Source organism: Pseudomonas sp. JL27(2026), assembly GCF_056933555.1.
The window spans coordinates 5928102-5984380 of record NZ_CM167794.1 but is presented as its reverse complement, the minus strand read 5'-3'; the positions used below and the strand labels follow the sequence as shown (position 1 = coordinate 5984380).

51 protein-coding genes (2 of these 51 cut by a window edge) are annotated in these 56279 nt (G+C 60.7%); 22 read left to right on the top strand and 29 right to left on the bottom strand.

What is annotated here, in order from left to right; translation table 11 throughout:
* The 5 genes from AC1Z1G_RS27485 to cfaB all read left to right on the top strand — a co-directional run.
* Window positions 1-668 carry the 3' portion of a heavy metal translocating P-type ATPase gene (locus AC1Z1G_RS27485; RefSeq protein WP_483623743.1) on the top strand. The gene continues 1231 nt to the left of window position 1, outside the view, so 668 of the gene's 1899 nt are visible here — the last part of the coding sequence; its start codon lies beyond the left edge, outside the window; its stop codon occupies window positions 666-668.
* 206 nt (window positions 669-874) lie between these two features.
* Window positions 875-1126: a BufA2 family periplasmic bufferin-type metallophore gene (gene bufA2 / locus AC1Z1G_RS27480; RefSeq protein WP_483623741.1), complete on the top strand. Its 252-nt coding sequence runs from the start codon at window positions 875-877 to the stop codon at window positions 1124-1126.
* 55 nt (window positions 1127-1181) lie between these two features.
* Complete coding sequence (bufB, locus tag AC1Z1G_RS27475; RefSeq protein WP_483623739.1) at window positions 1182-2027, top strand: MNIO family bufferin maturase; 846 nt, start codon at window positions 1182-1184, stop codon at window positions 2025-2027.
* A complete protein-coding gene (locus AC1Z1G_RS27470; protein ID WP_483623738.1) occupies window positions 2018-2797 on the top strand; it encodes an HvfC/BufC family peptide modification chaperone in 780 nt (259 codons plus the stop codon). The genes bufB and AC1Z1G_RS27470 overlap by 10 nt, the downstream gene beginning before the upstream one ends.
* Window positions 2798-2890: 93 nt before the next feature.
* Window positions 2891-4075, top strand: a complete 1185-nt coding sequence (cfaB, locus tag AC1Z1G_RS27465) for a C17 cyclopropane fatty acid synthase CfaB (protein ID WP_483623736.1) — start codon at window positions 2891-2893, stop codon at window positions 4073-4075.
* On the opposite strand, the gene cls is transcribed toward cfaB, so the two are convergent.
* Window positions 4072-5511, bottom strand: a complete 1440-nt coding sequence (cls, locus tag AC1Z1G_RS27460) for a cardiolipin synthase (protein ID WP_483623734.1) — start codon at window positions 5509-5511, stop codon at window positions 4072-4074. The two genes, cfaB and cls, sit on opposite strands and share 4 nt — an antisense overlap.
* Window positions 5512-5642: 131 nt before the next feature.
* On the opposite strand from cls, the gene AC1Z1G_RS27455 reads away from it, so the two are divergent.
* Window positions 5643-6164 carry a DUF3617 domain-containing protein gene (locus AC1Z1G_RS27455; RefSeq protein ID WP_483623732.1) on the top strand — a complete coding sequence of 174 codons (522 nt, stop codon included), beginning with the start codon at window positions 5643-5645 and terminating at the stop codon, window positions 6162-6164.
* Window positions 6165-6206: 42 nt separating this feature from the next.
* Here AC1Z1G_RS27455 and AC1Z1G_RS27450 read toward each other — a convergent pair whose 3' ends face one another.
* The 4 genes from AC1Z1G_RS27450 to folE2 are packed head-to-tail and all read right to left on the bottom strand — an operon-like array spanning window position 6207 to window position 10011.
* Window positions 6207-7181 carry a His/Gly/Thr/Pro-type tRNA ligase C-terminal domain-containing protein gene (locus AC1Z1G_RS27450; RefSeq protein ID WP_483623730.1) on the bottom strand — a complete coding sequence of 325 codons (975 nt, stop codon included), beginning with the start codon at window positions 7179-7181 and terminating at the stop codon, window positions 6207-6209.
* Between the two features lie 36 nt (window positions 7182-7217).
* Complete coding sequence (locus AC1Z1G_RS27445; RefSeq protein ID WP_483623729.1) at window positions 7218-8555, bottom strand: dihydroorotase; 1338 nt, start codon at window positions 8553-8555, stop codon at window positions 7218-7220.
* Between the two features lie 2 nt (window positions 8556-8557).
* On the bottom strand, window positions 8558-9118 hold the full coding sequence (locus tag AC1Z1G_RS27440) for a gamma carbonic anhydrase family protein (RefSeq protein WP_483623727.1): 561 nt from the start codon (window positions 9116-9118) through the stop codon (window positions 8558-8560).
* Window positions 9115-10011, bottom strand: coding sequence for a GTP cyclohydrolase FolE2 (gene folE2 / locus AC1Z1G_RS27435; protein ID WP_483623725.1), 897 nt, complete (start codon window positions 10009-10011; stop codon window positions 9115-9117). The genes AC1Z1G_RS27440 and folE2 overlap by 4 nt, the downstream gene beginning before the upstream one ends.
* A gap of 86 nt (window positions 10012-10097) precedes the next feature.
* On the opposite strand from folE2, the gene AC1Z1G_RS27430 reads away from it, so the two are divergent.
* Window positions 10098-11309 carry an N-acetylmuramoyl-L-alanine amidase gene (locus tag AC1Z1G_RS27430; protein WP_483623723.1) on the top strand — a complete coding sequence of 404 codons (1212 nt, stop codon included), beginning with the start codon at window positions 10098-10100 and terminating at the stop codon, window positions 11307-11309.
* Here the strand turns inward: AC1Z1G_RS27430 and AC1Z1G_RS27425 are convergent.
* Window positions 11306-11683 carry a glutamine synthetase gene (locus AC1Z1G_RS27425; RefSeq protein WP_483623721.1) on the bottom strand — a complete coding sequence of 126 codons (378 nt, stop codon included), beginning with the start codon at window positions 11681-11683 and terminating at the stop codon, window positions 11306-11308. The genes AC1Z1G_RS27430 and AC1Z1G_RS27425 overlap by 4 nt on opposite strands.
* A gap of 121 nt (window positions 11684-11804) precedes the next feature.
* On the opposite strand from AC1Z1G_RS27425, the gene dksA reads away from it, so the two are divergent.
* From dksA to AC1Z1G_RS27410, 3 genes are read left to right on the top strand one after another with little or no spacing between them, the layout of a single operon-like run.
* Window positions 11805-12209, top strand: coding sequence for an RNA polymerase-binding protein DksA (gene dksA, locus AC1Z1G_RS27420; RefSeq protein ID WP_483623719.1), 405 nt, complete (start codon window positions 11805-11807; stop codon window positions 12207-12209).
* A gap of 27 nt (window positions 12210-12236) precedes the next feature.
* Window positions 12237-13445, top strand: coding sequence for a zinc metallochaperone GTPase ZigA (gene zigA, locus AC1Z1G_RS27415; protein ID WP_483623717.1), 1209 nt, complete (start codon window positions 12237-12239; stop codon window positions 13443-13445).
* Window positions 13445-14074: a DUF1826 domain-containing protein gene (locus AC1Z1G_RS27410; protein WP_483623715.1), complete on the top strand. Its 630-nt coding sequence runs from the start codon at window positions 13445-13447 to the stop codon at window positions 14072-14074. Before zigA ends, AC1Z1G_RS27410 begins: the two co-directional genes overlap by 1 nt.
* Window position 14075: 1 nt before the next feature.
* Here AC1Z1G_RS27410 and AC1Z1G_RS27405 read toward each other — a convergent pair whose 3' ends face one another.
* Window positions 14076-14432 carry an NADH:ubiquinone oxidoreductase gene (locus AC1Z1G_RS27405; protein ID WP_483623713.1) on the bottom strand — a complete coding sequence of 119 codons (357 nt, stop codon included), beginning with the start codon at window positions 14430-14432 and terminating at the stop codon, window positions 14076-14078.
* A gap of 27 nt (window positions 14433-14459) precedes the next feature.
* On the opposite strand from AC1Z1G_RS27405, the gene AC1Z1G_RS27400 reads away from it, so the two are divergent.
* Entirely contained in the window at window positions 14460-15431 is a 972-nt protein-coding gene (locus AC1Z1G_RS27400) for a CobW family GTP-binding protein (RefSeq protein WP_483623711.1), read from the top strand.
* A gap of 6 nt (window positions 15432-15437) precedes the next feature.
* Here the strand turns inward: AC1Z1G_RS27400 and AC1Z1G_RS27395 are convergent, their stop codons facing one another.
* Window positions 15438-15836, bottom strand: coding sequence for a DUF3301 domain-containing protein (locus tag AC1Z1G_RS27395; protein ID WP_347902818.1), 399 nt, complete (start codon window positions 15834-15836; stop codon window positions 15438-15440).
* A gap of 117 nt (window positions 15837-15953) precedes the next feature.
* Between AC1Z1G_RS27395 and pdxY the strand changes: the two genes are divergently transcribed.
* Window positions 15954-16826, top strand: a complete 873-nt coding sequence (pdxY, locus tag AC1Z1G_RS27390) for a pyridoxal kinase PdxY (RefSeq protein WP_483623709.1) — start codon at window positions 15954-15956, stop codon at window positions 16824-16826.
* A gap of 67 nt (window positions 16827-16893) precedes the next feature.
* Here the strand turns inward: pdxY and AC1Z1G_RS27385 are convergent, their stop codons facing one another.
* The gene (locus AC1Z1G_RS27385; protein ID WP_347902817.1) at window positions 16894-17376 is read right to left on the bottom strand and encodes an acyl-CoA thioesterase; all 483 of its coding nucleotides are present in this window, start codon (window positions 17374-17376) and stop codon (window positions 16894-16896) included.
* 252 nt (window positions 17377-17628) lie between these two features.
* On the opposite strand from AC1Z1G_RS27385, the gene AC1Z1G_RS27380 reads away from it, so the two are divergent.
* Complete coding sequence (locus tag AC1Z1G_RS27380) at window positions 17629-19392, top strand: cation:proton antiporter (protein ID WP_483623707.1); 1764 nt, start codon at window positions 17629-17631, stop codon at window positions 19390-19392.
* A 21-nt stretch (window positions 19393-19413) separates the two neighbouring features.
* On the opposite strand, the gene AC1Z1G_RS27375 is transcribed toward AC1Z1G_RS27380, so the two are convergent.
* The 4 genes from AC1Z1G_RS27375 to uvrD form a co-directional block, all read right to left on the bottom strand.
* The gene (locus AC1Z1G_RS27375; RefSeq protein WP_217973077.1) at window positions 19414-19821 is read right to left on the bottom strand and encodes an SMI1/KNR4 family protein; all 408 of its coding nucleotides are present in this window, start codon (window positions 19819-19821) and stop codon (window positions 19414-19416) included.
* 136 nt (window positions 19822-19957) lie between these two features.
* Window positions 19958-20833, bottom strand: a complete 876-nt coding sequence (locus AC1Z1G_RS27370; RefSeq protein ID WP_483623706.1) for a Tim44 domain-containing protein — start codon at window positions 20831-20833, stop codon at window positions 19958-19960.
* 178 nt (window positions 20834-21011) lie between these two features.
* Window positions 21012-21452 carry an EamA family transporter gene (locus tag AC1Z1G_RS27365; protein ID WP_483623704.1) on the bottom strand — a complete coding sequence of 147 codons (441 nt, stop codon included), beginning with the start codon at window positions 21450-21452 and terminating at the stop codon, window positions 21012-21014.
* A 145-nt stretch (window positions 21453-21597) separates the two neighbouring features.
* Window positions 21598-23781, bottom strand: coding sequence for a DNA helicase II (uvrD, locus tag AC1Z1G_RS27360; protein ID WP_483623702.1), 2184 nt, complete (start codon window positions 23779-23781; stop codon window positions 21598-21600).
* A gap of 263 nt (window positions 23782-24044) precedes the next feature.
* On the opposite strand from uvrD, the gene AC1Z1G_RS27355 reads away from it, so the two are divergent.
* The 3 genes from AC1Z1G_RS27355 (at window position 24045) to AC1Z1G_RS27345 (ending at window position 28414) form a co-directional block, all read left to right on the top strand.
* A complete protein-coding gene (locus AC1Z1G_RS27355; RefSeq protein ID WP_483623700.1) occupies window positions 24045-26918 on the top strand; it encodes a putative bifunctional diguanylate cyclase/phosphodiesterase in 2874 nt (957 codons plus the stop codon).
* 204 nt (window positions 26919-27122) lie between these two features.
* Window positions 27123-27989, top strand: coding sequence for a transcriptional regulator HexR (gene hexR / locus AC1Z1G_RS27350; RefSeq protein WP_008027445.1), 867 nt, complete (start codon window positions 27123-27125; stop codon window positions 27987-27989).
* Window positions 27990-28204: 215 nt separating this feature from the next.
* Window positions 28205-28414 (top strand): PA3496 family putative envelope integrity protein, encoded by a 210-nt coding sequence (locus tag AC1Z1G_RS27345; RefSeq protein ID WP_483623698.1) that lies wholly within the window; start codon window positions 28205-28207, stop codon window positions 28412-28414.
* Here the strand turns inward: AC1Z1G_RS27345 and AC1Z1G_RS27340 are convergent.
* The gene (locus AC1Z1G_RS27340; protein WP_483623696.1) at window positions 28359-29318 is read right to left on the bottom strand and encodes a LysR family transcriptional regulator; all 960 of its coding nucleotides are present in this window, start codon (window positions 29316-29318) and stop codon (window positions 28359-28361) included. The two genes, AC1Z1G_RS27345 and AC1Z1G_RS27340, sit on opposite strands and share 56 nt — an antisense overlap.
* 190 nt (window positions 29319-29508) lie before the next feature.
* Between AC1Z1G_RS27340 and AC1Z1G_RS27335 the strand changes: the two genes are divergently transcribed.
* A complete protein-coding gene (locus AC1Z1G_RS27335) occupies window positions 29509-30924 on the top strand; it encodes an acetyl-CoA carboxylase biotin carboxylase subunit (RefSeq protein ID WP_095109269.1) in 1416 nt (471 codons plus the stop codon).
* 11 nt (window positions 30925-30935) lie between these two features.
* Window positions 30936-32759, top strand: coding sequence for a sodium-extruding oxaloacetate decarboxylase subunit alpha (gene oadA / locus AC1Z1G_RS27330; RefSeq protein WP_483623694.1), 1824 nt, complete (start codon window positions 30936-30938; stop codon window positions 32757-32759).
* 78 nt (window positions 32760-32837) lie between these two features.
* Here the strand turns inward: oadA and AC1Z1G_RS27325 are convergent, their stop codons facing one another.
* A complete protein-coding gene (locus AC1Z1G_RS27325; RefSeq protein ID WP_483623692.1) occupies window positions 32838-35072 on the bottom strand; it encodes an autotransporter outer membrane beta-barrel domain-containing protein in 2235 nt (744 codons plus the stop codon).
* A gap of 439 nt (window positions 35073-35511) precedes the next feature.
* On the opposite strand from AC1Z1G_RS27325, the gene AC1Z1G_RS27320 reads away from it, so the two are divergent.
* Together AC1Z1G_RS27320 and AC1Z1G_RS27315 are read left to right on the top strand one after the other, a co-directional pair.
* On the top strand, window positions 35512-35685 hold the full coding sequence (locus tag AC1Z1G_RS27320) for a hypothetical protein (protein WP_483623691.1): 174 nt from the start codon (window positions 35512-35514) through the stop codon (window positions 35683-35685).
* A gap of 69 nt (window positions 35686-35754) precedes the next feature.
* Complete coding sequence (locus AC1Z1G_RS27315) at window positions 35755-36033, top strand: helix-turn-helix domain-containing protein (RefSeq protein ID WP_483623690.1); 279 nt, start codon at window positions 35755-35757, stop codon at window positions 36031-36033.
* A gap of 88 nt (window positions 36034-36121) precedes the next feature.
* Here AC1Z1G_RS27315 and AC1Z1G_RS27310 read toward each other — a convergent pair whose 3' ends face one another.
* The 3 genes from AC1Z1G_RS27310 to AC1Z1G_RS27300 are packed head-to-tail and all read right to left on the bottom strand — an operon-like array spanning window position 36122 to window position 37889.
* Window positions 36122-36793, bottom strand: a complete 672-nt coding sequence (locus AC1Z1G_RS27310) for a GNAT family N-acetyltransferase (RefSeq protein WP_483623689.1) — start codon at window positions 36791-36793, stop codon at window positions 36122-36124.
* Between the two features lie 17 nt (window positions 36794-36810).
* On the bottom strand, window positions 36811-37257 hold the full coding sequence (locus AC1Z1G_RS27305) for an N-acetyltransferase family protein (protein WP_483623687.1): 447 nt from the start codon (window positions 37255-37257) through the stop codon (window positions 36811-36813).
* Window positions 37258-37259: 2 nt separating this feature from the next.
* Window positions 37260-37889 (bottom strand): FMN-binding negative transcriptional regulator, encoded by a 630-nt coding sequence (locus AC1Z1G_RS27300; protein ID WP_483623686.1) that lies wholly within the window; start codon window positions 37887-37889, stop codon window positions 37260-37262.
* A 90-nt stretch (window positions 37890-37979) separates the two neighbouring features.
* Between AC1Z1G_RS27300 and pdxR the strand changes: the two genes are divergently transcribed.
* Window positions 37980-39530, top strand: coding sequence for a MocR-like pyridoxine biosynthesis transcription factor PdxR (pdxR, locus tag AC1Z1G_RS27295; protein ID WP_483623685.1), 1551 nt, complete (start codon window positions 37980-37982; stop codon window positions 39528-39530).
* Between the two features lie 32 nt (window positions 39531-39562).
* Here pdxR and AC1Z1G_RS27290 read toward each other — a convergent pair whose 3' ends face one another.
* From AC1Z1G_RS27290 to AC1Z1G_RS27275, 4 genes are all read right to left on the bottom strand, one after another.
* A complete protein-coding gene (locus AC1Z1G_RS27290) occupies window positions 39563-44161 on the bottom strand; it encodes a dermonecrotic toxin domain-containing protein (RefSeq protein ID WP_483623683.1) in 4599 nt (1532 codons plus the stop codon).
* A gap of 442 nt (window positions 44162-44603) precedes the next feature.
* On the bottom strand, window positions 44604-45608 hold the full coding sequence (locus AC1Z1G_RS27285) for an asparaginase (RefSeq protein ID WP_483623682.1): 1005 nt from the start codon (window positions 45606-45608) through the stop codon (window positions 44604-44606).
* Between the two features lie 182 nt (window positions 45609-45790).
* Window positions 45791-47242: an alanine/glycine:cation symporter family protein gene (locus tag AC1Z1G_RS27280; RefSeq protein WP_483623680.1), complete on the bottom strand. Its 1452-nt coding sequence runs from the start codon at window positions 47240-47242 to the stop codon at window positions 45791-45793.
* Window positions 47243-47655: 413 nt separating this feature from the next.
* A complete protein-coding gene (locus AC1Z1G_RS27275; protein ID WP_483623678.1) occupies window positions 47656-48015 on the bottom strand; it encodes a CesT family type III secretion system chaperone in 360 nt (119 codons plus the stop codon).
* A 203-nt stretch (window positions 48016-48218) separates the two neighbouring features.
* Between AC1Z1G_RS27275 and AC1Z1G_RS27270 the strand changes: the two genes are divergently transcribed.
* Window positions 48219-49607 carry an ADP-ribosyltransferase gene (locus tag AC1Z1G_RS27270; RefSeq protein WP_483623676.1) on the top strand — a complete coding sequence of 463 codons (1389 nt, stop codon included), beginning with the start codon at window positions 48219-48221 and terminating at the stop codon, window positions 49605-49607.
* A gap of 62 nt (window positions 49608-49669) precedes the next feature.
* Here AC1Z1G_RS27270 and AC1Z1G_RS27265 read toward each other — a convergent pair whose 3' ends face one another.
* The 7 genes in view from AC1Z1G_RS27265 to AC1Z1G_RS27235 are tightly spaced (each overlapping or abutting the next) and all read right to left on the bottom strand, a layout consistent with a single transcriptional unit that may run on beyond the window.
* Window positions 49670-50671: a Rieske 2Fe-2S domain-containing protein gene (locus AC1Z1G_RS27265; RefSeq protein WP_483623674.1), complete on the bottom strand. Its 1002-nt coding sequence runs from the start codon at window positions 50669-50671 to the stop codon at window positions 49670-49672.
* Window positions 50668-51807, bottom strand: coding sequence for a GNAT family protein (locus tag AC1Z1G_RS27260; RefSeq protein WP_483623673.1), 1140 nt, complete (start codon window positions 51805-51807; stop codon window positions 50668-50670). The genes AC1Z1G_RS27265 and AC1Z1G_RS27260 overlap by 4 nt, the downstream gene beginning before the upstream one ends.
* Window positions 51804-52958 (bottom strand): ATP-grasp domain-containing protein, encoded by a 1155-nt coding sequence (locus AC1Z1G_RS27255; RefSeq protein ID WP_483623671.1) that lies wholly within the window; start codon window positions 52956-52958, stop codon window positions 51804-51806. The genes AC1Z1G_RS27260 and AC1Z1G_RS27255 overlap by 4 nt, the downstream gene beginning before the upstream one ends.
* Window positions 52946-54304, bottom strand: coding sequence for a F390 synthetase-related protein (locus AC1Z1G_RS27250; RefSeq protein WP_483623669.1), 1359 nt, complete (start codon window positions 54302-54304; stop codon window positions 52946-52948). The genes AC1Z1G_RS27255 and AC1Z1G_RS27250 overlap by 13 nt, the downstream gene beginning before the upstream one ends.
* Window positions 54294-55148, bottom strand: coding sequence for an MBL fold metallo-hydrolase (locus AC1Z1G_RS27245; RefSeq protein WP_483623667.1), 855 nt, complete (start codon window positions 55146-55148; stop codon window positions 54294-54296). The genes AC1Z1G_RS27250 and AC1Z1G_RS27245 overlap by 11 nt, the downstream gene beginning before the upstream one ends.
* Window positions 55145-56152, bottom strand: coding sequence for an NAD-dependent epimerase/dehydratase family protein (locus AC1Z1G_RS27240; RefSeq protein ID WP_483623665.1), 1008 nt, complete (start codon window positions 56150-56152; stop codon window positions 55145-55147). The genes AC1Z1G_RS27245 and AC1Z1G_RS27240 overlap by 4 nt, the downstream gene beginning before the upstream one ends.
* Window positions 56152-56279, bottom strand: the end of a protein-coding gene (locus AC1Z1G_RS27235; RefSeq protein ID WP_483623663.1) for a 3-oxoacyl-[acyl-carrier-protein] synthase III C-terminal domain-containing protein. Its footprint extends 892 nt past the window's final position; 128 of the gene's 1020 nt are visible here — the last part of the coding sequence; the start codon falls outside the window, past its right edge; it ends in the stop codon at window positions 56152-56154. The genes AC1Z1G_RS27240 and AC1Z1G_RS27235 overlap by 1 nt, the downstream gene beginning before the upstream one ends.

The following is a 56279-nucleotide window of genomic DNA, read 5'->3' as shown; positions in this document are numbered from 1 at the left end:
TGTTCGCACAGCTGGGCATCGAAACGTCGACGGTGCCTGAACACGATGGGCCGATTGCCGGTCTGGCGCTGGGCGGGCAGTTTCTCGCGTGGCTGTTGCTGGCCGACAGCGTTAAACCCGAAGCACGGTTTGCCTTGAGCGAACTGCGTGAGCTGGGGCTGGGCCGGCAGTTGTTGTTGACCGGTGACCGTCAGAGTGTCGCTCACAGCCTGGCGGCGGACGTCGGCATCAGCGATGTCGAAGCCCAGGCTTTGCCCGAAGACAAACTCAACCGCGTGCTGGCGGAAATCGGCAGCGGCTTTCGGCCCATGGTGGTCGGCGACGGCATCAACGATTCGCTGGCCCTCAAGGCCGGTGTGGTCGGGGTGGCGATGGGCGCGGGCGGTGCGGACATCGCCCTGGCGTCGGCAGATATCGTGCTGATCGGCAGCGACCTGCGCCGACTCGGTACCTGTGTGCGCCTCAGCCGCCAATGCCGAAAGACCTTGCAGGTCAACGTGATCATCGGGCTGGGCTGGACGTTGGCGATTGTCGCGTTTGCCGCATTTGGCTGGCTCGGCGCAGCGGGGGCGATGATTGCGGCGGTGCTGCACAATCTCAGCACGTTGCTGGTGTTGGGCAATGCCGGGCGCTTGCTGCGGTTCCAGGAACCGTTGCTCAAGTTGTAGGTGTGAAGCGTGCGTCGTCCTGGTGGATTGGGGGGTGATGCTTTCGCGAGCAAGCTTGGCTCCTACGGTATGGGGGAGGGGGGTGAAAATAATTTTTGTTTTTTTTCATGTCGGTTGTAACGCCTTTGGGGCAGCGCTCTCTAGTGCCATGTCGGGACTGAACAACCTTTCAGCCGACACCCCTGGTTACTCTCGAGGATATGAAAATGAACATTAAAACCGCCGCTGCTGGTGCCGCTCTTGCTTTGGCTGCTGCCACAATGTTTGCCGGTGTTGCCACCGCTGCGACCGCTGCCGACGCTCAGGTTCACTGCTACGGCGTGAATGCGTGCAAAGGTCAGAACGACTGCAAAACCAAAGACCACGCCTGCAAAGGCATGGGTTCCTGCAAAGGCCAGGGCTTCAAAGCCATGACCCAGGCCGCATGTGACAAAGCGGGTGGCAAAGTCGGCGAATAACCGGCCTGCCGCAGTGGTGCCCTCACCACTGCGGCCACTCGGCGAGGAGCCCGACATGTCTGTATCCGATTCTTGCCTGGGCTATGGCCTGGGTTTACGCAGCGCCTATTACCAACAGATTCTTGAACAGTTGCCGGCCGTGGACTGGTTCGAGATCGTTTCCGAGAACTTTCTCGTTCAGGGCGGTAAAGCCCTGTACTACCTGGACGCCATCGCCGAGCGTTATCCGCTGGTGATGCACGGCGTCTCCCTGTCCATCGGTGGCCCTCACGCCCTTGACCTGGACTACCTCAAGCAACTCAAGCAATTGGCCAAGCGGGTTCAGCCCGCCTGGGTTTCCGACCATTTGTGCTGGAGCCGTGGCAACGCTCATCAACTGCATGATCTGCTGCCGCTGCCTTACACCGAAGAAAGCCTGACGTACGTGGCCGACCGGGTTCAGCAGGTGCAGGACGTGCTGCAACGGCCATTGGTGCTGGAAAACGTCTCCAGTTACGTCCGTGCTGCCCATGACACCTTCAGCGAATGGGAGTTTCTTGCGGCCCTGAGCCAGCGTAGCGGCTGCGAGTTGTTGCTGGACGTGAACAACGTTTACGTCAGCTCACGCAATCACGGCTTTGATCCCTGGACGTTCATTCAAGGCCTGCCCGCCGACCGTATTCGTCAACTGCACCTGGCCGGACACCACGACTATGGCGACTACGTGATCGACACCCATGACCATCCGGTGAGTGATCCGGTGTGGGCGCTGTACCAGCGGACCCTCGAACACGTGGGCCCGGTGGCGACATTACTTGAGCGCGATGATCACTTTCCGCCCTTCGAAGCACTTCTGGCGGAGCTGGAGAAGGCTCGCGAGCTGGGAGATAAAACCCTCACACGGAGGCTCCTATGCGCTTGAACGAATGGCAACTGGCCTTTGAAGACTACCTGCTCGGCGAACAACCCACGGCGAGTCTGCTCCTGGGGCAGAGCCTGATTGGTGGCCCGACCCTGGACGTCGAGACCGGTATGGCGATTTACCACAATGCCTATCTGGCTCGGCTGCAAGAAGTCATGCGCAGTGATTTCCCGACCCTCTGGCACTGGCTCGGCGATGATGAGTTCGAGGCCCTGGCGGCGGCGTACCTGCGCCATTCGCCGTCATCGAATGTCAGCCTGCGCTGGCTGGGCAAAGGTTTCGAGGCATTCATCCGCCAACACCTGGTGCCTGAATACGGTGGACCGCTGGCGGAACTGGCCGCGCTGGAATGGGCATTTACTCTGGCGTTCGATGCGCCTGATCTGGCGCCATTGACCCTGCAAACCATGGCGAGTCTTCCACCTGCCGACTGGCCGTTGCTGCAAGTCAGCCTACGCCCTTGCGTGCAGTGGCTTGCGTGCCGCCACAACAGCGTGGCGTTGTGGCGTGCAGTGAAGGATGAGGCGGACTTCCCCGAGAGCCGGTTACTGGACTCGCCTCAGGTGTGCCTGATCTGGCGGGCCGAGCTGGTTTGTCATTACCGAAGCCTGTCAGCCGCTGAAGCCGATGCCTTGAATGGCATGGTCAACCTGGGCTGGAACTTCGCCGAACTGTGCGCAGAGTTGGCAGGCATCTATAGAGAGGGCGCGCCACTTCAAGCCGTTACCTGGCTGAAACAGTGGGTTCAGGATGGCCTGTTAGCACGCTGAGAGTCTGTGGATGAGGAGGGCAAGTCGGTAGCCTGCTAATTTTTCAGGATGGTCTACCCTCATTTCAGACGTCTGAAACAAGGGGGATTTTTCATGCTCGTGCAACTTCCACCGGCCTTACAGAACCTGCAGCTACCGCTTCGCCTGCGACTCTGGGATGGCCATGAATTTGACTTGGGCCCTGCGCCCAGCGTCACGATTGTGGTCAAGGACCCGCAATTGGTTGCCCAGTTCACGCGCCCCAGCCTGGACCTGCTGGGGGCAGCGTTCGTCGAAGGCAAACTCGAACTGGAAGGTTCAATCAGTGACGTTATCCGCGTCTGTGATGAGTGGAGCCAGGCGCTGCTGGGTGAGGATGACACTCAGCCATTGCGTGCGGTCCATGACAAGGACACCGACGCGGCGGCCATTTCTTACCATTACGACCTGTCCAACGCGTTCTATCAACTCTGGCTCGACAGCGATATGGCGTATTCCTGCGCTTACTTCGAGACCGGCAGTGAAACCCTGGAACAAGCCCAGCAAGCCAAATTCCGCCATTTGTGCCGCAAGTTGCGGCTGCAACCGGGGGACTATTTGCTGGACGTCGGGTGCGGTTGGGGTGGATTGGCACGTTACGCGGCGCGAGAGTTCGGCGCGAAAGTATTCGGCATCACCCTGAGCAAAGAGCAGTTGGCGTTGGCCCGTGAGCGGGTGAGTGCTGAAGGCCTGGACGATCAGGTCGAACTGCAATTGCTCGACTACCGTGATCTGCCGCAGGACGGTCGCTTCGACAAAGTCGTGAGTGTCGGCATGTTCGAGCACGTCGGCCACGCGAACCTGGCCGAGTACTGCCAAACGCTGTTTGGCGCGGTGCGTGAGGGCGGGTTGGTGATGAATCATGGCATCACGGCCAAACACACCGACGGTCGGCCCGTCGGGCGCGGGGCAGGCGAATTCATCGAACGTTATGTTTTCCCAAATGGCGAGTTACCACACCTGGCGATGATTTCCGCCGAAATCAGCGAAGCCGGGCTTGAGATTGTCGACGTCGAAAGCTTGCGCCTGCACTACGCGCGCACGCTGGACCATTGGAGTGAACGCCTGGAGGACAACCTAGAAGCCGCCGCCAAACAAGTGCCGGAGCAAACGCTGCGGATCTGGCGGCTGTACCTGGCTGGTTGCGCGTACGCGTTTGCCAGGGGCTGGATCAACCTGCACCAGATTCTCGCGGTCAAGACTCACCCCGACGGCAGCCATGAATTGCCGTGGACCCGGGACGACATCTACACCCCTTAAAGGATCGGCGAGATCAGCCGGGCGACCCGCATGCCAAGCTGTTGCAGGCGGTGGGTCTGCTGGCTTTCCTCTTTGGCAATCTCGCGGGCCAGGGCGAAGTCATCGTTAAGCATGTGCTCGACCTCGGCAGCGAAGTCGCTGTCGACGGTCAGCAGCATCACTTCGAAGTTCAGGCGGAATGAACGGTTGTCCAGGTTCGCACTGCCAATGGCGGTTATTTCGCTGTCGATCAGCACTACTTTCTGATGCAGGAAACCCGGTTTGTAACGGAACATGCGTACGCCAGCGCGTACCGCTTCGAAGGCGTAAAGGCTGGACGCGGCATAGACGATCCGGTGATCGGGGCGCGAGGGCAGCAGGATGCGCACGTCGACGCCGCGCAACACGGCCAGGCGCAACGCAGCGAACACCGCTTCGTCGGGGATGAAGTAAGGGCTGGTGATCCACACCCGTTCCTCTGCCGCATGGATGGCTTCGACAAAAAACAGCGAGCAGGTTTCGTAAGGGTCGGCCGGGCCGCTGGCGAGCAATTGGCAGAGCACGCCGTCTTCCGGGAAGGTGTCCGGGAGGATCAGCGGCGGCAGTTCCCGTGCGGCCCAGAACCAGTCTTCGGCGAACGACTCTTGCAGGCAGGCCACCACCGGGCCGCGAATATGCACATGAGTGTCGCGCCACGGAGACAGCGGTGGCTTGGCGCCCATGTATTCGTCGCCGACGTTGTGCCCACCGACAAACCCGACCACGCCGTCCACCACCACGATTTTGCGGTGGTTACGGAAATTGACCTGAAACCGATTGAGCCAGCCGCTGCGGGTGGCGAAGGCTTTGACCTGAACGCCGGCATCGAGCAATGGCTGAACGTAAGTATGGGGCAGGGTGTGACTGCCAATCCGGTCATAGAGCAGGTAAACCGCCACGCCTTCGGCGGCTTTTTCCATCAGCAATGTTTGCAGGCGGCGGCCGAGTTGGTCGTCATGGATGATGAAAAACTGAATCAGCACCGCTTCGCGGGCGCTGCGGATGGCGTCGAAAATTGATTCGAACGTGGCCTGGCCATTGATCAGCAAGCGCACTTCGTTATTCGCCAGGCACGGCATGAGCCCCAGTTTCGGCATGGCTCGCAGTGCGCCATAGGCTTGTGAGGCGCGGGCCGTCAGGGCTTCTTCAACCCACGGTCGCCAGTTAAGGTCGGCAATGGCCTTGCGCATTTCTTCGTTGGCCTGGCGCCGCGCCTTGATGTAGGCGTCGAAGGTGCTGCGTCCGAAGATCAGGTAGGGAACCAGTGTCAGATAAGGAATGAATACCAGCGACAAGGCCCAGGCAATCGAGCCTTGGGCGGTTCTGACGGTCAACACAGCGTGAATGGCGGCGATCGTGCCCAGTGAGTGGATGAGCGCGATCAGGTAACCGAAAACGTGTGGGCCAAAATAATCCATGGGGCAGCCTTGCTCCTGAAGAATTAATGCCTAACAGACCATGTTCCATGGTGAATGTCGCTATTTAATTCACCATGCAACCGAAGTAGATTGGCGACGTCTAACGGCCACAATCGATCCGGAGTTACTTCATGAATATTCGTCTGCTGGGCCTGGCCATGGCTGTTGGTTTGTCGCTTCCTTTGGCCGCTCAGGCTCAGATGTTGCAACCGGGTTTGTGGGAATTGACCTCAAGCAACATGAAAGTCGATGACCAGAACCTGCCGGACTTGCAATTGATTCTGGCCCAACTGGGCAGCCAGATGACGCCGGCACAAAAGGCCGCACTGGAGAAACAGGGCATTACCATGGGCGGTAAGGGGATTCGGGTCTGCCTGACTCAGGCCCAGGTTCAGACCGACACCATTCCGTTGCAAGATCCGCAGTCTGGCTGCAAGCAGCAGATTACTGACCGCACCGGTAACCAATGGAAGTTCCGCTTCAGTTGCCCTAAAGCCCAGGGCGCGGGTGTCGCCACATTTTTGAATGACCGGGAGTTCAATACCACGGTCAATGGCACGTTCAACGCCACGGGCATCCAGCAGAAGGGCAGCATGGACACCCGTGCCGTGTGGCTTGGTCAGGATTGCGGAACGGTCAAGCCCCGGGCCTGATATGCAGGGAGGTCACGCCTTGCCGGGGGCAAGGCGTGTGCCTTAAGAGTTGAGGCGAGCCTGAGCGTTCAGCCACTCGGCGATTTGTCCGATTTTCATTTCCCCCAGATCTTCACCTGTGCACGTCCGGGCACTGACAAACCCGCCCGACATTTCCTTGTCGCCGATCACCAGTAGGCACGGCACGCCGTGTTCACGGTGGTGGCGAATCTTGTGGCTGATTTTCTCTTTGCGCAGGTCGCCATTCACGCGCACCCCGGCGCGGCGCAGTTCGTCGACCACCGACTGTGCATAGTCCGCCTGACGCTCATCAATGTTGACGACAATGGCCTGTTGCGGCGCGAGCCAGGCGTCGAGTTCCTGTTGGTTTTCCCAGCACCCGCCGTAGATCCGTTGCAGCGGCGCGCCGTTGCGGGTGATGTGGGCCAGTCGAAACGCTTGCAGAATGGCCGTCGAGGGAATGTGCGGGCCGTGGCACAGGTCTTCGAAGTTTCCCAACGAATACAACCACAGGCAGTCATCTTCGGGCAGGGTACGAATCAGTTCTGCCTTGTAGTGCTCGCCCAGTGCGATGAAGAACGCCAGGACCTTTTTCCATGGCAGTTCGCGACGGCGGATGGTGTGATTGGTCGCCGCGAGTTGATGCATGCGCGCTTCGATCAGCAGAAGATCAGTGGTGGTGAAGGCGCGGTCATAAGCGAACTCATAGAAAAAACCATCGCCAAGGGCAGAACCTGCCAGCAGTTGCGCACGTGGATACACCTGCTTGACCGCCATGGCCAGCAACAGCGCGCAGGACCTGCGCACGATTTCCAGGCCTTCAGGCTCACGCGGGGTGATGATGCTGACACGTGCGTCCTGCTCCAGCATGAAATCGCAGTCCACCTGCACGCCGTTCACCCGTCCCGCGACTGCTGCCCTGGCCAGGCCGGGGCTGATGCTGGCGGCCATTTCGTGAATGGACAGTGGCTGGTCGTACTCGCGCAGCGAACCGTCGGGGAGGGTGATGTGAATCATGGTGAGCGTTCCTGGCTACGGCAAAAAAAGACTGATTTAACGCATGAACCGCAAAGGCAAACCCTGACAGTCGTCATATAGACGTTCGGCATGCCAGGCAATTTGCCCCGATACCAGCGTGGTGCTCACGCTGTGGCGAAAACGCCGTCCGGCAAAGGGTGTCCAGCCGCACCGGGCGAGGATTGGTTGCCGTGAAACCGGTTGGCCATCGGGTTCGGGTTTGATCAGCACCAGGTCGGCCCAATAGCCTTCACGCAAATATCCGCGATCAGGAATGGCAAACAGATCGGCCACCCGGTGGCTGGTTTTCGCCACCAGGGTTGTGAGTGGCAGGAGGTTGTCGGCCACCAGTTCGAAAAGTGCAGGAAGGGCGTGTTGTACCAACGGTAAACCAGATGGCGCGTGTTGGTAAGGCCGTTGTTTTTCAGCCCAGGTGTGAGGGGCGTGATCACTGCCGATCACGTCGATCCGATTGCCCGACAGCGCCTGTCGCAAGGCGTCGCGGTCGGCCTGGGTCTTGATCGCCGGGTTGCATTTGATCAGGTTGCCCAAGTGTGGATAGTCGCGGTCATCGAACAGCAGGTGATGCAGGCAGACCTCGGCAGTAATGGATTTTTGGGCCAGTGGTTTGTCTTCGAACAGCGCCAGTTCCCGGGCGCTGGTCAGGTGCAAAACGTGCAGGCGCGTACCGAAACGTTTGGCCAGGCCCACGGCCATCGACGATGACGCGAAGCACGCTTCGGCATTGCGAATGAGCGGATGGGCGGCGGGGGAAATGTTTTCGCCGAACCGTTCGGCAAACTGCCGTTCATTGGCCAGGATGCTGGGCGTGTGCTCGCAATGAGCCAACAGAAGGGTGGGCACGTGGGCGAACAGTTTTTCAAGGACGCGTGGATCGTCCACCAGCATGTTGCCGGTGGAGGCCCCCATGAACACTTTGACCCCGGCCACCTCGCACGGATTGAGCGCGGCAATGGTGTCGAGGTTGTCGTGACTGACGCCAAAGTGAAAGCCGTAATTGGCCACCGAGTGAGTGGCCGCCCGACGTTTTTTATCGGCCAGCGCGGCGAGGGTCAACGTCGCCGGGCGGGTGTTGGGCATGTCCATGAAACTGGTAATGCCACCTGCTACGGCAGCCCGGGACTCGGTATAGAAACTGCCTTTGTCCGGTGCGCCGGGATCACGGAAATGCACTTGGTCATCGATCATGCCGGGCAGTAGCCATTGGCCTTGGGCATCGATTTCTACCTGGGCGTTCTCGTCTTGAATGCTGCTGGCGATTTTTACGATGCGGCCGTGGTCCACCAGCAGATCGCCGTCGAACTCGCGACCTTCGTTCACCAACCGGGCGTTGCGGATCAGTACGCTGCCCATGCTCAAAACTCGTTCTGCAGGGCTTTGTAACCGCGCACCAGGTCGACATTGGTGCGGGCCACGTCTTCGGAAAACTCCGAGGCGCTGATACTCACGGGAGGGAACTGCGACAGGTCGGTTGCCGGCCCGATGCGGGTGGTGGAGGGTACGTAGAAGTCGTTCGGTAAATCCCGGCCATCGACCACGGAGTTGTGCCGCACCACGCAACCGTCGCCGACCGCACAGTTGAACAGCACGCTGTTGAACCCGATGAAGACCCGGTTTCCGACACTGCACGGTCCATGGACGATCGAGCGGTGGGCGATGGACGTGAACTCGCCGATGGTCACCGCCGCGCCGGATTTGGAGTGGATAACCACGCCGTCCTGGATGTTCGAATTGGCGCCGATGGTGATCGGTTCCATGGCACCTGAGTCATCCACTTCGTCGGCGCGAATCACTGCGTAGGGCCCTACGAAAACGTTTTCGCCGATCACCACCTTACCGCAGATGATCGCGGTTTTATCGACGTAGGCGGATTCGGCAATCATCGGCAAATCACCGGAAGGGTTCTTACGGATCATTGGGTCGCACCGTCCCAGCGACTTTCGGCCACTGCGTCATGGGCGTGCAGGCTTTCGGCGTGAACCACGCGCAGGTGAAATGCGCGGATGCCGGGGGAGCGCTTCAGCGCGTGATTCAAGCGACGTGCGGCGTCTTCGCAGAACATCAGGTTCTGGCCGTTGGCCAGGGCGAATGCCTGTTCGTCGGCACGCTTCACGGCGGTCTGAACGGCGGTGCCGAGCGCGGCCTCAGCGTCATTGATCACGGCAATCAATGGCAGCTCGTCCAGGAAGTCGTCCAATTGCAGTTGCAAGTGCGCGGTGCTGCGTTGGCTATGGGGTGTCGCAATGATGCCTTTTGACGAGCCGAGCCAAGCCAGAACATCGGCGTGTTGCAGCGCAGGGTTAGCAAAGTCGTCAATGAACTGCTGCTGAATCAGTTGCCTTGAGAGCGCGGCAGAGCATGGGCATGTGGACGAGTAAGGCACCTCTATTTTGAGTTCCACGTGGAACATTGCGTTTTCGAGACGCGCTTCAATGCTGATCGGATAGGTTTTCCAGCCGGCCAATGGGCTGACCAAGGCGGGGCGCTTCAGCAGCAAGTCGGCATGAATGCGCAGGTACGCGGTGTTGGATAAACCGTGATGGCTGTCGAGAAAACGCTGCAGGACGTTGCGTAAAAGAGCAGGGCTGAGGTTGCCGTGCTCCAGCGCTTCCAGCGCCAGGTACAACCGCGACATGTGAATGCCCCGTGCATCACCGTCATCGAGACTGACACCCGCATCGGCCTTTGCGCTCAAACGCTGGCCTTCGAATACAACAGGAAGAGCAATCCCGCACATGCCCACCCACTCCAGTGGCAGGGCTTGGCGTGAGGCCTGCGCGGCGATGTCCGGCAGAGTCAACGCATTCATGAGGAGGTCCATCGTTGGAGTTGATCTTGAATGTTATAGTATAACAATAAAAGCAACGATGCTTATTTCATGAACGGGTCTTCATCATGCACAGACGTCAATTGCTGAATCTGATTTTGGCCAGCACAACGCTGGCGCTGCCGTTTACGGTGTCGGCCACGCAAATTCGCAATGTCCGGCTCTGGCGCTCAAATGAAAAGCTGCGCCTGGTGTTCGATCTCAGTGGGCCGGTACAGTACAAAACGTTCACGCTGACGGCTCCCGAGAGGCTAATTGTCGATGTGAGCGGCGCGCAATTGAGCGGCGACTTGAGCCATTTGGTGCTCGCCAACACTGTGATTCGTTCGATTCGATCCGGGAATTTTGCTCAGGGTGACACGCGAATCGTCCTCGACCTTGGTGGTCCGGTTCAGACCAACAGCTTCCTTTTGCCCGCGCGTGATGGGCAGGGCGATCGCTTGGTGCTTGACCTCATGAGCACCGCGTCCCAACCCATTGTCGCGCCTGATACAAAGGTTCCACGTGAAACATTGGTCGATGCCAGGCATCCCAAGCGCGACATTATTGTGGTGGTCGACCCTGGCCACGGTGGTAAAGATTCTGGTGCAGTGGGGGCAAACGGTGAGCGTGAGAAGGATGTGGTGCTGTCCATCGCACAGCTGCTGGCCAAGCGGTTGAAGCGTGAGAAGGGCTTTGACGTGAAGCTGGTTCGCAACGACGACTTCTTCGTTCCGTTGCGTAAGCGCGTTGAAATTGCCCGCACGCACAAGGCTGACATGTTCATTTCGGTGCATGCGGATGCGGCGCCACGACTCACCGCTTCAGGCGCTTCGGTGTACGCCTTGTCAGAGGGCGGCGCGACGTCGGCCACGGCGCGCTTCATGGCGCAGCGCGAGAACGGCGTCGATCTGCTGGGCGCGACCAGTTTGCTCAATCTCAAAGACAAGGACCCGATGCTCGCCGGGGTGATTCTCGATATGTCGATGAACGCCACCATCGCCGCCAGTTTGCAGCTCGGTAACACGGTGCTGGGTTGCCTGGAAGGGATTACCACGCTGCATCAGAAGCGTGTGGAGCAGGCTGGGTTTGCGGTACTCAAATCACCGGATGTGCCGTCGATCCTGGTGGAAACCGGCTTCATGTCCAATGCCCGTGACCGTCAACGGCTGGTCACTGCGCGCCATCAGCAGGCGGTGGCGGATGGTTTGTTCGAGGGGTTGCAGCGCTATTTCCAGAAAAATCCGCCGATGAATAGCTACATGGCGTGGCAACAGGCGCAGCAAAAAGTGCAGGCCTAGCAGCCTGTGATTCGGCTGCACGTGAATTTACCGCTGGCGCCGCCCGAGCTGGAAAACCGGTTGAGCGTGGTCCATCCCACACGACGGCTGTAGCCCACCCATGCTTCACCGTCAGATGCCAAACCGGTGAAGAACGTCAGCTGACCATAGCGGCTGTTGGTCTGTGCCCAGTAACGTTTACCGATCACTTCAAACCCCCGCAGATACGTCGTGCTGCCCGCCGTGGCGACGCTGTAGGCGTTGCCGTTTGCGTCGATGCAGGCCAGCAGATTGGCGCTGCGTGTACACGTCGCCAGGTTTGGAACCTGCGCATAAATGTCAGTCGCTGCGAACAGCAGAAAGCTCAGCAGCGTGCATTTCAGGGCATTGTGCATGGCGATTCTCAGAGGGTTAGCCAGTTCAGCATCCTGCGCTTTAACACGGTATGCAACAGGGGGTTGGCTTCTTTGCGTTGTTATACTATAACATTAAAAGACAGCCCATCGCGTGACTCCCATGACTGAACAAGAACTCCTCGCCCAACCTTCAGCCCACTACATGGATGACGCTCAGCAACGCTTTTTCCGCGAACTACTGCTCGCCCAACGCAGCGAACTGCAAACACGCATCGCCCATGAGTTCGATGTGCTGCGCGAACAAGAACCCAACAGTGATCCCGCTGATGTTGGCAGCGCTGAAGAGCAACGCCAGTGGCAACTGCGCCTGCTGGAGCGGGAAAAGAAGCTCTTGGACAAAATCGACGAGGCCCTCGAACGCCTCGCGCGGGGCGAGTACGGCTGGTGTCGCGAAACCGGTGAGCCAATTGGCCTCAAGCGCCTGCTGCTGCGGCCCACCACCACCCTGTGTATCGAAGCCAAAGAACGTGAAGAGCTGCGCGAACGCCATCAACGGGCGATTTGACCGGCCACTCCTGATGAGGAATACCTGATGCCCAATCGTCTCCCCGTTACTGTGCTGTCCGGCTTTCTCGGCGCCGGAAAGAGCACGCTGCTCAACTACGTTTTGCGCAACCGCGAGAACCTCAAGGTTGCGGTGATCGTTAATGATATGAGCGAAATCAACATCGATGGCAGCGAAGTTCAGCGAGATGTCAGCCTGAACCGCGCTGAAGAAAAACTCGTTGAGATGAGCAACGGCTGCATCTGCTGCACCTTGCGCGAAGACTTGCTCGAAGAGGTCGGCAAACTGGCCAAGGACGGTCGTTTCGATTACTTGCTGATCGAGTCCACCGGCATTTCAGAGCCCTTGCCAGTGGCGGAGACCTTCACCTTTCGTGACGAGGAAGGCCAAAGCCTGGCTGACATTGCACGGCTCGACACCATGGTCACCGTGGTTGATGGCATGAATTTTCTACCCGATTATCAGGCTGCCGAAAGCCTGGCATCACGCGGTGAAACCCTTGGCGAGGAGGACGAGCGCTCGATCACGGATCTTTTGATCGAGCAGATCGAGTTCGCGGACGTGATCCTCATCAGCAAGATTGATCTGATCAGCAGCGCTGAGCGCCAGGAGTTGATCGCGATCCTGGAGCGACTCAATGCAACGGCGCGCATTATCCCGATGGTCATGGGTGAAGTGCCGCTGAAAGAGATCCTCAACACCGGCCGTTTCGACTTTGAAAAAGCCGCCCAGGCACCCGGCTGGCTGCAAGAGTTGCGCGGCGCGCATGTGCCGGAAACCACGGAATACGGCATCGCCTCAATGGCTTATCGGGCGCGTCGGCCGTTCCATCCGCAGCGTTTTTTCAGTTTCATCAACCGGCCTTGGGTGAACGGCAAACTGCTGCGCTCCAAAGGGTTTTTCTGGTTGGCCAGCAAGCATCAGGACGCGGGCAGTTGGTCTCAGGCCGGTGGCCTGATGCGCCACGGATTTGCCGGACGCTGGTGGCGTTTTGTGCCGAAGCAGCAGTGGCCCCAAGACCCGGAAAGCGTCACCGCGATCATGGAAAACTGGACGGCAGCCAGCGGCGACTGCCGCCAGGAACTGGTGTTCATCGGTCAGAACATCGATTTTGCTCAACTCACCGCGCGCCTCGATACGTGCCTGCTCAGCGATGATGAAATGGCCCTCGGCGTCGAAGGCTGGGGTCTGATGGCCGATCCTTTCGGGTCGTGGCACGACGAGGCGGCAGCGTGATGTTGGCGCTGCGTTCAGTTCCACGTCAGGTGCAGGGCCAAACCCCTGATGTCTTCACTCAAATCCTTGCAGACGACGTCAATCTGGCCCTGTGGCAACGTCGGTTACCGGCCCACATTGCCGATTTTGGTGCAGTGCTATTGTCACTGAATGCACCGCTGGCAGAGTCTTTGTCATTGGCCATGCCGACCGATGATACAGAGCCCGATCTGCGCGGCCTGGCCTCAGGCTTCAGCGATCTGGTGGGCCATGAAGGCTTCATGGCCGACGTGTCATGGCTGGTCAGCGCCTTCGCGTGCTTGCTGGGCGCCAAGCGCATTGGTTTGCGGTTGCGGGTGCTGGACAAGGCGATGTGCCCGCGTTTTCACGTTGATCATGTGCCAGTGCGGCTGATCACGACCTACGCGGGCATCGGCAGCCAATGGCTCAGAGAGGGCGCACTGAACCGTAGGGCATTGAGTACAGAGGCTGCCGAGCCGCAGGACATTCAGCAGATGTTCGCTGGTGAAGTGGCGTTGCTCAAGGGCGAAAAGTGGCACGGCAACGAAGGATTCGGCTTGATCCATCGTTCGCCGCAACCGGCGCCCGGTGAGCGGCGGCTGATCCTCACGCTGGACTGGCTCGACTGATTCAGGGTTTGAGCCATGAGCCCTGGCTCTGGGTTTCGCAAAACGGCTTAAGGTAAGCCGCGTCGGTGGCCACGCCGTAATAGTGAATATCCTGCCGGTAAGGCATATTGGCCACTTGGGCGTTGCTGCACACGCCGAAGGCACCGCTGGGGCATTGATCGACGAATTGCACGTCGACATTCTGGCCGGCGAGGCTTGGCCGGCAGAAGCCGTCGTGGAACAGTTTGTCCGGAATGCTGCGGTTTTGCTGACAGACTTTCACGTCCAGCCGTTCGGATTGGCTATGGACCACGCAGGCCCCGGCCAGCGCTTCTCCACTGCCGAGTACTGCCAGCAAGGGCAGCCAGATCAAACGCATCCTTTATCTCCTTAGAAACCGCCGAACATGTTGCAGAACATACCCACACACGTCATTGCCGGGCCGTTGGGCGCCGGCAAAACCAGCCTCATCAAGCACCTGCTGGCGCAACGGCCGGTCGGTGAATGCTGGGCGGTGCTGATCAACGAGTTTGGCCAGATCGGGCTCGACGCGGCGCTCCTGACCACGGACGCCGATGGTATCGCACTGGGCGAAGTGGCCGGCGGCTGTTTGTGTTGCGTCAATGGTGCGCCGTTTCAGGTCGGCCTCGGGCGGCTGCTGCGCAAGTCACGGCCCGATCGTGTGTTCATCGAACCCTCAGGGCTGGGCCATCCTGCGCAGTTGCTCAGGCAATTGAGCGAAGCGCCGTGGCAAGGTGTGCTGGCGCTTCAGCCGTGCGTTCTAGTGCTCGATGCCCAGGCACTGGCCGCCGGAAAGCCGTTGCCCGCCTCACAACAGGACGCACTGCCAGGTGCGGGCTTGCTGGTACTGAACAAGGCTGAGCAACTGAGTGACGTGGATCGCCAGCGTATCACCGCACAGTTACCGGCCCGCCCGTTGTACTGGACGCAACAGGCGGTTTTACCGCTTTCGGAGTTGCCGGGGGGCAAGGCGCTGGCCGTTGCAGGTGTGGATAACTTCGTCGTGCCCAAAGGCCTGGCACAGATCCAGGCGATTTGGACTGATCCGAACGTGCCGATGTGCCTCAGTCAGCAACAGGAGGGCGGGTGGAGCATTGGCTGGCGCTTTCATCCAAGCTGCCGGTTCAACGCCTCGCGGGTTCAGGCGTGGCTCCAGAGCCTTGATTGGCGCCGGGCCAAGCTGGTTATCCACAGCGCGGAGGGCTGGGTGTCGGCCAACGCGCTGGATAACGCGGACTTGAACTGGCTAGCGAGTGAATGGCGTCAGGACTCGCGCATCGAACTGATTTTCGATGCGCCGCAAGCCCCCGAAACGCTGCAAGAGAACCTGATGAATTGTCGCCTGAACCCTGTCTGAAGCTGATCAGTGACGCGACTTGTTGTGATCCTGGCGCCACTGGCTCAACTCGATCACTTCAGCGCTGGGCACCACCGGTTTTTCCGCGAATGGAAACGGGTAGGGCGCCAGTTCGATCTGCGCACTGTGGGCACCGAACTGGGTGATGGTGCCCGCGTGGCGGGTTTCGCCGGTCACGGTAAACTCGAAGTTATACACACGGGCCAGGCGTTGCCGCCCGCTGGCATCCCTCACAAAGCCGATTTTCTTCAAGGCCACATTGCCGTCGAGCAACTCGATATCGAGTTTGGCGCAATGTTGCTTGACCCTTTCCAGTGCCCGCTCGCGCAAGCCATGGTTGTGCCAAAGCCACGCAGCGCCGGTCGCCAGCAGCATCAGCACGAAGATATTTCCAAGGGTCAGCATGAGCAGTGCTCCAACAAGTTAGCGTCAGCTTAACTGTGTCTCTGGTCTGTCGTACAGGCTGCGTTTAGTCGCATACTGCGCGGCTTGAATTTCAATCGGTTTACGGAAAAATCCCGCATGAAACGTACGCCTCACCTGCTCGCCATCCAGTCCCATGTGGTGTTCGGCCACGCCGGTAACAGTGCTTCGGTTTTTCCGATGCAGCGGGTCGGGGTGAACGTCTGGCCGCTCAACACGGTGCAGTTTTCCAACCATACCCAGTATGGCCAGTGGGCGGGTGAGGTGTTGTCGCCTCATCAGATCCCCGAACTGGTGGAAGGGATCGCCGCAATCGGCGAGCTGGGCAACTGCGACGCCGTGTTGTCCGGTTATCTGGGCAGTGCGGCTCAGGGGCGTGCCATTCTGGGCGGCGTTGCGCGGATCAAGGCGATCAATCCCAAGGCGCTGTACCTGTGCGACCCGGTAATGGGGCATGTGGAAAAAGGCTGCATCGTGCCGGCCGAAGTCAGTGAATTCCTGCTGGAAGAAGCGGCGGCGGTGGCGGACTTCATGTGCCCCAATCAGCTGGAGCTCGACAGTTTTTCCGGGCGTAAGCCGCAATCGTTGTTCGACTGCCTGGCCATGGCGCGGGCACTGTTGGCGCGTGGGCCGAAAGCCGTGCTGGTCAAGCACCTGGACTATCCGGGCAAGTTGCCGGAGGGCTTCGAGATGTTGCTGGTGACGGCCGAAGGCAGTTGGCACCTGCGTCGCCCGTTGCTGGCGTTTCCGCGTCAACCGGTGGGTGTGGGCGACCTGACGTCAGGGTTGTTCCTGGCTCGTGTGCTGTTGGGCGACAGCCTGGTCGAAGCCTTCGAGTTTGCGGCCGCCGCCGTGCATGAAGTGCTGCTGGAAACCCAGGCCTGCGCCAGCTATGAACTGGAGTTGGTGCGGGCCCAGGACCGGATCGCTCATCCACGGGTGCGGTTCGAAGCAACGCCGATCAGCCTTTAAGAGCTTCGCGGGCCAGTCGGTGCGGCGATCCGACTGGCCCGCGAAAGCGATCTAAAGGTTCGACGTCTCAGGCGTCGGCCTTGATCTCCTGATAACGTTTTTCCAGTTCCTGGCGGATCTGCCGGCGCTGTTTACCCTGGATGAAGCGGCGCTGGTCCTCGCTGTTTTGCGGTTGCAGTTGCGGCACCACGGCGGGTTTGCGCTGGTCATCGACCGCCACCATGGTGAAGAAGCAACTGTTGGTGTGGCGCACCGAGCGCTCGCGGATGTTCTCGGTCACCACTTTGATGCCGACTTCCATCGAGGTGTTGCCGGTGTAGTTCACCGACGCCAGAAATGTTACCAGCTCGCCGACATGAATCGGCTCGCGGAAAATCACCTGGTCCACCGACAACGTCACCACATAGCGTCCGGCATAACGGCTGGCGCAGGCGTAGGCGACTTCATCGAGGTACTTGAGCAGGGTGCCGCCGTGGACATTGCCTGAGAAGTTGGCCATGTCGGGGGTCATCAATACCGTCATCGACAGCTGGGCGTTTCCGGGTTCCATAGCACACTCACGGTTCAAGGCTGGTTGCGGGGGCACCTCTGTGGGTGCCTGGTTGGCTTTTCAAAACCACCGTTAACGGGACGCCGCGCCAGGGGCGACCGTCACGCATGGAACGATCTGTTTCCATATATTGCACCGCCTTTCTGTCGGAAGTCGCGGTGTTACCCTTCAAAAAGCCTGTCCCAAGGGCCTTTTCCTCTATCTGGTGACCCGCAACGACGTCTATTCAGCCCTTCGAAGGAGTCTCACGCCATGCATGCCATCAGTTTTATTCAGGACCTGGCAGTGATCATGCTGGTCGCGGGTGTGGTGACCATCCTCTTTCATCGGCTCAAGCAGCCGGTGGTTCTTGGCTATATCGTTGCCGGTTTCATCATTGGCCCGCACACGCCGCCATTCGGGCTGATCCACGACGAGCAAACCATCAAGACCCTGGCCGAACTCGGGGTGATTTTCCTGATGTTCTGCCTGGGGCTGGAGTTCAGCCTGCGCAAGCTGTTCAAGGTCGGCGCCACGGCGTTTATCGCAGCCTTCCTGGAAATCGTGCTGATGATCTGGATCGGTTACGAAATCGGCCGCTGGTTCGACTGGAGCACCATGGATTCGCTGTTCCTCGGCGCGATCCTGGCGATTTCCTCGACCACCATCATCGTCAAGGCCCTCAATGACCTGAAGATGAAGAACCAGCGCTTTGCACAGCTGATCTTCGGCGTGTTGATCGTCGAAGACATCCTGGGCATCGGCATCATCGCCTTGCTGTCGAGCATCGCGGTCAGCGGCAGCGTGAGTTCCGGCGAGGTGTTCTCCACGGTCGGCAAGCTCTCGTTGTTCATGATCGTCGCACTGGTGGTCGGCATCCTGCTGGTCCCGCGGTTGCTGGCGTATGTGGCGAAATTCGAGAGCAACGAAATGCTGCTCATCACGGTCCTGGGCCTGTGTTTCGGTTTTTGCCTGCTGGTGGTCAAGCTTGAGTACAGCATGGTGCTCGGTGCGTTCCTGATCGGTGCAATCATGGCCGAATCACGGCAATTGGTGAAAATTGAGCAGTTGATCGAACCTGTTCGCGACATGTTCAGCGCCATTTTCTTTGTGGCCATCGGGCTGATGATCGATCCACTGATCCTGCTGCAATACGCGTGGCCGATTGCGGTCATCACCGTGGCCGTGGTGCTTGGCAAGATGTTGTCCTGCGGCCTCGGCGCGTTTATCGCCGGCAATGACGGGCGCACCTCACTGCGGGTCGGGATGGGGCTGTCACAGATTGGTGAATTCTCTTTCATCATCGCCGCGCTGGGCATGACCTTGCAGGTCACCAGTGATTTTCTCTATCCCGTGGCGGTGGCCGTTTCGGCGATGACGACCTTGCTCACGCCTTACCTGATCCGCTTGGCGGACCCGTTGTCGTTGAAACTGGCGGCGGTGATGCCCCAGCGTCTGGGCCGGGTGCTGGGGATGTACGGCGAGTGGCTGCGCAGCATTCAGCCGCAGGGCGAGGGCGCGCTGCTGGCGTCGATGATCCGGCGGATTCTGTTGCAGGTCGGGGTTAATCTGGCGCTGGTGGTGGCGATCTTCTTTTCGGGCGGGTTCTTCGCCGAGCGCATATCTGCGCACTTGCAAGGCTGGATCAGTGATCCGAGCTGGCAGAAGGCGCTGATCTGGGGCGGGGCATTGCTGTTGTCGCTGCCATTTTTGATTGCGGCTTACCGCAAGCTCAAGGCGCTCTCGATGTTGCTGGCGGAGATGGGGGTGAAGCCGGAGATGGCAGGGCGTCACACACAGCGAGTTCGTCGGGTGATCGCCGAAGTGATCCCGATTCTCTCGCTGCTGGTGATTTTCCTACTGCTGGCAGCCTTGTCGGCCAGTATCTTGCCGACCAACAAGTTGCTGGTGCTGATCGCCTTGGTAGCCGCTGCGGTTGCAGCACTGCTGTGGCGCTGGTTCATCCGCATCCACACGCGGATGCAGGTCGCCCTGCTGGAAACCCTGGACAACCACAAGGATTCGTCCGTGCATTGATCGAGCGGGGCGTCAGGCAGATCAGCTTTCCAGCCAGACGTCCCGCGCCCAGTGCCATACCGATTCCCAGGTTTCCTCGGTCACCAGCTCTTCTTCGGCGGACCACAGCACCACGGTGCCGTCTTCTTCGACGCAGTAGTAGTCGTCGCCGTCCTGGCAGATCGGGATCATGCTGCGATCAACACCGGCGTCCCAGGCGTTGGCGGCAACGTCTGGCAAGTAGGTGTGCGATTGCGGGTCGGTCACGGTGACCGGCTCCAGGCTGCCGTAAACGACGTCGCTGACGGTCAGCAGGAATTCTCTGAAAACGAACGGGATGTCGATGAACAGTTGTTCTTCGATTTCCACCAGCAGGTCTTCGTCAGGCAGCTCCAGCGGAACCGGCACCGGTTCGTTGGCTTCACGCAGTTGTTCGATGATTTCTTCCACGTCCGGGATCCTCTTGCTCAATGGCGCGGTTTGGTTGGGGCGGTTTATACAGTAGCTCGCTATAGATGCAACCGCGAAATAGAAAACCCCGGCCGAGGCCGGGGTTTTCATTACAGCATGCGAAACGCCGAAGTGATCAGCCGTTCTGGCGGATACCGGCCACCAGCCAAGGCTGGTTTTCGCCCTGGGCACGTTCCATGTTCCAGCTTTCGCTGAACACTTCGCCCTGGTCGAAACGCGAGTTCTTCGACACGCCGCTGAAGGTCAGGGTGGCGATGGTCTTGTCGGCACGATCATCCACGCCGTCCAACTGCACATTGAGGTTATCAATGAACGTCGACTGGAAGCCATCGCCCAACTCGGCGCGTTCGCGCTTGAGGAACTCCAGCAGTTGTGGGGTCACGAACTCGGCGATCTTGTCCATTTCGTTGGCGTCCCAGTGCTGTTGCAGGGACTGGAAATGGTTGCGTGCGGCTTCAACAAAACGCTCTTCGTTGAACCAGGCCGGTGCGTTGATCACCGGGCGAGCAGGCGCAGGTGCCGCCGAGCCGCCAAAGATCGAACCCATGGACGGCTTTTGCTCGAACGCATCACGGTGCATCGGCGCATGACCGGCAGGGGCCATGTCTTGTTGTTGCTTACGGCGACGAGCGGCGATGAACCGGAAGATCACAAACGCAATGAGCGCCATGATCAGGATGTCGAAGATCTGCATGCCCTGGAAGCCGTCGCCCATGAACATGGACGCGAGCAGGCCACCGGCAGCAATGCCGGCCAACGGGCCGAGCCAGCGCGAAGCGCCACCGGCCTTGGCCGCAGCGCCAGCGGCGCCGGCAGCACCCGCGGTAGCAGCTGCGCCGCCCATGCCTGGAGAAGAAGGGGCCATTTGGCTTGTCTGGTGGGTCGGTGCGGCGCCAGCGCTTTTACCGCCGCCGAAGCGTTTGGCGTTGGCATCGAGGCTCATCGTCAGGCCGATGCACAATGCCATGGCGATGCTAAGAAAACGTTTCATAAAGGGAATTCCCATTGGTAGATGGCACGCGCGCCATGTTGCACAGGTGAACTATTACTGGCTAGCGGCAGAGTGTTTCGGGCTTTTGCCTGACAGCTTGGGTTCAGCTTTGTCGGCGCAAGAGGGCCTTTGATCGTTTGTCTGTCAGACGAATGGGTTTGTTCAGTAGGAAAATTGGTTAGCGACGAAGGGCCAGCATCACCACGCCTGCGGTGATCAAACCAATGCCGCCCCATTGGCGCAGGTCGAGTTTTTCACCCAGCAAAATCACGCCGAGTACCGCCACCAGCACCACACTGAGTTTGTCCACCGGGGCGACGAGCGAGGCCGGTCCGAGTTTCAATGCGCGGAAGTAGCAAATCCACGAAGCCCCGGTCGCCAGGCCCGACAGCAGCAGGAACAGGTAGCTTTTGCCGGATATCGACCCCAGCGCCTGATACTGGCCCGTGGCGTACAGGATCAGCGCCAGGCTGACCAGCACCACGACGGTGCGCAGCAGCGTGGCGAAGTCGGAATTGACGTTTTCGATGCCGACCTTGGCAAAAATCGCGGTAAGGGCCGCAAATACGGCCGACAGCAAGGCCCAGAATGTCCAGGAAGAAAAGAAGCCTGAGCCCATGTTTTGCGCCTTTTAAAGATCAACCTGCTGAGGTGGATTCAACACAACCCCCTGTGGGAGCGGGCTTGCTCGCGAAGACCGCACCGCGGTTTATCAGGAACGCCGCGCGAGCAAGCCCGCTCCCACATAAGGCCTCTGATGAGCTTTAAATCGCTTCCAGCTTGGCGTAACCCAGCATCAGCCACTTGCTGCCTTCGTTGAAGTTCACCTGCACCCGGGCCTGGGCACCGGCGCCTTCGAAGTTGAGGATCACCCCTTCGCCGAAGACGGCATGTTGCACCTGCTGACCGAGGCTGAACGCGGTTTCCGGGATTTCCGTGCCGGCGAACAGGCTGCTCGAATTCTGCTTCTGACCGCCGCCGAACGGACGGCTGACGCTGTTGGACAACCGCACTTCCTGAATCAGGCCTTTGGGCACTTCGCGTACGAAGCGTGAAACCTTGTTGTAGGTCTCACTGCCGTACAGGCGTCGGGTTTCAGCGTAGGTCATTACCAGGTTTTGCATGGCCCGAGTGATGCCGACATAGGCCAGGCGACGCTCCTCTTCAAGACGACCGGGTTCTTCCAGGCTCATCTTGTGCGGAAACAGGCCTTCTTCCATGCCCACCAGGAACACGTAAGGGAATTCCAGGCCTTTGGCGCTGTGCAGGGTCATCAATTGAATGCTGTCTTCATGCTCGTCAGCCTGCGTGTCGCCGGCTTCCAGCGATGCATGGCCCAGGAATGCGGCCAGCGGCGTCAGGTCTTCGTCTTCTTCGGCGTTTTCGAAGTTGCGCGCTGCGCTGACCAGTTCCTCAAGGTTTTCTACCCGTGCCTGGCCTTTCTCGCCTTTTTCCGCTTCGTGATAGGCAATCAGGCCCGACTGCTCAATGACCGTTTGTGTCATCAGGTGCAGTGGCATTTCGGCGGTTTTGGCCGCGAGGTTTTCGATCAGCTCGACGAACGCGCCCAAAGCACCGGCCGCGCGACCGGTCAGGCCTTTGTTGGCCACCAGTTGACGCATGGCTTCCCACATCGACACATCGCTGTGGCGAGCGTGGTCGCGGATCGCCTCGACGGTTTTCTCGCCAATGCCGCGGGCCGGTACGTTGATCACCCGCTCCAGTGCCGCGTCGTTGCCGCGACCTTCGAGCAACCGCAGGTAGGCCATGGCGTTTTTGATTTCAGCCCGTTCGAAGAAGCGTTGGCCGCCATAGATGCGGTACGGAATGCGTTCGCGCAGCAAGGCTTCTTCCAAAACTCGCGATTGGGCGTTGGAGCGGTACAGAATCGCGATATCGCTGCGGGCCAAGCCGGTTTTCAGCGCGCTTTCGATGGTTTCCACCACGTAGCGTGCTTCGTCATGTTCATTGAACGCGGCGTAGAGGTTGATGGCTTCACCTTCGCCGCCATCGGTCCACAGCTCTTTGCCCATGCGCCCGGTGTTGTTGGCGATCAGGGCGTTGGCAGCCTTGAGGATCCCGGCGGTGGAGCGGTAGTTCTGCTCCAGGCGAATGGTTTCAGCGTCCGGGAAGTCGTCGGAGTACTGATAGATGTTCTCGATTTTCGCGCCGCGCCAGCCGTAGATCGACTGGTCGTCGTCGCCGACCACCATCAGGCTGTCGCCGCCCTTGGCCAGCAGCCGCAACCAGGCGTATTGCACGGCGTTGGTGTCCTGGAACTCGTCCACCAGAATGTGCCGGAAGCGCTTTTGATAGTGCGCCAGCAAGCCCGGATGGTCGCGCCACAGGTCGAGGGCACGCAGCAGCAATTCAGAGAAGTCGATGACGCCCGCACGCAGGCACGCAGCCTCGTAGGCTTCATAAATGCTGCGCATGGTGGCCAGGAACAGGTCGCCGCTGGCTTGAATGTGTTGCGGGCGCAGACCTTCGTCTTTTTGCCCGTTGATGAACCACTGCGCTTGACGCGCCGGCCAGCGTTGTTCGTCCAGGCCCAGTTCGCGGATCACTCGCTTGACCAGGCGTTGCTGGTCATCGCTGTCGAGGATCTGGAAGGTCTGGCTCAGGCCGGCTTCCTGCCAGTGCGCCCGCAGCAGGCGGTGTGCCAGGCCGTGGAAGGTGCCGACCCACATGCCGGCCGGGTTGATACCCATCAGTTGCTCGATGCGGTGACGCATCTCGGCAGCAGCCTTGTTGGTGAAGGTCACCGACAGGATCGAGTGGGGCGAGGCGTTTTCGACCTGGATCAACCAGGCGATACGGTGCACCAGCACTCGGGTTTTACCGGAACCAGCACCGGCCAGGACCAACTGACGACCCACGGAGGCAGCTACGGCCTGGCGTTGGGCATCGTTGAGGGAGTTCAGCAGAAGGGAGAGATCATCGCGCATTGGGGCATTCTAGGGGGCTGCGTCATACCGGGCAAACCCGGCGTTGCATTAGCCGATGAAAGAAACACCGGGGACGACCGGCCGGTCATAGTCTGCAGGCATTGGCGGGCCTTGCTTGAGCGGTTTCCTGGGGTTCGGATGGTGGATTTGTTTTGTCGATTTTATGATCTGGGGCAGTTTGGTCCGGGCGTTTGCTTGTGTATGCTCGGTCCACATTCAGGGCTCACCCACAGCTCTCCATTATAAAAACAAGAACTCTGCCTATGACCCTCAGCTCCAGCCTGTCGGGCCCCTCTGTGGAGCCGCGGGTTATCCGTAAACAGTACGCCATGGAGATGGCGGTCGAGCGCACGCGCCTGCTGTATCAGGGGTCGCTGCTGCCTACGCTGTTCATGTTGATCAATGGTCTGGTGTGTGCCGGGTTGCTCTGGAGCCCGCAGCGCTATTTTCTGGTCAGCATCTGGCTGATCTGGTTGTTGGTGCTGGTGGCGTTACGGGTGATCCAGGTGGCGGCCTTCGATTCGGCCATGCCCAGCCGTCAGGCGCAGCCGGTCTGGCGGCTCATGTTTCTGTTCGGTTCGGCCTTGACCGGCCTGACTCTGGCTGGCGCCGGCATTGCCCTGGTGCCGGCCGACAACTTCCTGCAACAAGCCTGGGTATTCGGTTTGATCGGCGCGGCAGTGCTGTCGGCCAGCGTCGCGTATGCGGTCAGTATACCGGCCTTCCTGTCGTTTACCTTGCCGTGCCTGTTGCCTGCGATCGGCTACCTGTTCTGGGGCGGTGACGAACAGCAGCAGCGCTGGGGCTGGCTCGGGCTGATTGTGCTGGGGTCGTTGAGTGTGGTGGCGTGGCAGGTCAATCGCCTGATTCAGCGAGAGTTGCTGCGGCGCTTCCAGAATCAGGCGTTGATTGAATACTTGCAGCAGGCCCAGGCGCGCAGCGACCAGCTCAATCAAGAGTTGGGCCGGGAAGTCGAGCAGCGGCGCCGTGCCGAAGAAGAATTGCGCGAGGCCCAGGTCGGGCTGGAAAGCCGCGTGGCTCAGCGCAGCCTCGAACTGGATGCCGCGAATCAGGCCCTGAGCAAGAGCGAAGCACGCCTGGGCCTGGCGTTGAAGGCCAGTGAGCTGGGGCTATGGGACTGGAACCTGCAAACCGACGAAGTGCATCACACCCAGCTCAAGGAGTTGTTCGGCCTGGCGCCGGAGTATGTCACCGCGATGTTGCGTGACCTCAAGCCGCGGCTGCACCCGCAAGACCTGATGCCGCTGAAGCGGGCGCTGGTGGAGCATTTGAAGGGGCGCAGCGAGGACTATCAGATCGAGTACCGCGTGCGCCATGGCGACGGTCACTGGGTCTGGATCGAGGACCGTGGGCGCGCGGTGGAACGTGGTGCCGACGGGCGAGTGATCCGCATGGTCGGCACCCGGCGCGACATTTCTGCCAGCAAAGAGCTGGAAGAACAGCGGCAACTGGCGGCCACGGTGTTCGAAGCCGCCAGCGAAGGCATCGTGATTTTCGACCCCCATTACGCGCTGATTGCAGTCAATCAGGCCTTCAGTCGCGTCACCGGATACGGGATGGAAGACCTGTTGGGGCGCAATGTCGTGGAGTTGCCGTGTAGCCGTGATGCGCGGCGGCACTACTCGGTGATCCATCAGGCGCTGGAGCAACACGGTAGCTGGCAGGGCGAACTGGTAGAGGCCCGCAAGAACGGGGAACTCTACCCGCAATGGCTACAGCTCAGTGTGGTGCGTGATGTTCGGGGAAGTGTCAGTCATATCGTGGGCTTCTTCGCCGATCTTTCGGCCCGGCGCGAATCCGAAGAGCGCATGCGCTACCTGACCCATTATGACGAACTCACCGGGCTGGCCAACCGTTCGCTGTTTCACGAGCGCTTGCGTGAAGCTCACCAAAGGGTGCGGCAGGGTGGGCGCAGCCTGGCGCTGCTGCATATCAATCTGGACCGTTTCAAGCTGCTTAACGACAGCCTCGGGCATGAAGTGGCCGATCAACTGTTGCAGAAGATGGCCCGCAGGTTGGTCAACGCGTTGCCGGAGGCCGACACCATTGCGCGCTTGTCCGGCGATGAGTTTGCGGTGTTGTTCGACGCTTACGGCAACCTGTCTAGCCTGGCGCGGGTTGCCACCCGGCTGTCGGCCAAGCTGCGTTTGCCGCTCACGGTCGAAGGCCATGAACTGGTGGTCAGCGCGTCGATGGGCATCAGTATGCTGCCGGACAACGCCCGGGAAATTTCCGCGCTGGTCAGCCAGTCGAACATGGCCATGCAGCACGCCAAACACCTGGGCGGGAACAACTTCCAGTTCTACACCGACAGCCTGCAAGCCAGCACCCTAGAGCGTTTGCAACTGGAGAACCAGCTGCGCAAGGCCATCGAAGATAAGCAGTTGAAGGTGTATTACCAACCCAAGCTCTGCCTCGCGACTGGCCGGTTGAATGCCGCCGAAGCGCTGGTGCGCTGGGACCATCCGACCATGGGCCGGGTGCCGCCAGGGGACTTTATTGGCTTGGCCGAAGAAACCGGATTGATCGGCCCCATTGGCGAGTTCGTGCTGCGCCAGGCGTGCTGGCAGGCCTGCGAGTGGCAGCGCCAGGGGCTGGCGCCGATACGGGTGTCAGTCAATCTGTCGGTGCATCAGTTGCGTCAGGGAAAACTGGTCAGCCTGGTGCGCCAGGTACTCGAGGAAACCGGCCTGGCACCGCACTACCTGGAGCTGGAACTGACCGAAAGCCAATTGCTGGACAGCGTCGAACACATCATCGCGACCTTCCAGCAATTGCGTGATCTGGGGGTGAAACTGGCGATCGACGACTTTGGCACCGGTTATTCGTCACTGAGCTATCTCAAGCGTATCCCCGTGGACTACGTGAAGATCGATCAGGCGTTTATACGCGGGCTGGGGGAGGGCGGCGAGGACGCGGCCATCACCCGGGCGATCATCGCCATGGCCCACGGCTTGTCGTTGAAAGTGGTGGCTGAAGGCGTGGAGCGTGCGGACCAACTGGAGTTTCTCAAGGGTGAATTGTGTGATGAAGTGCAGGGATACCTGATCAGTCGGCCGGTCGAGGCCGACGGTCTGGCCGAGTTACTGCGCAGGGACGCAGCTTCTATGCTGTAGCAGGCGAAGGACGGGTTCGACCCGGTCGGCACTCAGGCGCAGGCTTTGCCTGCGGCAATAAGGGCTGAGGGTGCTACATGGAGTGGCAAGGCGTGGAATGGGGGCATTGAGTTACGCATTGGGCAGGCAAAAAGCCGATTCTTGTAGTATAACTACAAGTTCGCTACATCCCCGGCGTCTGCCAATAACAATGAGTCCTGCCCTTTGAACCTGTTGCAACATATCGCCCAGTCTCGCCACCTGTTACGCAAATCGGAACTCAAGGTTGCCGATCACGTGCTGCTTGACCCTGCGGCGGTGATGCACAGTTCCATGGCCGATCTTGCCCACAGCGTAGGCATCAGCGAACCGACCATCGTGCGCTTCTGCCGCGCCATCGGCTGTTCGGGTTTCCAGGACTTGAAGCTGAAGCTGGCACAAAGCCTGGCAGCAGGCGCGAGCTTCGGGCAGTTCGCGATTCATGAAGATGACTCTGTCGCTGATTACAGCCTGAAAATTTTCGACACCACCCTGCACACCCTGATGGAGGTTCGCGAGAAGCTCGATCCGGTGGAGTTGCAGCGGGCGGTGTCGCTCATGTCTCAGGCCCAGCGCGTCGAGTTCTATGGCTTTGGTGCGTCGGGTGCGGTGGCGGCGGATGCGCAGCACAAGTTTTTCCGGTTGCTGCTGACTGCTGCGGCCTATTCCGACCCGCACATGCAGGCGATGTCGGCAGTGACCCTGAAGCCGACCGACGTGGCGATCTGCATTTCCCAGTCGGGGCGTTCCAAAGACCTATTGATCACTGCCAACCTGGTACGTGAGAGCGGCGCCTCGCTGATTACCTTGTGCCCGAGCCAGACGCCGCTGGCCGAGTTGTCGACCGTCAACCTGGCCATCGACGTGCACGAAGACACCGAAATCTATACGCCGCTGACCTCGCGCATCGCCCACCTGGTGGTGATCGACGTGTTGGCCATGGGCGTGGCCATGGCGCGTGGCCCAAGCCTGGTCAACCATCTCAAGAGCGTCAAGCGCAGTCTGCGCAGCTTGCGCCTGTCGCCCAAGTCGGTCAAAGCGCTGGACGACTGATTCTGGCTGGAATTGTGGCGAGGGAGCTTGCTCCCGCTCGGCTGCGCAGCAGTCGCAAAATCTTAGGGCCGCTTCGCGACCCAGCGGGAGCAAGCTCCCTCGCCACAGGTTCGCGGTCAGCCGGTGAGATTCATCGTTCTGTAACCCACCCGCCGCCAAACCGTCATCCCCCGCGTCTATCTTGAAACTCCCGTACTCGCCTTGGGAGACTCGAAATGGCTCAGCCCTACGAAGAACGCAACAGCGCCGTCAAAACCCGTCGTCAGCAAGAAGATCAGCGCCGCATGGAATTTCGCCGTGCGATTGAAGATCGTTGCGAACAGCGTCAACTGCTGGCAGAGATTGGCGATTTTCCTGACGCAGCGCAGCTCAATTACTGGCAGGCAGCACCGGCTTCCCGTCGAAGCGCTCAACCAGCGCGCTGATCTGCACCCGTTCACTGCGGATAAATCCCAGGAACGCGTGCGCAACCGGTGACAGGCGTTTGGCTTTGGCCTGCACCAGGCACCAGCTGCGATACAACGGCAGCTCTTCGACCGGCAGCTCTTTGAGCCCGCCGGTCGCCAACTCCAGGTTCAGGGCGTGGCGTGTCAACAGTGCCACGCCCAGACCCGCCACCACGCATTCACGCTGGGCTTCAGCCGATGAGACCTCCTGGGTCTGATTGAAGTGCACGCGCTTCTCTTTGAAATATTCCTCGCAGGCTTGCCGGGTTCCCGAGCCTTGTTCGCGTACCAGCAGCGTGTAGGGCTCCAGATCCTGCAAGCGCAGCGGGCCCATGTGGCTCAGCGGATGATCGGGCGGCGCCACGGCGACAATTGGGTTGTTGAGGAACGGCAGGAACTCCAGCCCCATGTCCTGCGGCACCATGGACATGATCACCAGGTCGTCGCGGTTGTCTGACAGGCGTCGAATGACTTGCCCGCGATTGACCACGGTCAAGTGCAGGTTCACTTCCGGGTGCTGGCGCTTGAAGGCGGCAAACAGATGCGGTACGAAGTACTTGGCGCTGGATTCCACAGCCAGTTTCAACTGGCCCTGCAGCGAGCCCTGCATGTCCGAGAGCTGCATATCGAGGTTTTCCAGGCGCCCGAAAATATCGCGGCTGGCACGCTGTAACGCTTCAGCTGCTTCGGTCATGTAGAGTTTTTTGCCGACATAATCGAACAAAGGCTGACCAATCAGCTCTTCCAGCTGACGAATCTGTAGGCTTACGGCCGGTTGTGTGAGCGACATTTCCTCGGCTGCACGGCTGTAGGAGCGCAAATCACAGACTTCATTGAAGATCTGAAGTTGACGTAATGTCATACGCATCAAGGACTTACGCATTTTTTATAGGCTCTGGCCACAGGCTGGTCGTTCAACTATAAGTCTTTGCTTATGCCTGACCCAATAATTATTGATTTTTGTTAATCCCTTGAGCGGGCTAGTGTGACTGTGCGACTGGCTTGAAACATTTAGTCACGCGCCGACCCAGTGCAGGGGTCGTGGGTAGCAACCGGCTCAAGGGAAATTCCAAGTGATAACAAAGATCCTGATCGCCAACCGTGGTGAAATTGCCGTACGAATCGTACGTGCCTGCGCCGAGATGGGCATTCGCTCGGTCGCGATCTATTCCGATGCCGATCGCCATGCCTTGCATGTGAAGCGTGCGGACGAAGCCCACAGCATCGGTGCCGAGCCGCTGGCTGGCTACCTGAACCCGCGCAAGCTGGTGAACCTCGCCGTGGAAACCGGTTGCGACGCGTTGCACCCAGGTTATGGTTTTCTCTCGGAGAACGCCGAACTGGCCGACATCTGCGCCGAACGCGGAATCAAGTTCATCGGCCCGTCGGCGGAAGTCATTCGCCGCATGGGCGACAAGACCGAGGCCCGCCGCAGCATGATTAAGGCTGGCGTGCCGGTCACGCCGGGCACGGAAGGCAACGTCGCCGACATCGCCGAAGCCCTGACCGAAGGTGATCGCATCGGTTACCCGGTAATGCTCAAGGCCACCTCCGGCGGTGGCGGCCGCGGCATTCGTCGCTGCAACAGCCGCGAAGAATTGGAACAAGCGTTCCCGCGAGTAATATCCGAAGCCACCAAGGCTTTCGGTTCGGCGGAAGTATTCCTGGAAAAATGCATCGTTAATCCCAAGCACATTGAAGCGCAGATCCTTGGCGACAGCTTTGGCAATGTGGTGCACCTGTTCGAGCGTGATTGCTCGATCCAGCGGCGTAACCAGAAGCTGATCGAGATCGCCCCGAGCCCGCAACTGACCCCGGAACAGCGCGCCTACATCGGCGACCTGTCGGTGCGAGCGGCCAAGGCGGTGGGTTACGAGAACGCCGGTACCGTGGAGTTCCTGCTCGCCGAAGGCGAGGTGTACTTCATGGAGATGAACACCCGGGTGCAGGTGGAACACACCATCACCGAAGAAATCACCGGCATCGACATTGTCCGTGAACAGATTCGCATCGCCTCCGGCCTGCCGCTTTCGGTGAAACAGGAAGACATCCAGCACCGCGGTTTCGCGCTGCAATTCCGGATTAACGCTGAAGACCCGAAAAACAACTTCCTGCCCAGCTTCGGCAAGATCACTCGTTACTACGCACCCGGTGGTCCTGGCGTGCGTACCGACACGGCGATCTATACCGGTTACACCATCCCACCGTTCTACGACTCCATGTGCCTGAAACTGGTGGTGTGGGCGTTGACCTGGGAAGAGGCGATGGACCGTGGCTTGCGTGCCCTCGACGACATGCGTCTGCAAGGGGTCAAGACCACTGCCGCGTACTACCAGGAAATCCTGCGTAACCCGGAATTCCGTAGCGGTCAGTTCAACACCAGTTTCGTTGAAAGCCATCCTGAGCTGACCAACTACTCGATCAAGCGCAAACCCGAAGAGCTGGCCCTGGCCATCGCCGCCGCCATCGCCGCCCACGCAGGCCTGTGAGGAATATGACAATGTCCAAGACCCCTTCTTCTAGAAAAATACATGTAACTGACACCATCCTGCGCGACGCCCACCAATCGCTGCTCGCGACCCGCATGCGCACCGACGACATGCTGCCGATCTGCGACAAGCTCGACAAAGTCGGCTACTGGTCGCTGGAAGTCTGGGGCGGCGCGACCTTCGATGCCTGCGTACGCTTCCTCAAAGAAGACCCGTGGGAGCGCCTGCGCAAACTGCGCGCGGCGCTGCCTAACACCCGTTTGCAAATGCTCCTGCGTGGCCAGAACCTGTTGGGCTATCGCCACTACAGCGACGACGTGGTCAAAGCGTTCGTCGCCAAGGCTGCGGTGAATGGCATCGACGTGTTCCGCATCTTCGACGCGATGAACGACGTGCGTAACCTGCGTGTGGCCATCGAAGCGGTGAAAGCTGCCGGCAAACACGCTCAGGGCACCATCGCCTACACCACCAGCCCGGTGCACACCATCGAGGCGTTCGTGGCGCAAGCCAAGCAAATGGAAGCCATGGGTTGCGACTCCGTGGCGATCAAGGACATGGCCGGTCTGCTGACCCCATACGCCACCGGCGAACTGGTCAAGGCATTGAAATCCGAACAGTCGCTGCCCGTGTTCATTCACTCCCATGACACTGCCGGCCTGGCTTCGATGTGCCAACTCAAGGCTATCGAAAACGGCGCCGATCACATCGATACCGCGATCTCCAGCTTCGCCTGGGGCACCAGCCATCCGGGCACCGAGTCGATGGTCGCCGCCCTGAAAGGCAGCGAGTTCGACACCGGCCTGAGCCTGGAGCTGTTGCAGGAAATCGGTTTGTACTTTTACGCCGTGCGCAAGAAGTACCACCAGTTCGAAAGCGAATTCACCGCCGTCGACACCCGTGTGCAAGTCAACCAGGTGCCAGGCGGGATGATTTCCAACCTGGCCAACCAGTTGAAAGAGCAGGGCGCGCTGAACCGCATGGGCGAAGTGCTGGCCGAAATCCCGCGCGTTCGCGAAGACCTCGGCTTCCCGCCGCTGGTGACTCCTACGTCGCAAATTGTCGGCACGCAGGCGTTCTTCAACGTCTTGGCTGGCGAGCGCTACAAGACCATCACCAACGAAGTGAAGCTCTACCTGCAAGGCGGCTACGGCAAAGCGCCAGGTGTTGTTAACGAGAAGCTGCGTCGTCAGGCGATCGGCAGCGAAGAAGTGATCGACGTGCGCCCGGCTGACCTGATCAAGCCGGAAATGACCAAGCTGCGTGGTGAGATCGGTGCTTTGGCCAAGTCCGAGGAAGACGTGCTGACCTACGCGATGTTCCCGGACATCGGGCGCAAGTTTCTCGAAGAACGCGAAGCCGGCACCCTGATTCCGGAAGCGCTGTTGCCGATTCCAGAAGCTGGTGGCGTGGCCTCGGCGGGTGGCGAAGGCGTGCCGACCGAGTTCGTCATCGACGTTCACGGCGAAACCTACCGCGTCGACATCACGGGTGTCGGGGTCAAGGCTGAAGGCAAGCGGCACTTCTACCTGTCCATCGACGGCATGCCGGAAGAAGTGGTGTTCGAACCGCTCAACGAATTTGTCAGCGGCGGCAGCAGCAAACGCAAGCAGGCCAGTGCTCCGGGCCACGTCAGCACCGCCATGCCGGGCAACATCGTCGATGTGCTGGTCAAGGAAGGCGACACCGTGAAAGCCGGCCAGGCCGTGCTGATCACCGAAGCCATGAAGATGGAAACCGAAGTGCAATCGGCCATCGCAGGCAAAGTCACCGCCATCCACGTGGCCAAGGGCGACCGGGTCAACCCGGGCGAAATCCTGATCGAGATCGAAGGCTGATTCAACAGCCTCGTCTCTAACGCTTTAAACCTCGGGGGGGCATGTGCTCCCCTTTTTTTGTCTGCTGCATTCAGTGTTTTAGAAACTCATCCGCCACTGGCCGGTCACGCCGTTGTCACGGCTGTTGCTGCCCTTTTCGCCGTTGTAGGCAACGCTCAGGGAATGCTGTTTCGAGATCGCCAGGTCCACTCCCGCTTCCAGTTGCAGGCGGTTGCGATCCAGTGCAATGCCTTCGACGTTGAATGACTCTCCGCCTACCGCAAAGGTTTGATCCAGGTGACTGCTGATATCGCCGTAGGTGTGCTTCCAGCCGGCGCTCATACGCGGGGTCAGGTGCATGCCGTTTTCCAGGTTGCTGCGGTGCGCCAGGCGCAGGCCAAGCGTGCTGTTGGCGTTGCTCTGGGTCTGCTCGTCGACGCTCAATGCCGCCGCCCCACCTTTTTCCCGGTAGCTGTCGCGTTGATAACGTTCATGACCGAGGCTTGCGAAAGGTTCGATCTGCAGGGCGCCACGGCCCAGGTTGTAACCCAGTTCAGCGAATACCTGCTGGGTGTTGGCGTTGTAGCTGCCCTTGAGTCTGTCGCTGTAACGATTGAAGGCTACGTTGCGTTTGGTCGTACCGTCATGACTGCTGTAGGTGGCGCCGAACCGCAAAGCCAGCGGGCCACTTTGGCGCAGGGCATAGGCACCGAGGTGCCAGCTGTCGAGATCGCCATCCAGCAGCGACCCGTTCAGGTGCGTCTGTGATTTGCCACCGAGCAGGCCTGCGCGCCATTCACTGCCGAGTGACCAGTCTGCACCCACTACAACACCGTGAGTGCGTTGCCGCAGGGCGCTGTCGTCCAGTTTGTCATCCAGGGTTGAGGAGTTGCCGATGGCCTGGACCCAGACCCTGCCGTTGGTGTCGTGACCGGTTGTCGAGCGATCTTGCAGGTTCGCATCGTTGCTCAGTTCGCGCAGGGTCAACAGCATGCTCGCGCTGACCGGCCGGACACTGCTCAACGTGGCATTGGCGAGGTTGGCATTGCTGCCACCGGCCAGTTGTTCCAGCGCTATTGCAGCGGTCGCGAGGTCGGTGGTGAGCAGGGCGTTGATGGCGGCGTAGTTCGCAACCGTCTTCGGTGTCTGCGTTGTGCCGCTTTTCTCCGGGTCGAGGCTGTTGGCGACCTGGCGGGCATTGTCGGTCGTGGCGGCGCTTTCCAGTGACACATCGTTGCGGGCATAGGTCAGGTCGACAGAGGTGCTGGTGTAGGTCAGGGTGGGCGTCATGTACGCCAGGTTGTTGGTGACGGTGGCGAATGTTCCCACGACATTGCCAGCCTGAAGCACGACATGCTCGCTGGTCGGCGGGTGATCGGCATTGGCCGCATTGATAGCCAGTGTCGAGCCACTGATGGTTGCCGTCCCCTCGACAACAACGGTAGCGCTTCGGCCTTGGGCGTTGATGTCGTAGAACAGAACGGCACCCTCGTTCAGGTACAGATCCTGACGAACCTTGGCGGCGCCAAGAGCTGCATTGGCCGACAAGCCTCCATACACAAACAGATTGTTGACCGAGCCGGCACCACCGTAGAGGCCACCGGATTCGACCCTCACATTGCCGACAATACTGCCCTGGTTGTGCAGGGCTGCACCCTTGAGGACGCCGGCGCCTCGACTGAAGTCGCTGGAGCCGGTCAGGTTCCAGACACCCTGTTCGACCAGCAGTCCGGCAAAGTTGCGTGTTTCGCCCAGTGTGCCTCCCTCAACGGCATTCAGTTTCAAACCGTTCAAGCCTCCGCCGCCATCGATGACGCCTTCCTGCTGGATACCGGTGGTCAGGGCCACCAGGTCATTGCCGTCACCGAGCTTCACAGCAAAGGCATCAGTGATTTCGAGAGCGGTTGCGATGTGGGTGTGGTGTGTGGTGGGTTCTGCTGCGAAAGCGTTGAACAGCTCCTGGACCGTGGGATCATCAACATCCTGATGTACCGCATCGGGGGCGTTTGTAAACACTTCTGCCGGGCGTTCAGGCGTCAGTGCAGTGATCGATCCTTCACGCGCCGCAGGTTCATTGTCGTCAAGCGTCGTGTCGACGAGCAACGGATCATTAACGGGAGTCGCCGGGCTGTTATCGGCTGTGACCGGCTCCATTGCAGGGGGCACGAGGACCTTGGATTTAGGCTTCGCAGTTTTTTTGGTTTTTACGGGATGGGGCTTGGCCTCGGTGACGGCGGGCTCTGTTTGCTGCGCGTGGGATATTTCGATGCCGCCGAAGGCGAGGGCGATTGCCAGGGCGAGATGGTGTGGGCGATGAGTATGCAGAATGGGCATTGAATGCGACCTCTTCCTTGGGGAGGTCGAACTTTAAAAGGGCGGGCGTATGCTCCGATGCCGGGTATTTCCGGCACTTGTGCAAGGCGTTGGTGCTTCGGTTGTAGCAAAGGGAACCTCCGGGAGGTCGCGTGTTCGTTGACCTCCATTCGCTGACGTTTTTCCTTACGTCTTTCTCGGATGTATCGGTTTGCGAAGGCTTGGAAACGGGTCTGCCCCTGTGATCAGCCCTGCGTCTGGCAGGCAGAGGTTTTGTACAGATTGATGGATGGGCTCCAATCGCATGAGAGTGCAATTTAATGCACGAGCTTGCCTGGAATTATCTTCTGTTTGCATTTAAATGCAGATTTTGGCGGTGTACGGACTGAATATATGCACTATATTGCATTCATCTCGTATTTTAAGCCTACGCAGGTGCATTAAATTGCAGGAGCAATCAATGCTGGAGCTGACATTACAAATACATGCGACCGGGGAATGGCAGGACGCCATGGTCTTGACTTTCGATGACCCGGAGCAAGGCTTCGCCAGTCGATGTAGCTTTGGTTATGAGTTAGGTTATTTGATCGACAACGTCTTTGACATACCAAGTCCTTTCGCTCGGGCTGCCTGAGGTGACGATGAATCACCCTCGCATTGCTTTGCGACACCTGGAGCAACGTTTTAGAGAGTGGGGGCTGCAATGAGCATGACAGTGGCAGAGCGAACGCTGCTGATCGAAAGTATTCAGCAAGGGTTAGCCAACGACACATTGGCCATTGGCGAAGCGGTACGCCGATTGCGGGTTGAGGTGACCGGGCTGCACCAAAGCCAGTTCGCCAAGATGTGCAAAATCTCCGTGCGTACGCTGGTGAACATAGAGCACGGAGAAGGGAACCAGACGCTCAAATCACTCAACGCCGTGTTCCGCCCATTCGGGATGCAAATGGGCGTGGTGAAGATTCGGCGCACGATCTACTGACGGGTTGGATGTGCACCGATCTACTGTGGGAGCGAGCGGGCTCCCACTGACTGCACTGGGGCTTGCTCGCGATGGCGGTTTCCCGGTGTCAGCCGCGACACTCCACCAGCGTTTTCAACTGACCCGAGCCCGTCTGGTTCTCATCCGACAACCACTGCTCAAACCCGGCCCCAATCGCCGGCCACTCCGAATCCAGGATTGAGTACCACGCGGTGTCGCGGTTCTGGCCCTTGACCACCATGTGCTGGCGGAACACGCCTTCGAAGCTGAAGCCCAGGCGTTCGGCGGCGTATTTGGAGCGGGCGTTGCCGTTGTTGCACTTCCATTCCAGGCGACGGTAACCCAGGGCGAAAGACTCTTTGGCCAGCAGGTACACCGCTTCGGTACTTTTCGGTGAGCGCTGCATCGGCGCGCCAAAGGTGACGTGGCCGATTTCGATGCGGCCCTGGGCCGGGACGATCGACATCAGGCTGAGCATGCCTTGTACGTCGCCGCTGGCGCGGTCGATCACGCAGAAGAAATACGGGTCGCTGCTGGCGGCATGGTTGTTCAGCCAGGCGTTGAACGCACTGCGTTCCGGGAACGGGCCATAAGGCAGGTAGTCCCACAGCTTCGGGTCGGCGTCAGGGCCTTGCAGGGCTTTGAACAAGCCGTCGGCGTGACGCGCAGGGTCGAGTTTTTCCAGGCGAATGAAGCGCCCTTCGATCAGTTGAACCGAGGGCGCCGGAACGCCTTTCCAGTCCGCGAGTGAAGTCGACATGTTGCTCTCCTTGAGCCTTAAAGGGTTTTGCAAAACTGGATGTAACCCAGACGCTCGGCGATACGCTCGTAGAGCTGGATCGCGGTAGCGTTGGTTTCGTGGGTCAGCCAATGGACCTCAGTGCAACCGTCGGCCTTGGCGGTGGCGTAGACGAATTCGATCAGTTTGCGGCCGACACCGGTGCCACGTGTTTCGGGCGTCACCAGCAAGTCTTGCAGGTAGCAGGAGTTTTCAATGCTCCAGTTCGAGCGATGGTAGATGAAATGCACCATGCCTACCGCTTTTCCATCGGCCCAGGCGAGGGCGGCGTGAGTCGGTTCGCTCGGGTCGAGGAAGCGCTGCCAGGTGCTGTGGCTGACCGCCTCCGGCAGTTCCGTGTTGTAGAAGCGCAGGTAAGCTTGCCACAGCGGTTGCCAGGCGGCGTGGTCATTGGCGGTGACACGGCGAATCTCGATCTGACTCATGTTCATTCCTTGGGCATCAAGTGGGCGAGGGCCTGGTCGTGCAGGTCGGGGCTGGCGCTCAACCCCTCGCGTACGCCGGCGATGTCTGCGGTACTTCGGTTCTGACTGAGTTTGCGTTTGCCTTCCAGGCGCTGGATTGGCAGGGCGAACCCGACGATGGCCTTGAGCATGCCATCGATGTAGTGGGTGGGGGCGTCGTCGACTTTCCACGGTCGGCCGCGGCCGCTTTCATGGCGATCGGTCAGGGCGCTGACCAGGTTGCGCAAGCGATGGGCGTCGCTGAACACTTCGGCCGTGCCATAGGCGTGCACAGCCACGTAGTTCCAGGTCGGCACGACTTTGCCATGGTCGGCTTTGCCTGGATAAAACGATGGACTGACGTAAGCCTCGGCCCCGGCAAAAATCACCAGCGCCTCGGCCCCGGCTTCCAGTGCCTGCCACTGCGTATTGGCGCGGGCGAGGTGGCCGTAGAGCGTGCCGTTGGGCCCTTGCTCGGGGCTCAGCAGCAGCGGCAGATGGCTGGCCTGCAGGCCCTGCGCGCAGTGAGTGACCAGTATGGCCAGGCGCGTGTCGAGGATTTGCTGATGCAGGGAAGGGAGGTCGTCAGTGGCAAAGGCGCTGGGGGTGTACATGGAGATTTTCCTTGGCGAATGCCTGCATCCTAGGCAGGCTATTGGTCTGTTGTAAGAGCCATTACTGGCCCATTTAAGAGGTCCAATGCGATGACGAGCCTGCCGCTGGCCTTGTCGTTCAACCCCGCCGGTATCGAACTTGATCGCCGCCAGGGCCTGAGCCGCCAGCTTTATCAAGCCTTGCGTATGCGTGTGCTCGATGGCCGCCTGGCCAGTGGTACGCGTTTGCCGGCCAGCCGCGACCTGGCGGCAGCCCTGGCGATTTCCCGCAACAGCGTGGTCCGTGCTTACGACCAGCTCTATGCCGAAGGTTTTATCGAAGGGCGAGTCGGCGACGGTACGTATGTGGCGCAATTGCCGCAGGCCGCGTTCCCCACGAAAAAATTATCCACAAAAGTATCCACAGGGTTTTCAACAGGCTTACCCACAGGTTTATCCACAAATTGGCTGGATTTGCCTGTGATTACATCCAGTAAAGTTATCCACAGTGGCGCGTTGGAGCGGGTCGAGAGGCATCATTTGGCCACGCCAGCGGGTGGTCCGCCGAGGGCGTTTCGGGTGGGGGTTCCGGCCTTCGATCTGTTTCCGTTCGAGGTCTGGGCCAAGCTGAATGCGGCTTTCTGGCGCAAGCCGGATTTACAGCAACTGTGTTACGGCGCGCCGGAGGGGGACGAACGTTTGCGTGGGTTGATCGCCGCTTACTTGCGCAGTTCGCGAGGCATGCAGTGCAGCGCTGAGCAAATTGTGATCACCAGTGGCGCGCAGCAAGGAATCAGCCTTTGTGCACAGCTGCTGGTCGAGCCCGGCGATGAGGTGGTGGTGGAAAACCCCGGCTATCGTGCCGCCGGTCATGCCTTCGCGGTCGCCGGGGCGCGGTTGCAGGGTGTCTCAGTGGACAGCGACGGCATTAATTGCGCGCAACTCAATGGCTTGAGTGACTGCCGACTGGCCTATGTCACGCCGTCACATCAGTACCCGACCGGGGTCATCATGAGCCTGGCCCGGCGTCTGGAGTTGCTGGCCTGGGCGGAGCGCACGGATGGCTGGATCATCGAAGACGATTACGATGGCGAGTACCGCTACAGCGGTGCCCCTTTGGCACCCTTGGCGGCGCTGGACCGGCAGGGCCGGGTTATTTACGTCGGGACTTTCGGCAAGGTCGCATTTCCGGCATTGCGCCTTGGCTATCTGGTGTTGCCGATGGGGCTGGTGGAGGCGTTCGCCCGGCGCCGGGCGGTGGACGTTCGGCACTCCGAGGTCAGCACTCAGGTGGTGATGGCCGAGTTCATGGCCACCGGGCACTTTCAGCGGCATATCCGCCGTATGCGCCGGGCAGCACTGAGCCGGCGCAATACCGTGCTGGCCGGTTGGCCTGTGGATATTCCGGGAATGGGCAGCCTGCCGAATGTGGCGGCAGGGCTGCACATGACCGTGCCGGTCGAGAGCCAGGCCCGTGAGCGTGAGCTGATCGAAAAAGCCGCCAGTGTCGACGTCGAAATCAATGGCCTGAGCAGCTACTGGCTACCGGACTCAAGCACCCCGGTGGATCAGCGGGCAGGGTTGGTGCTGGGTTTTGCGGCGGTGCCGGAAGCGGCCATCGAGTCAGCGCTCGCGCGTTTGCGCAGTGCCTGGCGTCGGTAAAAGGCGGGTTGGCAGACCAGCCCCTTTACAGGTCAGTGGGGCTCGAGTGCCAGGAACAGTGACTGGGTGGACGCATTGGTGATTCGACGCAATACGTAGTCAATCGGTTGAAGAGTGGCCAGCTGTTGCCGAAGTTCGGGCTCCAGTGTCGCCAGGTATTTGTCAGCTACTTTCAGGTGGACTGCGGTGGGTTGAGTGGCGTTGCTCTCACGTGTTTCGTAGTGGAAATGCGCAACCCATAGTTCCTGGTCATTGTCGGTGATGTCGAGAACCCGGTACTCCTGAAAGTAGTCCTTGCGCCCCTTGGTTCTGATCCTGCCCTGCTCGTTGCGGACGATTTTGATCTGTTGGTTTTCGTTTAACCATTGAAAGTACTCCTGCCTGGGTTTGCGCTTCTTGAGCATTTTCGTGCGGGAATGGATGCCCTCCTTGCGGAGCCTGGCGGCAGCTTCACGCATCTCCAGGCTCTGACCTGACAGGGGAGGAGGTTGTTTACCGGCACTTCGGATGTTGCTCATGGCCCTGTCGAGGTTTGTCGCAGACTCTTCCAGTTTGAGCGCCTGTTGGTCGAACAGGTCCTGCACATCGGCGGGGATTCGGTTCGCACGCTCGGCATCCCGGTTAGTACGTCTGATGAAATCGGGTACGTCCAGGTTGAGGTTCAGCGCGGCAGCGATGGTATCGAGATCATCCAGGACGGGCCTGGCGGGCTGAGCGTTTTTGGGGGTGAGCTTGTGGAACACCTCCTGTTCTTTCACCTGTTCAGGTGTTTGGGGCTGCTCACTTTTCACGCCTCGTGGACGGGTCTTGGTGATTTTGACCTTAGGCCGCGACGGCCCTGCAACGACAGGTTCAGGAGGTTCCTTGAGGAACGTCTCTTCGGCTTCGGGAAGCAAGCCGTCGAGCTGGGTCAGCGTCAGTGCCTGAAATTCCGAGATCAATGTTTGAAGGTGGTCGAGAGACGTTTGCCGGACCATCCCAGGGTATCGGGCTGGCAGGTCCTGGATACGCTGATGGGCATCGGCGTAGATATCAGCCAGCCTGGAGAGTTTTCTGATGCGCGCCTCGGTAGGCTCGGTGTCGCTCGACTGTTTCATCATTTGCGCGACTTCATGGCTGGCGTCGGCCGCATCGACCACAATATCGGCGATTGCCGCCCGAGCCTGTGGCATGGCCTCCTCAGATCGTTCTTGAACGCACAGCTCGTAGGACATGCCGATTTCGTTGGCCTTGAAGTCCAGTCGGGTGAGCTTTGGCAGGAGCCTGGCGATGCTTTGGGTTTCGGTGAACCCTGTGCGGCCCAGTACCTTGAGGCCTGTCAGGGTGGCTTTTGACAGCTCAAGCCGTTCGATGATGGCGTTGCCCAGTGCGGTTGCCTGCTGGATGTCGGCCAGGTGCCCGCGCACGGGTTCAGCACTGTTGAAAGGCGCTTGCGCCGCCAGTTTTTGCGTGAGGTGCGCGTATTGGTTTTTCTTCACCGTGAACCAGAGTGTCAGGAACTTTTCCTGCTCGGTGGTGAGGCGTAACAGGTCGTAGGCGTAACCGGTTTCACCGCCCAGCGAACGCCACTCGCGTAGCTGTTCGAGGGCCTCTCCATAGCTTTTGATCCGTTCATCGAGCTTGTCGGTGTAAAGCCTGGACGTTGTTTCGAGGTGCTCGTCGGTAGCCTGAACCATAGCGTTCTGGAGGCGCTTGAGTGCTTCCTGATGGGTTTTCTCCTGGCTCTTGAATGTCTCTAACTGAGTGTCGAGTTCGTGTTTACGGTTCTCCTTTGCTTGCTTGAAGGCTTTCAAACGGCTTTTGGGACCACCGCCACGCAACCGCAGCCGTGTATCGACGTTCCACTTGCCGAGTGGGTCATGAGTCAGTAGCGGGCCTGGGCGCAAGGGGTGTTCCGGATTGAGGATCTGGACCTCCTCGTCGTCATCGATACTGATCTGAAACCAGCGCTCGCCGACCTGTGCATAGTGCGTATCGTTGAGCTGATACAGATGGGGCGGCTTCGCATTCAGCGTCTTTAGCCTGGTGCTGTTCAAATCTGGCGCAGAGACTTTGAGCGTGTCCAGAAAAGCGTCCAGTGTCGGGCCTGAGCGACGAGGGGCCGATACACCGACTTTCAGGGATGAGGCATGGCTTGCGGGCAGTTCAAATACCAAGGGGTCCATGGAAATCGTCGTGGGTGCAGGTGCAGGTGCAGGTGCAGGTGCAGGCTCTGGTGATGGATGTGATGTTGGCGATAGTGGCTGATCCCACGCTGGTTTCTGGCGTGAATGCCCAGTCCACTCGCTATGACGCTGTTCGTAAGCGCGGTGAGTCAGCACAACCGCGAGTGTCACCAGCACATCGCCCAATGAACGCCACTCGACCAGCGTGTCGCCTTGTTCATGGGCATCGAGCGCTTGCTGGATCCCGCTGATGCTTTGCCACACCCAGACGGCGGTCCCTACAGGCCCGCTCAAGAAGGTCGAGGCGACGTTGAAGATCGCCCAGGCGCTGTCCTTCAAGAGTGCCCAGCGTCTTTCGCCATTGGACAGTGACTGCCGGTCCGCCTCCTCGACCATGGTGCTGGCGTTGCTGTGAAACAGGGCTGCCAATAGGTCGCCGACGATCTCCTCGCCTCCCAGGTCGATGGGCCCGGCCAGGTCCAGAGTGAATAATGTCTCGATACCGGACTGAGCCGCCAGCCATGGCGAAGGTAGGCCCACGGGGAAGACGTATTGCGCATATTCGAAGCTCAGCGCCGGGGTCGCAAGCCACGCCAGTATGGAGTCGCGCAGCTCGCCCGGTTGGTGCAGGGCGTAAACCAGGTTTGCCTCCGAGGCAAACTGCAACAGAGGTTGCTCAAGCAATGGCCGGTAAAGCAGGCAAGGAGCCCCCGGTGTGTTTCGCGGGCCGATAATGAACATGTTTGTGACGGTGTCACCGCCAGACAAGAGGCGATGCCGGGGCATGAACGTGAGGGGGCGAATCACGATGTCGAGAGCGCCTTGTCGCGGTTTTCCAAGCGCGATATTCATCAGCTCGCAGATGTAGCGATAACCTGTTTCATTGACCCCGTCTTCCTGTTCAAGCATGCACTCCAGCGCCTTGAGCTGCAGCAGTTCGGGCAGTTGGCTGACGTAGCGCTGCTTCTGTAGCGCGACTTGCACTGGATCATCGATCAGTTTGCTCTTGAGCAACTGCGGATAGACCTTGCCGACATTGACCTGGGCGGCCATGGCAATGAGGTAATCAACGGTCAGCCATCGAGGGACGGGATCGTTGTTTTTGAAATGCACTTCTGCCAGGTAAGGGGCGGTATTTTGCAGGGCGAAATCACCCAGGCTTTCGATATGCCTGTCATGCGGGTTGGGCAAGGTGAACCCACCAGCGGTGAAGCTGTTGGTCACTGTGATTTGCAGGTCATCAAGCGGTAGCTGCGCAGCCCCTTCGGCGGCTTTGTCCGTGACAATGGCTTCACGCATTTTGGTCTGCGCGTATGCACCGATCAGCGGGATATCGTTCAGGCCTGAGGCGTTTTGCAGTTTTCCCAGGCGGGAGAGGCAGTGGCTATAGTCTTGCAGGTGACTGGCCGAGGCGCTTGATAACCAATCGGGTATGGCCGCCTCAAGCTGCTCGATGCGGTTCTTGTCGGCGGTGCTGAAATGTCCTGCCGAGGTGAACGCCCGGCGCAAGCCAGGGGTTGTTCCGGCCGTCGGCATCGAGGGGATGAGTGTGTCGATGGCGTCCATTTGAGAGCCGATCAGCGCCCAGGCCATGTGATCGAAAATGTTGCCTGCTGGCTCGACCAGTCGCCACTTGAGCGTGCGACCTGCCAGGTCCATGTCGATCCGGGCGGGTAGCGACGCGCCCAGTTGCTCCAGAGAATCGAAAGCCTCGTAGCTGCCTGCTATCGTGTACAGCATGATTTGCTCGCGCTGTTTGTAAGTTGCCTTCAGGACAATCGCGCCTCCCAGCATGAGGTGGTTGGTGTTGGTGGTTTCACTGTTGTCCACGTCGATCAGGCAGGCTTCGATGCCGGGGATTTCAGTGTTTCTCAATGCCCGTTCGGTTTTGTCCGGATGGTTGTACACCGCACGGGCCACGGCGCATTGATCGGCGTTCCAGCCTTTTGCCTGTTGAACATTGAACGCGTTTCTCAGCGTCTCGCAGAGCCCATGCCAGCGGGGTTGACCGTTGACCGCCTGATTCCAGAAATCCAGTTCGCGCTGTTGAAACTCGACGGATAGCAGGGGGACGAGATCGTTCAGCAGTTGGGCTATGTCTTCGACACTGACAGCGAGATGAACGGGAGAGCTGGTTAGGGGCTCAGGCGTCAGGAAGTGCTCACCCTCGATGAAGTTGGCGACACCTGCGCGAAAGCTCAGGTGCACCAGTGCACGGGTTAATGTCTCCACGTATGGCGTGTCGGCACTTAAGATTCCGTCCTCCAGGCGCCATCCTGGAGTGACGATCAGGGTTTGGTCGGGGTCGATGTCGAGCTGCGGGTAAAGTTGTTTCAGCGCTTCGCGCAGCACCTGCGAGCTGACGTCGTCGAGCGTGGGGCCCTGACTGGTCAGGCTGACCAGGTTACTTCTGACCAGCAACAGCATTGCGTTGCTTGGGGGAGTGGTTGTGGATACTTGTGTCATGGTCATTTTCCTTTTTGACCGGGGCAGAGGCTCTGAAAGTAGTGGGTCGCATGAGGGGGCTGGCGGTACTTAAATATCGTCAGGTAAAAAAAGACCCGCTCGGGGCGGGTCTTCAAAGGTGCGTAAACGAAGGGGTGTTCAGGTCCCGGACTTGATCTAGGTCCAGGCCCGTGTCCGCGCCCGTTCAGCATCACGCGGCAGCGGTTGCAGGGTGTGCAGCGTGTGGTGATTCAGAGAACGGCAGGAAAGGCCCAAAGGGGATAAATACGGCCAAAGTGGTTGACCGAAATTCGCCCCTTTGTAGTGAGGGAGCTTGCTAGCGCTCGGTCGAGTAGCGGCCGCAAACCGGCCAGCGCAATTGTCCTGAAACAGTGCACTGGCAGATTTCAGGAGGGCTTCGCACTCCCGCGCGAGCAAGCGCCCTCGTCGCAGGGGTTAAGTGTCAGATCAGTTCGCCGCACAGATCCAGTTCAACCAACCGCCGAACTTCAGCGGTCTCCAGCCCAGCACCCAACAGCGCATGCAGCTTGCCGAACGCCGCCTCGCGAGTCATGCCGCCCCCGGACAGCACGCCCACGCCGCGCAAGCGGCTGCCGGCCTCGTAGACGTCCAGTTCAACGCCACCTTCATGGCACTGGGTGATCGCCACCACCACGATTCCCTGATCCCGCGCCCGCGCAAGGCTGGCCAGGAATTCCGGGTTGTCGCTCGGCCCGGTGCCGCTGCCGAAGCATTCGAGCACCAGCCCCTGAACACCGCTGTTCAATACGCCATCGAGTTGCCCGGCACCGATGCCGGGGAACAACGGCAGCACGCCGACGTTCGCCAGTTGCTTGATCTTGCGGTAATGCAGTTCCACCGGCAGCGAAGGCACTTTAACGCCGCCGCCCTGACGTTGCAGGCGGGCAAACGGATGCCGGCCGAAGCTGCGGATTTTCGCGCAACGGGTCGGGTCCAGCAGCTCGCCATGGAAGTACAACTGAACGCCGGGTGCCAGGCCTTGGCCGAGGGCGACCAGGGCGCCGCCGAGGTTTTCCCAGGCGTCGCTGTCGGGCACACCGGCCGGCAGCATGGAGCCGGTGAACAGCACGCGAGCAGGCAGGCCGAGCAGTTGGAAACTCATGGCGGCGGCGCTGTAGGCCAGGGTGTCGGTGCCGTGCAGGATCAGCACGCTGTCGCAGCCGTCGACGTCGACCGCTTCGATGACCGCCTCACGCAGGCGCTGCCAATAGGCCGGGGTCATGTTGGCGCTGTCGATCAGCGGGGTCATTTCGCGAAAGCGCCAGTTCGGCACGATCAATTCGGGTTGGCTGTGCAGGTAGTCGCGCATCCGCGCTTGGAAACCGGATGCCGGGGCCAGGCCGTGGGCGCTGGCTTGCATGCCGATGGTGCCACCGGTGTAGAGCACCATGACGTGCTGCGCGGCAGGATAGGTCGAGGAATTCATGGAGCTTCTCCGAAAACGATGACTTCTTGTGGGAGCGGGCTTGCTCGCGAAGGGAGCGCCGCGGTCTTGAGCTCGAACCAAAACGGCAGCCTCAACAAGCTGCCACAACCTACGACCGAGCATGACGCCGGTCGCACGTTGTGTCACGTCGGGCGCAGGGGATGCGCCCGGGTTTTCACCGATCAGCGTTGCGCTGCGGTCACGCCTTGCGGCTCAGCTTCGGCCTTTGGGGCGGCGGCTGGCGGGTTGGCAGGCCAGGCTTTCAGGTCCAGGTCCAGGTCCGGGAACTTGGCGGAGTCGAACACTGGTGTCTTGATGCCCGCTGCGCGCTGGTCATCGTAGTCACGCAGGATGCGCATGCCGACCTTGAACAGCAGGAACAGCGCGATCAGGTTGACGAACGCCAGCATGGTCATGGTGATGTCGGCAAACGCGAACACCGTGCTGAGGTTCTCGATGGCGCCCCAGAAAATCAATACCAGCACCAGTGCGCGGTAACCGATCAGCGCCTTGCGGTTGTCGCCGATCAGGAAGCGCAGGTTGCTCTCGCCCAGGTAGTAGTTGTAGAGAATCGAGGTGAACACGAACAGCGCCAGGGCCACGGAGATGAACATCCGGCCCCATTCGCCGACAACGGCGGCCAGGGAGTTCTGGGTCAGGGCAATGCCGTCGCCTTCAAAGCCCGGGGTGTAGAAGCCCGACAGCAGGATCAGCAACGCGGTGCAGGTGCAGATCACGAAGGTGTCGAGGAACACGCTGAACGCCTGAACCACGCCTTGCGCGACCGGGTGTTCGACCGAGGCCACGGCGGCTACGTTCGGTGCACTGCCAAGGCCGGCTTCGTTGGCGAATACGCCACGTTTCACGCCCATGATGATGGCGCTGCCGATCAGGCCACCGAAGGCCTGGTCCAGACCGAAGGCGCTTTTGACGATGGTCATCAGCATGCCCGGCACATGGTCGAATTGCAGCACGATCACGTACAGGGTCACCGCGATGTAGACCAGGGTCTTGACCGGCACCAGCAGGTCGGCGATGGCGGCGATGCGCTTGATCCCGCCAATGAACACCAGGCCCAGCAGCACCGCCAGGCCGAGGCCGGTGTAGGTGGTGTCGAGGCCAAAGGCATTGTTCAGCGAGTGCGTTACCGCATGCGCTTGCAGGCCGTTGAAGGCAAAACCGAAGGTCACCAGCAACAGGAACGCCATGATCATCCCCAGCCAGCGCTTCTGCAGACCGTGCTGGATGTAATAGGACGGGCCGCCGCGATACTGGCCTTCGGAGTCGCAGCGCTTGTAGAGCTGGCCGAGGGAGCACTCGAAGAAGCTGCTGGACATGCCGACCAGTGCGGTCACCCACATCCAGAACACCGCACCCGGGCCGCCGAGCGTTACGGCAATGCCGACACCGGCGATGTTACCCGCGCCCACACGTCCGGCGAGGCTGAGCATCAGCGCCTGGAACGAGCTGAGCTGGCCGGCGCTGCTGCGCAGGCTGTCGCGGAACACGGAAAACATGTGGAAGAAGTGGCGCAATTGGACGAAACGCGAGCGGATCGTGAAGTAGCTACCGAGCCCGACAATGAGCACGATCAGTACTTTCCCTGAGAGGAAGTCGTTAATGACTTCAAGCATGGAGTATTCCTCGCTGTTTTTTCTGGAGCAAAAGCTGGACGGTTCGACACATCGCGTTACACCCGGTTGCGCACGGCACAACAGGTGGGGCGAGGGTTCGACCCGGTTCCATTTCGCGGGTTGTTATAAGTGCGGTTTTCGCATGAGGGGGAGCCTCGTTACCGACGGCTGCTCATGCGAAGAGGGCGGGCACTATACCTAGGCGCGCGCCAGCCGTCTGCACAGCCGTGGTGCAGGTGACGAAACGTGAGGGGTGCGTCACGCCCGGCGCGAAAGTTCCGGGCGGATAAAATCGCCGCCCTGACAGGCCCAAGGCCCGCCCGGCAAGGCGTTTCGAACCTTGGATGTGAGCCGGGCAAAAAACCTGGGGCGGTTCACTGATTGGCCGGCGGTTGCCCTGTTTTGCTCATGGGTCAGGCCATTTGGGTTAGCTGACGGGCAGCATGCACCAGTTGCTCCAGTTGATGATGGGCCATGGCGCGGTCCATTTGCAGCAAAGGCTGGCGGTTCCACAACACCCGGTCCTGACTCACGGGATCACGCCCCAGCACCGGTTTGCAGACGTCCTGGCTGAACAGGTTCTGCTCTTCGACCGGCGCGTGCCCGGTTGGCGTCACGTTGACGAACATCAGCAGGTAACCGACAGGATGCTCGGTCAGGTGGCAGACATGGTTGTCGAGTTGCAGGCTGGTCACCGAATCGATGGTCGAGGGGGCCGGCAGTGACAGTGAGAGGCAGAGCTGCTGGATCGCGTCTTGAAAGTGCGCAGTCATGATGATTTCCGAGGGCTAAAAGAACGCATTAGAGCAGTACGGAAAATCGCTAACTATCAGCCATGGTTGGAGTTTTTTAACTTTGGTGAACAAATTTTCCGAACCGCAGCGTCTGCAAAAATCACGACCAATCCTGATAGGTCGCCCCCGAAAATCTCCCTAGACTTCCCGGCAAATCAAGGGCAACACAGAAGGAAGTCACCTTGCAGATCAATTCGTTGGCTCATAGCCACGGCACACTCCCAACCCAGGCTCCAGGCATACAGGAAGGTCGATTGGGCAACCTGAGTGCTCGTCCGGTCGACACCGACGCTGCCGCAAAACTGCTCGCCGGGCGAAATGAGTCACCCCAGGGGGGCGGCTTGCTCTCACGCATCCTGGCCCAGATCATCCGACCGTTTGCGGCGGTGCGGGAGTGGGTTGGCAACTTGCTGGGGCACAGCGCCCCTCGTGCCCCGCAGGCGGCGCCTCAGGTCCAGACACCGCCCGTTTCTGCGGCGGAACTCAAGTTGATGATGCAGCAGTTTGCGCTCAAAGAAGCCCCTAACGGCTTGGCCAAGGCGGGTCAGTTGGCCGACGTCACTGCCGCGAATCTGCTGGAAAAACACAGTGCGCTCGCCACCGGCAATGGCGCCTTGCGCTCCGTGGCAACCGCGTTGAAAGCCGTCAAGGATCACTCGCAGAACACTGACAATCGTTCGGTGGCGACCACGCTGCTGGATCAGAAAGTGGCAGGTATTTCCTTGCAGCAATGGGCCACGGTCGGCGGGCAGGCCAGCGCTTGGCTGCAAGAGGCGACCGCGCCGCAGTTGGCGCAAGCCGCGCAGCAACTCAATCAACTGGCCAGCGGTGTCAGCCAGTTGGAGCAGGCGGTTGGTCGGGAGTTGAGGGGCGAACCCGTGACCCCGCCACCCGCCGATAAGCTGGCCGATGCGCTGCTCGAGCATTTCGGGCTGGAGGCCGAGCAGTACCTGGATGAACCCAAGGATGGCCAGACGCCTGCCTTCAGCGATGGGGAAGTGATGGCCATCGGGCTCTACACCAATGGTGAGTATCAGCCGTTGAACCGTGCTTTGCGGGCCGGCAAGGAGCTGGATCAGGGCCAGTCGGCAATTGCCGAGGGGTTAAGCTCGGCATTCGGCAAAGTCGACGCTGACGAGACCGTCGTCAAGACCTTCCGGGGCACCCGCGGTGGCGACGCGTTCAGCGGTGTCGCAGAGGGCCAGAAAGGCCAGGACGCGGGCTACCTGTCGACGTCCATGAATGCGCAGACCGCCAAGGATTTTGGCAACCATGGCACCCAGTCGACCGTGTTCGGCAAGTCCGGGCTGGATGTCAGCGCCATCTCGATCGAGGCAAACGAGCAAGAGATCCTCTACAACAAGGATACCGAGATGACCGTGCTGTTCAGTGCGAAGGACAGCCAGGGGGTGACCAAGCGCGTGCTGGAGGAGTCCGCGTTGTCCGCAGACAGCGGGCGTCAGAAGGGTTTGCTCGATGCGCTGGATTTACCCGCCGCACCGAAGGCGCAGCCGGGTGATGCCCTCAGCCAGGACCCGCGTTTGAGGCTGCGTGGCCTGGATCTGGCCTGATCCGCTTCCTCGCCTGTTTTTGCCTTGCCTGATCGCCACTCGGTGACTTTTCGTACAGACCTCTAGAGCCAGATATCGAGCTGGCGTTCCTCAAAGGCAATCGGCTGGCCCTGCTCAAGCAACCGTCGAATACTCGGCCCGAGCAAGTCTTGCGGGCCGTCCAGCGGTTTGGCGGGGCTTGCCTGGAAACGCCGCTGATTGGCACTGACCTGTTCCAGGATCTGCCGGTCCTGGCGCAGGATCACCCGGAACAACTGGCGCAACACGCTGCGCTTGAGCACTGCCGGAAGCCAGCCGCGCGCCGTGGCGATTCGTGCAAACAGGCGTAGCTGGCCGTCGCCGCAAGGCGTCAGCCAGGCGCTGACCAACAGATTGAGGCCGTCGCGGCGGTCGCGGTACTCGATTTCCGCCAGGCCCGGCAGACGGAAACGGCCCATGCTGGCGCCGCGCTCACCTTCGAACAGTCGCGAGATCAGCCCTGACTGTTTGCCTTCCTCGCTGTACACCGCCTCGACGCCATCGGCGAGCGAGCGAACCCGTGCGCTGATTTTCTGCCGTTGCTTGTCGTGACGGATCCAGCCAGCGTGGACGAAATGGGTGTGGAAACCGTCGAGGAAATTCTCTGCCGCGTCCTGCAACGAACACTGCACCTGATCGGTGATCCAGAACGTGTCGAGCTTCTGCCGGTGTTCGGCGGGGGCAACGGGCGGCGCCAGCGGGCGCTCGGCGTTCAGGCTGACCCACACCAGCCCATGGGCCTCGCAACTGGGCAGGCTGTCGAGCAGCGGCTTGCTGCACGGTGCCAGGTCGGTACCGGGCACGCGGGTACAACGCCCGTCAGCGGCAAACCGCCAGCCGTGATAAGGGCATTCGATCTGCCCGTCACGGACCTTGCCCGCGCTCAAGGGTGCGAAGCGGTGCGGGCAGCGATCCGGCAACGCGGCGGGGCGCCCGTCGTTGGCGCGGAACAGCACCAGCGGCGTGCCGTGTACCTGGCACGCCAGCGGTGTGTTGCGCAGTTCGTGGCTGAGCGCCACCGGCCACCAGTGAGCAAGCGGATTCACAGTTTGAGCTTCCTCATCATGGGCACGCCGATGCCATGCAGCAGACGGCTGAGTACGGTCCACACCAGCCGCCGCCCCCAGGACAGATGGGCGACGTGGATCAGGCTGTATTCGATCTGCGGCTGGCCGCCACGCAAGCGTTTGAACCCGGCGGCGCCGGAGCTGAAATTCAGCACCTGGCGGCGCTCGACGGCTTCTTGCAGGCACAGGCGCGTCAGTTGCCGGTACAGCCCGGCCCGTTGGGGCAGTGCGGTGTCGTAACCGACAATCGGGGTGCTGATCACTGCCGCATTGGCGAACCAGCCCAGTGCGCCGTCGATACGTCCGTCAGGGGTGCGCAAGGCGCGCAGTTCGAGCCAGCCTTCGCGATGGCCGCGCTGCATCCATTGGGCGCTGTAGTGCGGGTTCAGCGTGCAGTACTTGTCCAGGTAAAGCAGGTTGTAGAGGTGCTCGATGCGCTGGAAGTCCGCATCGCTCAATGCCGAACCCGGCACCACTTCATACGGGCTGCGCCGCAGCAGCGTGGCGTCCAGCCGGGTGTTGTGGTGCTTGAGAAACGGCGCCTGCGCCCCAGCCCGACCGTCGAACAGATAGACCTGGCGGCTGGGAATGCTCAGGTAGCCGAGGGCTTCCAGGCATTGGCGCAATTCCCGGTTGCTGAAGTCATTGAGCGAGCGAAAGCCAAACCCGTGATCGGGAAAGGTTCGCCGCAACAGCGCGGTGATCGCTGGCAATTCGGCGACGTTCCAGTCACTCGGGTAGAGATTGGTCGACAGCAGCCAGTTGTTCACCTGCACCAGTTTGTCGACCTTGGCCGCGCTCAGCAGGCGGTCGACGCCTCGGGTCAACAGTTTCAGCGGCCAGGTCAGCCAAGGGCGGCCGAGGCGCTTGAGTTCTTCGCGGGCATAACCGCTGTAGGCGGTCTGGGGCGACACCACGTAGCAGTTGTCGTCCGGTTCGTTGCCTTCGGTGATGCTGACCGGAAACTGCTGCGCGCCGGTGTCGAGCAGCGCCATGCGGGTGCTGACATTGCCGATCAACGCACCCCCGGCGCAGGCGCGCACGTAGTGCCGGGCGAGGCTGTCATTGGGGTTGGCAGGCTCGCTGAGGAGTTGCTCTTCGAACAGCAATTTCATCGTGCGTGCTCGCTTAACGGCTGGCCGTTCCACTCGATGTCCGCCGTGGACGCGGCCAGCAAACCGCAGCGCCGGGACGCGGCCCGGGCGATGATTTCTGCGAGGCTCAACACCTGCGCGGCCAGTGGCCAGAAGTCGCCTTTCTGGACGATCACATCGCGGGCGGCGGCGTAGTCACGCCAGAACGGCGCGCTCAAGGCGCGTTGCGGTGCCGCCAGCACAAGCATCGCCAGCGCGATCATCCGGGGTTCCGGTGTCGGTTCCAGCACGCGCTCGGACGGGTCGCTCAAGCTGCTCACCAACGACCGGCGCTGGTTGTCGAACAGGTGCACGCCGCTGGTGGCCCGTGGGTTGCACTCCAGCACATGGAAACGGCCGTCGCGGTCCTCGATGAAGTCGAAACCCACCTGGCCGGTGTAGCCGGTTGCGCGGCTGAACTGCTCGAGAAACCGGCGCACCGGTTCCGGCGCGCCCGGCTGGAAGTAAATCCCCGAACCACGGCCCACCCGGTACTGCGGGTGATAACAACTGTGGGCGCGCAGGTCGCCGTCGATCAACACGCTGAAACTGCAAAACTCCCGCCCTTCGATAAACCGCTGCGCCACCCATGGTGCGGCGCTCGTGGGCTGCACCTTGCTCAACTGTTGGGCAGAGGGGCGAATCAAGGTCTGCGAGGCGAAGCGCGAGTACGCGGGTTTGAACACCCACTGTGCGGCTTCGTCGACGAGGGCCAGCAATGCCTGACGGTCCGTCAGCAGACGGGTTTCGGGGGCGGCCAGCGCCCAGCCGTGGGTCATGGCCGCGAAGTGCCCCTTGTGATGCAAGCGGTGCAGCAGCGCAAAGTCGCTGGTCAGCACCCGGCACAGCGGTGCCAGGCGTTCGAGGCCGTGGGCCAGGTAAAACACTTCTTCGCAGGTCGGCAGCAGCAGGTCGATGCGCTGGGCCTCGATCACCGTCGCGAGGGCTTCGACCCAGGCAGCCGGGTTATCTCGTGGCTCTGGCAAGCGCACGAAGTGCTGCGCCGAGCGGCTGAAACGGCTGAGCGGCTGGCTCAGAGAATCGCCGACGCTGACGGTCCAGCCGGCCTCGTCAAAGGCTCGCGCCCATTCCAGGCAGGCCGGCGCACGGGCGCCGAGAATCAGTACGTGCATGGCAAGCCCTCGGGCAATTGCAGGAGTTTCAGACGTCGGCGCTTGGCGTGTGGCGGTGGCGCTTGCCAATGGCCGAAGCTCAGCGCCGGAGGTTGCAGGCCCTGTTGGGCGCACAGTGCATGGACGCTGGTGCTGAGGGCTGCGCACAGCTCGGCGTGGTCGTCGGCGGTGCGCAGGTTGATCTGCCAGTGCAGGCCTTGCTGGTGGATTTCATATTCCTGCAACGTGGCACCGTGCATCAGCAAGGCGCGGCGCAGCACATCAGGATAGAGCGCCAGCAACTGACGACCGGCGAGGTCGGGCAGCCAGAGAACGTCATCGGCGCGGCCCTCGACCGCAGCAATTGCCCGCTCGACCCGCCCGCAGGCGCAAGGCGTATCGGCAACCCGCAGGATGTCGTTGAGGCGGTAGCGCACGATCATCTGGGTGCGCCGGGAAAAGTCGGTGATGATTGGCTGGAACCGCGTGCGCTCGGCGTCCAGCCAGTCTGGCTCGATGTGCAGATGGCTTTCGTTCAGGTGCAGGGTGCCTTGCTCGCAGGTGTAGCCGAGAAAGCCCTCGCTGGCCTGATAAATCTGCTGCGGTACGACGCCGAACGCAGCGTGTACGGCATCGGCGTCAGTGCTTTCGAGGACTTCGGCCACCGACAGAATATGGCTGGGGCGGATCGTCAGGCGCCCGGCCAGCGCCGCTTCGGCGAGGCCGCGCAGCACGGTGGCCGGGGCCACCAGCACATCGGGATTTTGCGCATTGAGGCGTGCCAGCGATGCGTCCAGGCCAAGGGTCAGGTCGTGAAAGGCGAAGTCGATCCGGCGACTGGCCAAGGTGGTGTAGAGGCGGCTGTTGGCGCGCAGGAAAAACGCGATCCGCAGCGGCGCGCGCCAAGGGCACAACAAGCGTGGCAGCAGGTGGCGGGGCAAGGTCCGCGCCAGCAGGATGCCGGCCCAGCGCTGGCGCTCCAGCGCACTGACCAGAAACACCCCTTGATTGCCCGAGGTGCCGCTCGACAGCCCGACGGTAATGTCGCCCAGCGTCGGACTGAAGTCGCGGGACTCTTCCGCCTGACGCGCCACTGGCAACACTTGATCCAGGCTCAGGCCACGGGTGTTGCACCCGGCGAAGTCGCCCATCAGCGCGGCTTTGTCCATCAGCGGCAGGTCGGCCAGGTCGGTGACGCCCAGGCCTTTGAAGCGCTGGGCCTTTGGCAGCACGTGTTGCAGGAAGTGCTTCAACTGCCGGGCCTGCCAGGCGTCCAGTTGTTCGCGTCGGGTGAATCGCAGCCGGTAGCGGCTGTGGATAAAACTCAGCGCGCTGCGCAATGCGCCGATCAATCGTTCACTGCTCATCGCTGAACGCCTCCCAGGCCTGGGTGCAATGGGACGGTAACACCGCCACGGCCGGTTCACGGCGGATCAATGTGCCCAGGCCGCTGTAGGTCTGGCGGTACTGCTTGGCGTCGTGGCTGGCAAACCACAACGCGGGCGGAGCCGGCAGGCGCTCGGCGCGGCAGGCGGGCACTGACCAGCAGGCGTCCGCCACCAGAAACACCGGACGGCCCTGGGCGTCCGGGATGAACAAGCCGAGCTGACCTTCGCTGTGCCCCGGCAGCGGCACGCCGATCAGGCTGCCGTCGCCGAGCAAGTCGAGGCCTTGGCTGAAGGGCGTCATCCAGTCTGGCAGCACAACGTTTTTGCAGGTGTCGGCGAGGGTCAGGCGAGCGCCAAAATCGTCTGGCAGCAACGCCGGCAGATGACCGCCGAGGGTGGCGCGCCAGCGATGGCCGCGAAGGTTTTCGATGTGTCGACAGTCGGCGTCCAGCGCAATAAACGAAGCCTGGGGAAAGTCCCTGAGCCCGGCGATGTGGTCGCTGTGAAAGTGCGAAATGATCACCGTGCGAATGTCGTTCGGGCCAATGCCGAAGGCCTTCAATTGGGCGAGCAGTTGTTCCTGCACCGGCAGTTGCACGGGCACCGCGCCGCGATACAGGCGTTCGGGCAGCGCCTGGGTCGCCTTGAAAAAGTGTTCGGCGTAACCGGTGTCGTACAGCATCCACCCCGCATCCGGGTGGCGAATCAGGCCGCACAGCGCGGGAAAACGCGTCGGCGCCCAGCGTCCGCCGCGATCGGCCATGCATTCCAGATGCTGGCACCAACCGGCGCGCAACACGTTGAGGCTGACCGTCTGGCTCATGGTCGCGCACCTTGTTGGGCGAGCCACCACTGCGCGTGCTGGCGAATGCCTTCGTCCTGAGTGATCACGGGGCGGTAACCCAGCTCGGTGCGGATGGCGCCGAGGTCCAGGGTTTGGCTGAACGCGAGCACGCCGGCGCCATAGCGAGTCAGCAAAGGCTCGCCACTGCCGCGCAGGCGAGCGCTGGTTTCCAGCACCCGCGCCACCGTGTCCACCAGCCGCCACGGCAAACGCCGGGTGCGCAGGTTCAGGCGAAATTGCTCGGCGACGCGCTGCAGCAAGTCTTCGAAGGCCAGCGGCGTGCCGTTGCTGACGTTGTAGGTGCATACGGCTCGTGGCAGTGGTTGGGCCAGGCTCAATTGCACCGCGTGCACCAGGTTGTCGACGCAGGTCAGGTCCAGTTGTGCCCGGCCGCCACGCATCAGCGGGATCGGCCCGCGCTGCATGACGCGCAGCAAGCGCGGCATCAGCGTCCCGTCCCACGGGCCGAACACCGCACGCGGACGCAGGATCACCGCTTCGGCGAGCCCGGCCTCACACACCCGCGTTTCGGCCAGCGCCTTGCTGCGGGCGTACTCGTTGACCGGCGGTGGCAGCGGCTCGTCTTCGCGGATGCCGAGGCGATCACGGAAGGCGAAATACAGGCTTGGCGTCGACAGGTGCACCAGCCGTTTCACTTCATTGGCGTGGCAGGCCTGGAGCACTTCGTCGGTGGAGTCCAGGTTGGCCTGGGCGAAGGCCTGCGGCGTACCCCACGGCGAGGACAACGCTGCGCAATGGACGATTGCCGCGCAACCCCGCGTGGTGTCGATCAGTGTGGTGGTGGCAGCGGGCGTACCGTGTTCCAGCGGGACCCAGCGCACCGCGGCGGGGCTGTGGCGAATGACCTCGGCCGCCGCCGCGGCGTTGCGACCGCTGAACTGCACCTCGCAACCTTGGGCCGCCAGTCGCCAGACAATGTGCCGGCCAATGAACCCGGTGCCGCCCGTGACCAGAATCTTCATCAGTACTCCAGGACCATGCCGCCCAGGGACAGGCCTGCGCCGGTACCGATCAGCATCAGCCGTTGCCCGCGCTGGATGCGCTGGTCGCGGATGGCGATGTCCAGCGCGGTGGGCAGTGACGCGGCGA

Coding starts and splice junctions, on each gene's coding strand:
- bufA2 (WP_483623741.1), top strand. CDS start 875: ATGAACATTAAAACCGCCGCTGCTGGTGCCGCTCTTGCTTTGGCTGCT.
- bufB (WP_483623739.1), top strand. CDS start 1,182: ATGTCTGTATCCGATTCTTGCCTGGGCTATGGCCTGGGTTTACGCAGC.
- AC1Z1G_RS27470 (WP_483623738.1), top strand. CDS start 2,018: ATGCGCTTGAACGAATGGCAACTGGCCTTTGAAGACTACCTGCTCGGC.
- cfaB (WP_483623736.1), top strand. CDS start 2,891: ATGCTCGTGCAACTTCCACCGGCCTTACAGAACCTGCAGCTACCGCTT.
- cls (WP_483623734.1), bottom strand. CDS start 5,511: ATGGATTATTTTGGCCCACACGTTTTCGGTTACCTGATCGCGCTCATC.
- AC1Z1G_RS27455 (WP_483623732.1), top strand. CDS start 5,643: ATGAATATTCGTCTGCTGGGCCTGGCCATGGCTGTTGGTTTGTCGCTT.
- AC1Z1G_RS27450 (WP_483623730.1), bottom strand. CDS start 7,181: ATGATTCACATCACCCTCCCCGACGGTTCGCTGCGCGAGTACGACCAG.
- AC1Z1G_RS27445 (WP_483623729.1), bottom strand. CDS start 8,555: ATGGGCAGCGTACTGATCCGCAACGCCCGGTTGGTGAACGAAGGTCGC.
- AC1Z1G_RS27440 (WP_483623727.1), bottom strand. CDS start 9,118: ATGATCCGTAAGAACCCTTCCGGTGATTTGCCGATGATTGCCGAATCC.
- folE2 (WP_483623725.1), bottom strand. CDS start 10,011: ATGAATGCGTTGACTCTGCCGGACATCGCCGCGCAGGCCTCACGCCAA.
- AC1Z1G_RS27430 (WP_483623723.1), top strand. CDS start 10,098: ATGCACAGACGTCAATTGCTGAATCTGATTTTGGCCAGCACAACGCTG.
- AC1Z1G_RS27425 (WP_483623721.1), bottom strand. CDS start 11,683: ATGCACAATGCCCTGAAATGCACGCTGCTGAGCTTTCTGCTGTTCGCA.
- dksA (WP_483623719.1), top strand. CDS start 11,805: ATGACTGAACAAGAACTCCTCGCCCAACCTTCAGCCCACTACATGGAT.
- zigA (WP_483623717.1), top strand. CDS start 12,237: ATGCCCAATCGTCTCCCCGTTACTGTGCTGTCCGGCTTTCTCGGCGCC.
- AC1Z1G_RS27410 (WP_483623715.1), top strand. CDS start 13,445: ATGTTGGCGCTGCGTTCAGTTCCACGTCAGGTGCAGGGCCAAACCCCT.
- AC1Z1G_RS27405 (WP_483623713.1), bottom strand. CDS start 14,432: ATGCGTTTGATCTGGCTGCCCTTGCTGGCAGTACTCGGCAGTGGAGAA.
- AC1Z1G_RS27400 (WP_483623711.1), top strand. CDS start 14,460: ATGTTGCAGAACATACCCACACACGTCATTGCCGGGCCGTTGGGCGCC.
- AC1Z1G_RS27395 (WP_347902818.1), bottom strand. CDS start 15,836: ATGCTGACCCTTGGAAATATCTTCGTGCTGATGCTGCTGGCGACCGGC.
- pdxY (WP_483623709.1), top strand. CDS start 15,954: ATGAAACGTACGCCTCACCTGCTCGCCATCCAGTCCCATGTGGTGTTC.
- AC1Z1G_RS27385 (WP_347902817.1), bottom strand. CDS start 17,376: ATGGAACCCGGAAACGCCCAGCTGTCGATGACGGTATTGATGACCCCC.
- AC1Z1G_RS27380 (WP_483623707.1), top strand. CDS start 17,629: ATGCATGCCATCAGTTTTATTCAGGACCTGGCAGTGATCATGCTGGTC.
- AC1Z1G_RS27370 (WP_483623706.1), bottom strand. CDS start 20,833: ATGAAACGTTTTCTTAGCATCGCCATGGCATTGTGCATCGGCCTGACG.
- AC1Z1G_RS27365 (WP_483623704.1), bottom strand. CDS start 21,452: ATGGGCTCAGGCTTCTTTTCTTCCTGGACATTCTGGGCCTTGCTGTCG.
- uvrD (WP_483623702.1), bottom strand. CDS start 23,781: ATGCGCGATGATCTCTCCCTTCTGCTGAACTCCCTCAACGATGCCCAA.
- AC1Z1G_RS27355 (WP_483623700.1), top strand. CDS start 24,045: ATGACCCTCAGCTCCAGCCTGTCGGGCCCCTCTGTGGAGCCGCGGGTT.
- AC1Z1G_RS27345 (WP_483623698.1), top strand. CDS start 28,205: ATGGCTCAGCCCTACGAAGAACGCAACAGCGCCGTCAAAACCCGTCGT.
- AC1Z1G_RS27340 (WP_483623696.1), bottom strand. CDS start 29,318: ATGCGTAAGTCCTTGATGCGTATGACATTACGTCAACTTCAGATCTTC.
- oadA (WP_483623694.1), top strand. CDS start 30,936: ATGTCCAAGACCCCTTCTTCTAGAAAAATACATGTAACTGACACCATC.
- AC1Z1G_RS27325 (WP_483623692.1), bottom strand. CDS start 35,072: ATGCCCATTCTGCATACTCATCGCCCACACCATCTCGCCCTGGCAATC.
- AC1Z1G_RS27320 (WP_483623691.1), top strand. CDS start 35,512: ATGCTGGAGCTGACATTACAAATACATGCGACCGGGGAATGGCAGGAC.
- AC1Z1G_RS27315 (WP_483623690.1), top strand. CDS start 35,755: ATGAGCATGACAGTGGCAGAGCGAACGCTGCTGATCGAAAGTATTCAG.
- AC1Z1G_RS27310 (WP_483623689.1), bottom strand. CDS start 36,793: ATGTCGACTTCACTCGCGGACTGGAAAGGCGTTCCGGCGCCCTCGGTT.
- AC1Z1G_RS27305 (WP_483623687.1), bottom strand. CDS start 37,257: ATGAGTCAGATCGAGATTCGCCGTGTCACCGCCAATGACCACGCCGCC.
- AC1Z1G_RS27300 (WP_483623686.1), bottom strand. CDS start 37,889: ATGTACACCCCCAGCGCCTTTGCCACTGACGACCTCCCTTCCCTGCAT.
- pdxR (WP_483623685.1), top strand. CDS start 37,980: ATGACGAGCCTGCCGCTGGCCTTGTCGTTCAACCCCGCCGGTATCGAA.
- AC1Z1G_RS27290 (WP_483623683.1), bottom strand. CDS start 44,161: ATGACACAAGTATCCACAACCACTCCCCCAAGCAACGCAATGCTGTTG.
- AC1Z1G_RS27285 (WP_483623682.1), bottom strand. CDS start 45,608: ATGAATTCCTCGACCTATCCTGCCGCGCAGCACGTCATGGTGCTCTAC.
- AC1Z1G_RS27280 (WP_483623680.1), bottom strand. CDS start 47,242: ATGCTTGAAGTCATTAACGACTTCCTCTCAGGGAAAGTACTGATCGTG.
- AC1Z1G_RS27275 (WP_483623678.1), bottom strand. CDS start 48,015: ATGACTGCGCACTTTCAAGACGCGATCCAGCAGCTCTGCCTCTCACTG.
- AC1Z1G_RS27260 (WP_483623673.1), bottom strand. CDS start 51,807: ATGAAATTGCTGTTCGAAGAGCAACTCCTCAGCGAGCCTGCCAACCCC.
- AC1Z1G_RS27255 (WP_483623671.1), bottom strand. CDS start 52,958: ATGCACGTACTGATTCTCGGCGCCCGTGCGCCGGCCTGCCTGGAATGG.
- AC1Z1G_RS27250 (WP_483623669.1), bottom strand. CDS start 54,304: ATGAGCAGTGAACGATTGATCGGCGCATTGCGCAGCGCGCTGAGTTTT.
- AC1Z1G_RS27245 (WP_483623667.1), bottom strand. CDS start 55,148: ATGAGCCAGACGGTCAGCCTCAACGTGTTGCGCGCCGGTTGGTGCCAG.
- AC1Z1G_RS27240 (WP_483623665.1), bottom strand. CDS start 56,152: ATGAAGATTCTGGTCACGGGCGGCACCGGGTTCATTGGCCGGCACATT.